42 protein-coding genes and 1 rRNA gene (1 of these 43 running past the window's edge) are annotated in these 53,574 nt (G+C 70.7%); 24 read left to right on the forward strand and 19 right to left on the reverse strand.

Going from position 1 to position 53,574, the window contains the following annotated elements:
* The 6 genes from infB to ACZ6C1_RS03115 form a co-directional block, all read left to right on the forward strand.
* Positions 1 to 1,044, forward strand: partial view of a translation initiation factor IF-2 gene (gene infB, locus ACZ6C1_RS03090; protein ID WP_469237062.1) — the 3' portion only. The gene continues 2,019 nt to the left of window position 1, outside the view; the window shows 1,044 of its 3,063 coding nt (coding positions 2,020-3,063); its start codon lies beyond the left edge, outside the window; it ends in the stop codon at positions 1,042 to 1,044.
* A 139-nt stretch (positions 1,045 to 1,183) separates the two neighbouring features.
* A complete protein-coding gene (locus tag ACZ6C1_RS03095; RefSeq protein ID WP_351820755.1) occupies positions 1,184 to 1,477 on the forward strand; it encodes a DUF503 domain-containing protein in 294 nt (97 codons plus the stop codon).
* A 51-nt stretch (positions 1,478 to 1,528) separates the two neighbouring features.
* On the forward strand, positions 1,529 to 1,975 hold the full coding sequence (gene rbfA, locus ACZ6C1_RS03100; RefSeq protein WP_366131801.1) for a 30S ribosome-binding factor RbfA: 447 nt from the start codon (positions 1,529 to 1,531) through the stop codon (positions 1,973 to 1,975).
* Positions 1,972 to 2,871, forward strand: coding sequence for a tRNA pseudouridine(55) synthase TruB (gene truB / locus ACZ6C1_RS03105; protein ID WP_469237064.1), 900 nt, complete (start codon positions 1,972 to 1,974; stop codon positions 2,869 to 2,871). Before rbfA ends, truB begins: the two co-directional genes overlap by 4 nt.
* Positions 2,872 to 3,087: 216 nt before the next feature.
* Positions 3,088 to 6,552 (forward strand): trypsin-like peptidase domain-containing protein, encoded by a 3,465-nt coding sequence (locus tag ACZ6C1_RS03110; protein WP_469237066.1) that lies wholly within the window; start codon positions 3,088 to 3,090, stop codon positions 6,550 to 6,552.
* Between the two features lie 42 nt (positions 6,553 to 6,594).
* The gene (locus tag ACZ6C1_RS03115; protein ID WP_469237068.1) at positions 6,595 to 7,539 is read left to right on the forward strand and encodes a bifunctional riboflavin kinase/FAD synthetase; all 945 of its coding nucleotides are present in this window, start codon (positions 6,595 to 6,597) and stop codon (positions 7,537 to 7,539) included.
* Positions 7,540 to 8,146: 607 nt separating this feature from the next.
* Here ACZ6C1_RS03115 and ACZ6C1_RS03120 read toward each other — a convergent pair.
* From ACZ6C1_RS03120 to eccE, 9 genes are all read right to left on the reverse strand, one after another.
* Positions 8,147 to 9,220 (reverse strand): ABC transporter ATP-binding protein, encoded by a 1,074-nt coding sequence (locus ACZ6C1_RS03120; protein ID WP_469237180.1) that lies wholly within the window; start codon positions 9,218 to 9,220, stop codon positions 8,147 to 8,149.
* On the reverse strand, positions 9,115 to 10,074 hold the full coding sequence (locus tag ACZ6C1_RS03125) for an ABC transporter ATP-binding protein (protein WP_469237069.1): 960 nt from the start codon (positions 10,072 to 10,074) through the stop codon (positions 9,115 to 9,117). Before ACZ6C1_RS03125 ends, ACZ6C1_RS03120 begins: the two co-directional genes overlap by 106 nt.
* Positions 10,071 to 10,955 (reverse strand): ABC transporter permease, encoded by an 885-nt coding sequence (locus ACZ6C1_RS03130; protein WP_469237070.1) that lies wholly within the window; start codon positions 10,953 to 10,955, stop codon positions 10,071 to 10,073. Before ACZ6C1_RS03130 ends, ACZ6C1_RS03125 begins: the two co-directional genes overlap by 4 nt.
* Complete coding sequence (locus tag ACZ6C1_RS03135; protein WP_469237072.1) at positions 10,952 to 11,980, reverse strand: ABC transporter permease; 1,029 nt, start codon at positions 11,978 to 11,980, stop codon at positions 10,952 to 10,954. Before ACZ6C1_RS03135 ends, ACZ6C1_RS03130 begins: the two co-directional genes overlap by 4 nt.
* A 3-nt stretch (positions 11,981 to 11,983) precedes the next feature.
* A complete protein-coding gene (locus ACZ6C1_RS03140; protein ID WP_469237074.1) occupies positions 11,984 to 13,810 on the reverse strand; it encodes an ABC transporter substrate-binding protein in 1,827 nt (608 codons plus the stop codon).
* A 169-nt stretch (positions 13,811 to 13,979) separates the two neighbouring features.
* Positions 13,980 to 16,790, reverse strand: a complete 2,811-nt coding sequence (locus ACZ6C1_RS03145) for an SCO5717 family growth-regulating ATPase (protein ID WP_469237076.1) — start codon at positions 16,788 to 16,790, stop codon at positions 13,980 to 13,982.
* A 328-nt stretch (positions 16,791 to 17,118) separates the two neighbouring features.
* Positions 17,119 to 17,352: a DUF397 domain-containing protein gene (locus tag ACZ6C1_RS03150; protein ID WP_468334567.1), complete on the reverse strand. Its 234-nt coding sequence runs from the start codon at positions 17,350 to 17,352 to the stop codon at positions 17,119 to 17,121.
* A 215-nt stretch (positions 17,353 to 17,567) separates the two neighbouring features.
* On the reverse strand, positions 17,568 to 18,284 hold the full coding sequence (locus tag ACZ6C1_RS03155; RefSeq protein ID WP_469237077.1) for a hypothetical protein: 717 nt from the start codon (positions 18,282 to 18,284) through the stop codon (positions 17,568 to 17,570).
* Positions 18,284 to 19,618 (reverse strand): type VII secretion protein EccE, encoded by a 1,335-nt coding sequence (eccE, locus tag ACZ6C1_RS03160; RefSeq protein ID WP_469237079.1) that lies wholly within the window; start codon positions 19,616 to 19,618, stop codon positions 18,284 to 18,286. The genes ACZ6C1_RS03155 and eccE overlap by 1 nt, the downstream gene beginning before the upstream one ends.
* Before the next feature lie 181 nt (positions 19,619 to 19,799).
* Between eccE and eccB the strand changes: the two genes are divergently transcribed.
* The 7 genes from eccB to ACZ6C1_RS03195 all read left to right on the forward strand — a co-directional run bounded on the left by eccB (position 19,800) and on the right by ACZ6C1_RS03195 (position 27,097).
* Positions 19,800 to 21,326 (forward strand): type VII secretion protein EccB, encoded by a 1,527-nt coding sequence (eccB, locus tag ACZ6C1_RS03165; RefSeq protein ID WP_469237081.1) that lies wholly within the window; start codon positions 19,800 to 19,802, stop codon positions 21,324 to 21,326.
* A 14-nt stretch (positions 21,327 to 21,340) separates the two neighbouring features.
* Positions 21,341 to 22,585 carry a type VII secretion-associated serine protease mycosin gene (mycP, locus tag ACZ6C1_RS03170; RefSeq protein WP_469237083.1) on the forward strand — a complete coding sequence of 415 codons (1,245 nt, stop codon included), beginning with the start codon at positions 21,341 to 21,343 and terminating at the stop codon, positions 22,583 to 22,585.
* A 222-nt stretch (positions 22,586 to 22,807) separates the two neighbouring features.
* Positions 22,808 to 23,290, forward strand: coding sequence for a hypothetical protein (locus tag ACZ6C1_RS03175; RefSeq protein ID WP_469237085.1), 483 nt, complete (start codon positions 22,808 to 22,810; stop codon positions 23,288 to 23,290).
* On the forward strand, positions 23,287 to 24,993 hold the full coding sequence (locus ACZ6C1_RS03180) for a WXG100 family type VII secretion target (RefSeq protein WP_469237086.1): 1,707 nt from the start codon (positions 23,287 to 23,289) through the stop codon (positions 24,991 to 24,993). Before ACZ6C1_RS03175 ends, ACZ6C1_RS03180 begins: the two co-directional genes overlap by 4 nt.
* Positions 24,994 to 25,018: 25 nt before the next feature.
* The gene (locus ACZ6C1_RS03185; RefSeq protein ID WP_469237088.1) at positions 25,019 to 26,293 is read left to right on the forward strand and encodes a S8 family serine peptidase; all 1,275 of its coding nucleotides are present in this window, start codon (positions 25,019 to 25,021) and stop codon (positions 26,291 to 26,293) included.
* Between the two features lie 91 nt (positions 26,294 to 26,384).
* Positions 26,385 to 26,732, forward strand: coding sequence for a WXG100 family type VII secretion target (locus ACZ6C1_RS03190; RefSeq protein WP_469237090.1), 348 nt, complete (start codon positions 26,385 to 26,387; stop codon positions 26,730 to 26,732).
* A 65-nt stretch (positions 26,733 to 26,797) separates the two neighbouring features.
* A complete protein-coding gene (locus tag ACZ6C1_RS03195; protein WP_469237092.1) occupies positions 26,798 to 27,097 on the forward strand; it encodes a WXG100 family type VII secretion target in 300 nt (99 codons plus the stop codon).
* An 82-nt stretch (positions 27,098 to 27,179) separates the two neighbouring features.
* On the opposite strand, the gene ACZ6C1_RS03200 is transcribed toward ACZ6C1_RS03195, so the two are convergent.
* The 8 genes from ACZ6C1_RS03200 to eccCa form a co-directional block, all read right to left on the reverse strand.
* The gene (locus tag ACZ6C1_RS03200; RefSeq protein ID WP_469237094.1) at positions 27,180 to 29,228 is read right to left on the reverse strand and encodes a serine/threonine-protein kinase; all 2,049 of its coding nucleotides are present in this window, start codon (positions 29,226 to 29,228) and stop codon (positions 27,180 to 27,182) included.
* A 17-nt stretch (positions 29,229 to 29,245) separates the two neighbouring features.
* Positions 29,246 to 31,450, reverse strand: a complete 2,205-nt coding sequence (locus ACZ6C1_RS03205) for a protein kinase domain-containing protein (protein ID WP_469237096.1) — start codon at positions 31,448 to 31,450, stop codon at positions 29,246 to 29,248.
* A gap of 17 nt (positions 31,451 to 31,467) precedes the next feature.
* Positions 31,468 to 32,391, reverse strand: coding sequence for a protein kinase family protein (locus ACZ6C1_RS03210; protein ID WP_469237098.1), 924 nt, complete (start codon positions 32,389 to 32,391; stop codon positions 31,468 to 31,470).
* Positions 32,392 to 32,491: 100 nt separating this feature from the next.
* On the reverse strand, positions 32,492 to 32,857 hold the full coding sequence (locus ACZ6C1_RS03215) for a hypothetical protein (RefSeq protein WP_469237100.1): 366 nt from the start codon (positions 32,855 to 32,857) through the stop codon (positions 32,492 to 32,494).
* Between the two features lie 543 nt (positions 32,858 to 33,400).
* Entirely contained in the window at positions 33,401 to 34,012 is a 612-nt protein-coding gene (locus tag ACZ6C1_RS03220; RefSeq protein ID WP_469237102.1) for a hypothetical protein, read from the reverse strand.
* A complete protein-coding gene (locus ACZ6C1_RS03225; RefSeq protein WP_469237104.1) occupies positions 34,009 to 35,874 on the reverse strand; it encodes an alpha/beta hydrolase in 1,866 nt (621 codons plus the stop codon). Before ACZ6C1_RS03225 ends, ACZ6C1_RS03220 begins: the two co-directional genes overlap by 4 nt.
* Positions 35,871 to 36,305, reverse strand: a complete 435-nt coding sequence (locus ACZ6C1_RS03230; RefSeq protein WP_469237106.1) for an amino acid ABC transporter permease — start codon at positions 36,303 to 36,305, stop codon at positions 35,871 to 35,873. The genes ACZ6C1_RS03225 and ACZ6C1_RS03230 overlap by 4 nt, the downstream gene beginning before the upstream one ends.
* A gap of 146 nt (positions 36,306 to 36,451) precedes the next feature.
* Positions 36,452 to 40,420 (reverse strand): type VII secretion protein EccCa, encoded by a 3,969-nt coding sequence (gene eccCa / locus ACZ6C1_RS03235; protein ID WP_469237108.1) that lies wholly within the window; start codon positions 40,418 to 40,420, stop codon positions 36,452 to 36,454.
* Positions 40,421 to 40,639: 219 nt separating this feature from the next.
* Here eccCa and eccD point away from each other — a divergent pair, with 219 nt between their 5' ends.
* The 7 genes from eccD (at position 40,640) to ACZ6C1_RS03270 (ending at position 48,221) form a co-directional block, all read left to right on the forward strand.
* Positions 40,640 to 42,124 (forward strand): type VII secretion integral membrane protein EccD, encoded by a 1,485-nt coding sequence (gene eccD, locus ACZ6C1_RS03240; RefSeq protein ID WP_469237110.1) that lies wholly within the window; start codon positions 40,640 to 40,642, stop codon positions 42,122 to 42,124.
* Between the two features lie 156 nt (positions 42,125 to 42,280).
* Positions 42,281 to 42,571: a 30S ribosomal protein S15 gene (gene rpsO, locus ACZ6C1_RS03245; RefSeq protein ID WP_003958228.1), complete on the forward strand. Its 291-nt coding sequence runs from the start codon at positions 42,281 to 42,283 to the stop codon at positions 42,569 to 42,571.
* A 296-nt stretch (positions 42,572 to 42,867) separates the two neighbouring features.
* Positions 42,868 to 45,090, forward strand: a complete 2,223-nt coding sequence (locus tag ACZ6C1_RS03250; protein ID WP_469237113.1) for a polyribonucleotide nucleotidyltransferase — start codon at positions 42,868 to 42,870, stop codon at positions 45,088 to 45,090.
* The gene (locus ACZ6C1_RS03255; RefSeq protein ID WP_469237115.1) at positions 45,087 to 46,466 is read left to right on the forward strand and encodes a M16 family metallopeptidase; all 1,380 of its coding nucleotides are present in this window, start codon (positions 45,087 to 45,089) and stop codon (positions 46,464 to 46,466) included. The genes ACZ6C1_RS03250 and ACZ6C1_RS03255 overlap by 4 nt, the downstream gene beginning before the upstream one ends.
* 35 nt (positions 46,467 to 46,501) lie before the next feature.
* A complete protein-coding gene (gene dapB / locus ACZ6C1_RS03260) occupies positions 46,502 to 47,257 on the forward strand; it encodes a 4-hydroxy-tetrahydrodipicolinate reductase (RefSeq protein ID WP_469237117.1) in 756 nt (251 codons plus the stop codon).
* Between the two features lie 7 nt (positions 47,258 to 47,264).
* Entirely contained in the window at positions 47,265 to 47,717 is a 453-nt protein-coding gene (locus tag ACZ6C1_RS03265; RefSeq protein ID WP_469237118.1) for a hypothetical protein, read from the forward strand.
* A 99-nt stretch (positions 47,718 to 47,816) separates the two neighbouring features.
* Entirely contained in the window at positions 47,817 to 48,221 is a 405-nt protein-coding gene (locus ACZ6C1_RS03270) for a hypothetical protein (RefSeq protein WP_469237121.1), read from the forward strand.
* Between the two features lie 65 nt (positions 48,222 to 48,286).
* Here ACZ6C1_RS03270 and ACZ6C1_RS03275 read toward each other — a convergent pair whose 3' ends face one another.
* Together ACZ6C1_RS03275 and ACZ6C1_RS03280 are read right to left on the reverse strand one after the other, a co-directional pair.
* Entirely contained in the window at positions 48,287 to 48,832 is a 546-nt protein-coding gene (locus ACZ6C1_RS03275) for a hypothetical protein (RefSeq protein ID WP_469237123.1), read from the reverse strand.
* A gap of 107 nt (positions 48,833 to 48,939) precedes the next feature.
* Positions 48,940 to 49,182: a hypothetical protein gene (locus ACZ6C1_RS03280; RefSeq protein WP_469237124.1), complete on the reverse strand. Its 243-nt coding sequence runs from the start codon at positions 49,180 to 49,182 to the stop codon at positions 48,940 to 48,942.
* 168 nt (positions 49,183 to 49,350) lie between these two features.
* Between ACZ6C1_RS03280 and thyX the strand changes: the two genes are divergently transcribed.
* From thyX to ACZ6C1_RS03300, 4 genes are all read left to right on the forward strand, one after another.
* Positions 49,351 to 50,091, forward strand: coding sequence for an FAD-dependent thymidylate synthase (gene thyX, locus ACZ6C1_RS03285; protein ID WP_469237127.1), 741 nt, complete (start codon positions 49,351 to 49,353; stop codon positions 50,089 to 50,091).
* A 199-nt stretch (positions 50,092 to 50,290) separates the two neighbouring features.
* On the forward strand, positions 50,291 to 51,190 hold the full coding sequence (gene dapA / locus ACZ6C1_RS03290) for a 4-hydroxy-tetrahydrodipicolinate synthase (RefSeq protein WP_469237129.1): 900 nt from the start codon (positions 50,291 to 50,293) through the stop codon (positions 51,188 to 51,190).
* A 112-nt stretch (positions 51,191 to 51,302) separates the two neighbouring features.
* A complete protein-coding gene (locus tag ACZ6C1_RS03295) occupies positions 51,303 to 52,988 on the forward strand; it encodes a ribonuclease J (protein WP_469237130.1) in 1,686 nt (561 codons plus the stop codon).
* 499 nt (positions 52,989 to 53,487) lie between these two features.
* A 16S ribosomal RNA gene (locus ACZ6C1_RS03300) occupies positions 53,488 to 53,574 on the forward strand; the annotation flags it as partial.

The following is a 53,574-nucleotide window of genomic DNA, read 5'->3' on the forward strand; positions in this document are numbered from 1 at the left end:
GAGGCCGTCATCCTCACGGCCGACGCGTCGCTCGACCTCCGGGCCAACCCGGAGCAGGACGCGCAGGGTATTGCCATCGAGGCCCACCTGGACAAGGGCCGCGGCGCCGTCGCGACCGTCCTGGTCCAGCGAGGCACGCTGCGGGTCGGCGACACGATGGTCGCGGGCGACGCCTACGGCCGCGTCCGCGCCATGCTCGACGACAAGGGCGAGAACGTGGAAGAGGCGGGTCCCTCGACCCCGGTCCTCGTCCTCGGTCTCACCAACGTCCCGGGCGCCGGCGACAACTTCCTGGTGGTCGACGAGGACCGTACGGCCCGTCAGATCGCCGAGAAGCGTGCCGCCCGTGAGCGCAACGCCGCGTTCGCCAAGCGTGTGCGCCGTGTCTCCCTCGAGGACCTGGACAAGGTGCTCAAGGCCGGCGAGATCCAGCAGCTCAACCTCATCATCAAGGGTGACGCTTCCGGTTCCGTCGAGGCGCTCGAGTCGTCCCTGCTCCAGCTCGACGTCGGCGAAGAGGTCGACATCCGGGTCCTGCACCGCGGTGTCGGTGCGGTCACGGAGTCGGACATCGACCTGGCGATGGGCTCCGACGCCATCGTCATCGGCTTCAACGTCCGCGCGGCCGGCCGTGCCGCGCAGATGGCGGAGCGCGAGGGCGTCGACGTCCGGTACTACTCGGTGATCTACCAGGCCATCGAGGAGATCGAGGCGGCCCTCAAGGGCATGCTCAAGCCGGAGTACGAAGAGGTCGAGCTCGGTACGGCGGAGATCCGCGAGGTCTTCCGCTCGTCCAAGCTGGGCAACATCGCGGGTGTTCTCATCCGCTCCGGCGAGGTGCGACGCAACACCAAGGCGCGCCTCATCCGCGACGGCAAGGTCATCGCGGAGAACCTCAACATCGAGGGTCTGCGTCGCTTCAAGGACGACGTCACCGAGATCCGCGAGGGCTTCGAGGGTGGTATCAACCTCGGAAACTTCAACGACATCAAGGTCGACGACGTCATCGCGACGTACGAGATGCGCGAGAAGCCGCGCGGCTGATCGAAGCCACGGCAGCCGGGGCCGGTCGGCGGAAGTATTTCCGTCGATCGGCCCCGGCCGTTCCGTGTACGGTTCTTGGTGTCCCTGCCAAGTGGTTGGCGGGGCACTGAACCCGAACCGGCGGGACATCCGGGCACACATGTATGTGGGGACTCTGTCCTTCGACCTGCTCCTCGGCGACGTACGGTCGTTGAAGGAGAAGCGCTCCGTCGTCCGCCCGATCATCGCGGAGCTGCAACGCAAGTTCGCGGTGAGTGTGGCGGAGACCGACTCCCAGAACCTCCATCGCCGGGCCCAGATCGGCCTCGCGATGGTGTCGGGGGACGTCGGGCACCTGACGGACGTGCTGGACCGGTGCGAGCGCATGGTCGCGGGCCGGCCCGAGGTGGAGCTGCTGTCGGTACGACGGCGCATGCACACCGATGAAGACTGAACGTGCCGCACTGCGGCACGACGAACGTAGGACGAAAGAGGAGAAGGACCGGTGGCCGACAACGCGCGGGCCCGCAAGCTGGCCGATCGCATCCAGGTCGTGGTCGCGGAGACCCTGGACCGGCGTATCAAGGATCCGCGACTGGGCTTCGTGACCATCACGGACGCCCGGGTCACCGGTGACCTGCGGGAGGCGACGGTCTTCTACACGGTCTACGGCGACGAGGAGGAGCGGGCGGCGTCCGCGGCGGCGCTGGAGTCCGCCAAGGGCATCCTGCGCTCCGAGGTGGGCAAGCAGACCGGGGTCCGCTTCACCCCGACCCTGACCTTCGTCCCCGACGCCCTGCCGGACAACGCCCGCACCATCGAGGACCTCCTCCACAAGGCGCGGGCCAAGGACGCCGAGGTGCGCGAGGTGTCGACCGGCAAGACGTACGCCGGCGAGGCCGACCCGTACCGCAAGCCCGAGGACGAGGACGAGGGCGAAGCCTCGGAATGACACAGCACACCAGGACGCCCGACGGGCTTGTCGTCGTCGACAAGCCGTCGGGCTTCACTTCGCACGACGTCGTCGCCAAGATGCGCGGGATCGCCAGGACCCGCCGCGTCGGACACGCGGGGACGCTCGACCCGATGGCCACCGGCGTGCTGGTCCTCGGTGTCGAGAAGGCCACCAAGCTCCTCGGTCACCTCGCGCTGACCGAGAAGGAGTACCTCGGCACCGTCCGGCTCGGGCAGAACACCGTCACCGACGACGCGGAGGGCGAGGTCACCTCGTCCACCGACGCCTCCCGGGTCACCCGTGAAGCCGTCGACGCGGAGGTGGCCAAACTGACCGGCGCCATCATGCAGGTGCCGTCCAAGGTCAGCGCCATCAAGATCGACGGCAAGCGGTCGTACGCGCGCGTCCGGGGCGGCGAGGAGTTCGACATCCCGGCCCGCCCGGTGACGGTCTCGTCGTTCCAGGTGTACGACATGCGCGACGCGGTCGCGGAGGACGGGACCCCGGTCGTCGACCTCGTCGTCTCGGTCGTCTGCTCCTCCGGTACGTACATCCGCGCCCTCGCCCGCGACCTGGGCGCCGGGCTCGGCGTCGGCGGGCACCTCACCGCCCTGCGGCGCACCCGCGTCGGCCCGTACAAGCTGGACTCGGCCCGCACCCTGGACCAGCTCCAGGAAGAGCTCACGGTCATGCCGATCGCCGAGGCCGCGGCCGCCGCGTTCCCCCGCTGGGAGGTGGACGAGCGGCGGGCGAAGCTCCTGCTGAACGGCGTACGCCTGGACATGCCGGCCTACGACACGGCACCCGTGGCGGTCTTCGGACCGGACGGCCGCTTCCTGGCGCTGGTGGAGGAGAAGAACGGCAAGGCGAAGAGCCTGGCCGTCTTCGGCTGACACCGCCCCGCCCCGAGACGGTCCCACCGTGGAGCGGGCGGCGGGTGCCCCGGCGCCCGCGGCCCGCTCCACGATCCCCCTCGCACAGGGTCTATCCGCCCAGCAGGCGCAATTCACCCGGTTGGCCAGGCGCTCGGAGTGAACGGCGGGGGCACAAGGGGGCGCTTTCGGATCGTGTCCTTCTCCCGGTGATCAACACCGCCCTACCGTCGAACCATGGAACGCGGGGAACGGGCGACGCTGGTGCGGATCTGCGATCCGGCGGGCCGGGCCCGCGGGGTCGGCTTCGTCGCCGACGACGAGGGCACGGTCGTGACCAGCCACGAAGCGGTGGACGGACTCGTACGGGTGGGGGTGCACGCGCCCGGCGGCCCGACCTGCGTGGCCGAGGCCGACGCCATCGTCCCGCTGCCCGAGGCCGACCTGGCACTCGTCCGGACGGAGGGCCTCGGGGTGGACCCGCTGCCGGTCGCGGTCCGCGGACGCGTCGAACCGGGGACGTACGTACGGATCGCCGCACGCGGCTGGCGCGAGGCACGGGTGCTCGGCACCGCCCGGGTGACCTACACGACGGCCGACCGGTTCCACCTCCTCGGTGACGCGCTGGAACTCGCCATCGGTACCGAGGGCCGCGAGGCACTGCGGCTGGGCGGCGAGGCCGCCGGAGGGCCCGTACTGGACGCCGCGACGGGCACGGTGCTGGGCGTGCTGGGAACGGCGCTGCACGCCGGGCACCGGGCGGCCGGGCTCGCCGTGCCGCTCGCGCGGGTCGCCGCCTCGGCGCCCGACGGGCCGCTCGCCGCGCTGCTGCGGCGCAACGCCGCCACCGTCCCCGCGTACGGCGACGACCTCAACCTCGCCGGCGCCCTCCACCTCACCGCCACGACCGGCGGAACCGCCGGCGGACCGGGCACCTGGCCCGACCCGGTGGAGCGGCGCTCCGTCGCGGCCGAACTGGCGGCGTTCACGGAGTCGGACGCCGTGGTGTTCGCCCTCGTCGGTGACCCCGGCAGCGGGCGGACCACCGAACTGCGCGCCCTCACCGACCGCCGCGCGCACGGCGACGCACCCGCCCCCACCCTCTGGCTGCGCGGCGCCGACCTGCACGCGGACGACACGTCCCTGGCCGACGCGATCGCACGGGCACTGCGGCAAGCCGGCCGGATCGTGGCCTGCTCCGGCGCACCGGGTGACATGAGCACCGCCACACCCGCGCGGGTCGCCCGGCTCGCCCGGGACTGGGGGCGCCCCCTGCTCGTCCTCCTCGACTCCCCGGAGGAGATGCCGCCCGTCCTCGCCCACCGGCTCGCCGGATGGACCTCGGCGACGGTCGGCTGGCTCCGGGACCACCACACCCGGCTCGTCGTCGCCTGCCGGCCCGAACACTGGGAACAGGCGGGCGCGCGGTACCCCGCCGGGACGCTGTACCGGCCCGGCAGGCCCGCCTGGCGGCTGCCGGACGCGCTGCCGATCGGCGACCTGTCCGGGCGGGAGGCCAAACGGGCACGCGAACGGTACGGACTGCCCGGTGACGCCCTCGCCCCGGACGACGCCCGGCACCCCCTGGCGCTCCGGCTCCTCGCGGAAGTGCGGGAGGCCCTGCCCGGGGACGTGTCCGGGCGGCCCCGCCGGCAGGAGGTCTTCGCCGCCCACCTGGACCTGATGTGCCTGCGCGTCGCCGTCCGGATCGCCGCCGGGTCCCGCCCCCCGCTGCGCGGCGGCGCGGTACGGCGGCTCGCCGCGCGGGTGGCGGGGCGTGTGCACGAGGCGGCGCGGCGCTGCCTCGGCCCCGGGCAGGGGCAACTGGACCGGGAGACGTTCGAGGAGCTGTTCCCCTGGACCACCGGCTGGGCGGGCGCCGTCCTGACCGAGGGCCTGCTCGTCCCCGCCGGCACCGGCTACCGGTTCGCCCACGAAGAGGTCGGCGACTGGATCCAGGGCGGGCACCTGGACCTGGACGCCGCGCTCGACGCGCTGGTCCACGGCGACGCCCCGGCGGACCTGCCCGTACCCCGCCACCGGATCGGCCCGGTGATCCAGGCCCTGCTGCTCCTGGACCGCGCCCACGGACCGGCCGCCCTGGCCGGGCGGCTGGAAGGCCTGGTCGACGCCCTGGAGCACCCCGCCGACCCGGACGCCGCCTGGTGGGGCGCCCGGCTGCTGGGCGAGACGCTGCTCGGCGTGCGGGACCTGCGCCCCTACCTGGGCGTGCTGCGGCTGCTCGCCGAGCGCATCGCCGCGTCGGGCGCCGACGGGGCCTTCGAGGAGTTCGGGCCCTGGTTCTGGGAACGGCTCCGGATCGGCGAGGACGACCGCGTCGACCTGCTGCGGCGCCTGGTGCCCGCCGACGCGGCACCCGGGACACGTGACGTTCCGCGGTACCTGGACGCCGTCGCCGTACGGCTGGCCGTCGATCCCCGGGGCGTGCAGCCCCTGCTGTGCCGGTGGTTCACCGACGAACGGCCGCTGCCCGCCGAACCCGGCGCCCAGGTGCGGCCCACCGTGGCAGGCGCCGCCCAGGCCCTGCTGTACGCCCACCGCGACCTGGCCGTCGACGACCTGTGCGAGGCGCTCGTCACCTGCGCCCACCCACGCGCCGACGAGCTGCTCGCCGCCCTCGCCGAGGACGAGCCGTCCGCGCTGTGCCGGGCCGTCGACCGCTGGGCCCACGACGACATCCGGCCCGGCAGGCGCGTGGCCGCCGCCACGTACGCGTACCTGCTCGCCACCCACACCACCACCGCCGCCACCGACCGCGAATCCCTCCGGTACGCCGCACGGGCCCTCCTCGCCCGCCCCGAGGACCAGGCCCTGCACGGGCCCGCGCTCGGCATCCTCGTACGCGACCCCCACAGCCGGGGCCCGTACCTCAGCCGGGCGCTGACCGCCTTCCGGGCCAGCGCCCCCGGCCTGCCCGCCGGCGCGCTCGCAGCCGCCGTGACCACCCACCCCGAGCCGGTCCTGGCCGCCTTCCGCGCCCGGCTCCTGGACGGCGGGCCGCACGCCGACGCCGTACTGGAAGGGCTCGCGGGGATCCGCACGCCCGCCCTCGCCCGCCGCGCCGCCGAACTGGTCCGCGCGTACGTCCACCACCACCCCGAGGGCGCCGTCCACGCCGCCGCGTACGTCGACCGCCGTCTGGAGCAGGGACCGTCCGCCCGCGCCGTGCTCTTCCCGCTCGTCAGCGGGCTGCTCCGAGGCTCCCCCGTGGAAGTGCGGGGCGCGCTGGCCCCCGTCCTCGCCGCGCCCGGCACGCCCGCGTCCCGCCCGCTGCGCGAGGAGCTCCTCGACGTGCTCCTGGAGTACGAGCGGTACGAGAGCCACGACGGCCGCGACCTCGCCGTGCTCGACGCGCTGCTGCGGGCCGCCGCGCTCGGGGCCGCCCGGCGCCCCGAGGCGCGCACCCGCGAGCTCGTCCACCGCACCGGCCTGCTCCTCGTCCGTACGCCCGAGGGCGCGACCTGCTTCGACCGGCGGCTTGTCGAGCTCGCCCGGCAGGTGCCGGGGTTCGCCGTCCTGGTCGCCGACTGGCTGCGGCAGGCACCGGCGGACTGGGCCTTCGTGGTGGGGCCGAGCGCCCGCCGGACCGTCGAGGACCTGGGCGGCGCCCCGGCCGGCATGGTCCATCCGATGCCGATGCGGGCCGCAAGCCGTGGGCATGGCAGTCTTAGACCTGCGTAAGAGGTCAATGACGTACACGGGTTCGGGCGAGGAGCGGTCACTGTGCAGCGCTGGCGTGGCTTGGAGGACATCCCCCAGGACTGGGGGCGCAGCGTCGTCACCATCGGCTCCTACGACGGGGTGCACCGCGGACACCAGCTGATCATCGGCCGGGCGGTCGCGCGCGCCCGGGAGCTGGGCGTCCCCGCGGTCGTCGTCACCTTCGACCCGCACCCCTCCGAGGTCGTCCGGCCCGGCAGCCACCCGCCGCTGCTCGCCCCTCACCACCGGCGCGCCGAACTGATGGCCGAGCTCGGCGTCGACGCGGTGCTGGTGCTGCCGTTCACGGCCGAGTTCTCGCAGCTCTCGCCCGCCGACTTCATCGTGAAGGTGCTCGTCGACAAGCTGCACGCGCGCGCCGTCATCGAGGGCCCGAACTTCCGCTTCGGCCACAAGGCGGCGGGGAACGTGGACTTCCTGCGGGAAATGGGCGGCACGTACGACTACGAGGTCGAGGTCGTCGACCTGTACGTCCGTGGCGAGGCGGGCGGCGGCGAGCCGTTCTCCTCCACCCTCACGCGGCGCCTGGTCGCCGAGGGTGACGTCGCGGGTGCCGCCGAGATCCTGGGCCGCCCGCACCGTGTCGAGGGCGTGGTCGTCCGCGGCGCGCAGCGCGGCCGCGAGCTGGGCTACCCCACGGCCAACGTCGAGACCCTGCCGCACACGGCCATCCCGGCCGACGGCGTCTACGCCGGCTGGCTCACGGCGGCGGGCGAGCGGATGCCCGCCGCGATCTCGGTCGGCACGAACCCGCAGTTCGACGGCACGGAGCGGACGGTCGAGGCGTACGCGATCGACCGCGTCGGCCTCGACCTGTACGGCCTGCACGTGGCGGTCGACTTCCTGGCGTACGTACGGGGCCAGGAGAAGTTCGTGTCCATCGAGGCGCTGCTCGAAGCGATCGCGGACGACGTCAAGCGCTGCCGCGCCCTCACCTCCGGCCGGTAGGCCCGCCCTCCGGGCGGCGTCGCCCCGCCGGGGTGCGGCCCTCCCCGCTGGGGGGCCCGCCTGGCCGGGCGCGTCGCTTCTCCGTGGTGGGCGTCGCCTTCCGTTGTGGGCAGTCGTCCCGCTGGGCGGTGGGGGTCCCCCTGCACGACGGGGACGGTGCCTGTTCACGGTGCGCCCTGGGGCGGTAGCTGTCCGGTGGGTGGGGGGCGGGGCCCCTCCGGGCTCGCCTCCTCGAGGCCGGCGGCCTCGAGTGCCGGTAAAGGGAGCCCGGCCTTTGCCGCCAACCTCTGCGGGGGCGACCCTGCACGGCCCCACCCCGGCCGGATGCCGGGTGCGGGTCGGGGGTGGGCACGGTCCTGCCCTGGTGGGAGGCCGACTGCGGATCCGCCCCCTGTACGGCCCCGCCGCGGTGGGATGCCGACTGCGGGTCGGGTAGTGGGCACGGTCCCGCCCGGTGGGACGCCGGCTGCGGGTTCGCGACCTTGTACGGGCCCGCCTCGTCTGGATGTCGGGTGGGGGGTCGTGGGTGGTGGGCACGGGCTCGCTGCGGCTGGGTGCCGGGTGGGGGGCGGGGGTGGGCGCGGGCCCGTCCCGGGTGCGGGGGGCGTCAGGGTGCCTCGCCGTGGAGGTGGCACGCCGCCTCGCGGCCGTGTCCGGACAGGAGCGGGAGGTCGCGCGTGCGGCACGCGGAGGCCAGGCCCGCGCGGTCCGCCTCCCCGGACGCGAGGACCTGGCACCGTGCGTGGAAGCGGCAGCCCGCGGGGACGCGGGAGGGGTCGGGGGGCTCGCCCGCGAGGACCACCGGGGCGGTGGGGGACTCCGGGAGGACGGAGAGCAGCGCCCGGGTGTACGGGTGGCGCGGCGCCGAGAGCACCTCCTCGACCGTGCCGGTCTCGACGATGCGGCCCAGGTACATCACCGCCACCCGGTCGGCGATGTTCCACGCCAGGCCCAGGTCGTGCGTGACGACCAGCGCCGACAGGCCCAGTTCCTCGCGCAGGCGCAGCAGAAGGGCGAGGATCTCGCCGCGTACGGACGCGTCCAGGGACGCGACCGGCTCGTCCGCGACGACGAGTTCCGGTTCGAGGACCAGCGCGCCGGCGATGACGACCCGCTGCCGCTGACCGCCCGACAGTTCGTGCGGGTAGCGCAGGAAGAAGCGTTCCGGTGGGCGCAGCCCGGCGCGGGAGAGGGCGGAGGCGACCGCGGCGCGTTCGTCGTCGGCGCGCCCGTGGATGCGCAGGCCCTCGGCGACCGCGTCGTACACGGTGTGCCGGGGGTTGAGCGAGCCGCTCGGGTCCTGGAGCACCAGCTGCACACGCCGCCGGTAGGCCTTCAGAGCACCGCTCTTGTAGGAGAGCGGTGATCCGGCGAAGGTCACCGTGCCGGACGTGGGCCGCACCAGGCCCAGCAGCGACCGCGCCAGCGTCGTCTTGCCGCACCCCGACTCGCCGACGAGCGCGACGATCTCGCCGGCACCGATGTCGAGGTGGACCCCGTCCACGGCGCGGGCGGGCGGGGCGCCGCGCCGGCCCGGGAAGGTGACGCGCAGGTCCGAGGCCGTCAGGAGGGGGTTCACGCGGGGCTCCCGGTCGTCAGGACGCAGGCCGCCCGGTGGCCGGGTGCCGCGAGCGCGAGGGGCGGGTCCTGGGACGCGCACACGTCCAGCGCCACCGGACAGCGCGGGTGGAACGTACAGCCCGGCGGCAGCGCGGCCGGGTCCGGCGGGTCACCGGGCAGGCCGCGCGGGGCGAGCCGTGAGGCCGGGTCGCCGATGCGGGGGAAGGCGGCCGACAGGGCCTGCCCGTAGGGATGCCGGGCCGCGTCGTACACGTCCCGCGCCGGGCCCTCCTCGACGACCCGCCCCGCGTACATCACCGCCAGCCGGTCGCACGTGTCGGCCAGGACGGCCAGGTCGTGGCTGATCATGACGAGGCTGATGTCCTCCTCGGCGACCAGGTGTTCCAGCAGCCGCAGGATCTGGGCCTGGATCATCACGTCGAGCGCGGTCGTCGGTTCGTCCGCCACGATCAGCAGCGGGTCGCAGGCGAGGGCCATGGCGATCATCACGCGCTGCCGCTGCCCGCCGGACAGCTCGTGCGGGTACGCGTCGGCGCGGCCGGCCGGCAGCCCCACCTGCTCCAGCAGCGTGCCCACCCGCTTGCGCGCGGCGCCCGGGGTGGCCCGCCGGTGGACCAGGAGCGGCTCGGCGATCTGGTCGCCGATCCGGTGCACGGCGTTGAGCGAGTGCATGGCGCCCTGGAAGACGATGGACGCCCCCGCCCACCGCACGGCCCGCAGCCGCCCCCACTTCATGGTGAGGACGTCCTCACCGTCCAACAGGATCTCCCCGGTCAGCCGGGCGGAGGCGGGCAGCAGCCGCAGCAGCGCGAGGGCGAGGGTGGACTTGCCGCACCCCGACTCGCCCGCCACGCCCAGCTTCTGTCCGGCCGCGACGGTCAGGTCGACACCCCGTACGGCTCGTGTCCCGGTACCGTACGTGACGTGCAGGTCCTTGACGGTGAGGACGCTCAACGGCCCGCTCCCAGCTTCGGGTTGAGTACCGACTCGATCGCCCGCCCGCACAGCGTGAAGGCGAGCGCGACGACCGCGATGGCGATCCCGGGCGGCGCCAGGTACCACCAGTGCCCGGACGAGACCGCGCCCGCCTCGCGCGCGTCCTGCAGCATGCCGCCCCAGGAGACGACCGTCGGGTCGCCCAGGCCCAGGAAGGCCAGCGTCGCCTCGGTGAGGATCGCGGTGGAGATGCACAGCGTGGTCTGTGACAGCACCAGCGGCATGACGTTGGGCAGGACGTGCCGGTTCATGATGTGGCCGTGGCCGCCGCCGAGCGCCTTGGCGCGCTCGATGTAGGGGCGGGACTCCACCGCGATCGTCTGCGCCCGGACGAGGCGGGCGGTGGTGGGCCAGCTGGCGACCCCGATCGCCAGGATCACCGTCCACACGCTCCGCGACATCACCGTGGCCAGCACGATCGCCAGCACCAGTGACGGCATCACCAGGAACCAGTCGGTGACGCGCATGGCGAGTGTGGAGAACCAGCCGCCGAAGTGGCCGGCGAGGATGCCGACGAGTGTGCCGATGGCGACGGAGAGCGCCGCCGCGAGCAGTCCTACGGCCAGCGACACCCGGGCGCCCCACACGAGAAGGCCCAGCAGGGAGCGCCCGAACTGGTCCGTCCCCAGCGGGAATTCGGCGCTCGGCGACTCCAGTGCCGTACCGGGCGCGTTCGTCACGCTCTGCACGTCACCGCCGACGAGCAGCGGGGCGGCGAGTGCGACGGCCGCGATCACGGCGAGGGCGCAGAGCCCGTACAGCCCCGCCCTCTGCCGGCGGTACTGGCGCCAGAAGCGCGCCGCCGACTCACGGCGTCTCGTCCATGTCAGGGAGGTCATCGGCCCACCCTGGGGTCGAGCAGCGGGTAGAGAAGGTCCGCGAGGAGGTTCATCAGGATCATCGCCCCCGCGAAGACCACGAACAGGCCCTGGACGAGCGGCAGATCGGGCACCGACAGGGCCTGGTAGAACAGCCCGCCGAGGCCCGGCCAGGAGAACACCGTCTCGACGAGGATCGACCCGGCGGCCACGTGCCCCAGGTTGATGAAGATCATCGTGACGGTCGGCAGCAGCGCGTTCGGCACGGCGTGCCTGCGGCGTACGAGGTCGTCCCGCAGCCCCTTCGCCCGCGCGGTCGTCAGGTAGTCCCCGCCCATCTCGTCGAGCAGCGAGGCGCGCATCACCAGCAGCGTCTGCGCGTACCCGACGGCGACCAGCGTGAGCACGGGCAGCACCATGTGGTGGGCGACGTCGAGGACGTACGCGAAACCCGTCTCGGTCCCGGACTCCATGCCGCCCGTGGGGAACATGCCGGGGATCGGGCCCACGCCCACCGAGAAGACGATGATGAGCAGCAGCCCGAGCCAGAACGACGGCACCGACCACAGGGTCAGCGCCACGCCCGTGTTCAGCCGGTCGCCGAGGCCGCCGTGGCGCCAGGCGGAACGGGTGCCGAGCCACAGTCCGAGCGCCGAGTAGAGGACGACGGCGACCCCGGTGAGGAGGAGGGTCGCCGGGAGTTTGTCGGAGATCAGCTCGCCGACCGGCGCGCGGAACTGGTACGACATGCCGAGGTCGCCGGTCAGCGCCTTGGCGCAGTAGTCCGTGAACTGCTGCCACAGCGGCAGGTCGAGGCCGAACTGCCGCCGGAGCGTGGCCATTTGCCCGGCCGACGTCGGCACCCCGCGCGTCATGGCCTTGACCGGGTCGCCGGGGACGATGCGGAAGAGGAAGAAGCTGGTGACGAGCACGGCGAAGAGGGAGACGGCCGCGCCGCCCAGCTTGCCCGCCAGGTAGCGCGGATAGGCGCTCGACGTCGCATCCGGGCGCCGCGCCACATCGGCGGGCGAGCTGACCGTCGTCATCGGCTACTCGCGGTCGTCGGCGGTGGAGCGGCGCCGTACGGCGGCCCAGACGCCCACGGCGAGGAGGACGACGGCGGCCGGACCGAGGACGAGCCAGACGCCCGTGGAGGAACCGGAGTCCTCCTTCCCGCTCGCGGCGGCGGCCGGCTCGGCGGACCACCAGCTCCAGTAGCCGTCCTGGCCGTAGATGTTGCCGCCGTCGGCGGGCATCGTGGTGATGGACTTGATGTGGTCCGTGCGGTACGCCTCGACCGCGTTGGGGTACGCCATGACATTCATGTACCCCGTGTCGTACAGCCGCGACTGCAACTGCTTGACCAGATCGGCTCGCTCGGCCGGGTCGTACTCGACCGCCTGCCTGGCGTACAGCTCGTCGTACCGCTTGTCGCAGATGAAGTTGTCGGTCGCGCCGGTGTCCTTGGGGGTTGCGGGGAGCGCGGCGCAGGTGTGGATGGACAGGACGAAGTCGGGGTCGGGGTTCACCGACCAGCCGTCGAAGGCGAGGTCGTAGTCACCCTTGAGCCAGGGGTCGGAGACGTTGTCGAGGCAGTCGACCTTGAGTCCGATGCCCAGCTCGCCCCACCATTCCTGGAGGTACTTGCCGACCGCCTTGTCGTTGGGGTCGGTGGCGTGGCACAGGATCCGGAAGTCCAGCGGCCTGCCGTCCTTGCCGACGCGCTTGCCGCTGCCGTTCTTCCGGTAGCCGGCCTTGTCGAGGAGCTGCTCGGCCTTGGCGGGGCTGTAGTCGATCCTCTGGGTGCCCTCGGGCTTCCAGAAGTACGTGTCGAAGCGCGGCGGGATGTACCCCTCGCCCTCCACGGCGTGGCCCTGGAAGACCTTGTCGACGATCGTCTTGCGGTCGACGGCGTGGAACAGCGCCTTGCGGACCGCCGGGTCGAGCAGCGCCGGGTGGCCGCTGCCGAACTTCTTGCCGTCCTTCGACCGCGCGCCGGGGTTGGTGGCGAGTGCGAAGAAGCGGCGGCCGGGCGCGTCGTTCACCTTGATGTTCTCGGCCGACTTCAGGGACGCCGCCTGGGCGGGGGTGAGGTTCGGGACGAAGGACACCTCGCCCTTGCGGAGGGCGGCGACTGCCGCGTCACCGTCCTTGTAGTAGCGCAGCACCAGCTCGTCGAACTTGGGCGCCCCGCGCCAGAACGTCTTGTTCGGCTTGAGTTTGACGTACTGGTCGACCTTGTAGTCGGTGATGACGAACGGGCCGTTGCCGACGATCGGGAACTGCTTGTCGTTGTTGAACTTCGAGAAGTCGCCGACCTTCTCCCAGATGTGCTTGGGCACGATCGGGACGTCGAGGGCCGTCATGGTGGCCTGCGGCTTCTTCAGCTTGATGACCAGTGTCCTCGGATCGGGAGCGGTCACCTTCTCGAAGTTGGCGGTGAAGCTGCCGTTGGCGGTGGCGGCGTTCTCGTCCGTCATCATCGTGGTGAACGTCCAGGCCGCGTCCTCGGCGGTGGCCCGCTTGCCGTCCGACCACGTGGAGTCGTCGCGGATCGTGTACGTCCACGTCAGCTTGTCCGGTGACGACTTCCACGCGGTGGCGAGGCCGGGGATGACACGGGCGTCCTTGGCGTCGTAGTTGGTCAGGTACTCGTAGGTGAGCCGGTGGATGCTGGTGGAGACCAGCCGCTGGGCGAGGAACGGGCTCAGGGAGTCCACGCTCTGCGAGACGGCGACGGTGAGGACGGTCTTGTCGCCTCCCTCGTCCGCTGCCTGCGCCGGATGGCCGACGGTCAACGACGTGGCGACTGTTCCTGAGGCGAGTGCTGAGGCGAGAAGCAGGCGGAGGGAGCGGTGTGGAGCCATGGTGACCATGAGGTTGACCTCGCGTCGATCTCGGGGCGCCAGCTGGTGAAGCGAAGGTCTATCAGCGGTGCGGAGCGGAGTCAACGATGCGTCAAACCCGTTCTGTACTGGGGGAATACGGCGAGGGCCCGCACCGTGGTGACGGTGCGGGCCCTCATTGGTTCAGTCCTCTGTCGCCCTACTGCTGAGGGGCTGGCGGCGCCTGCGGAGGCTGCTGCTGGGGGTGCTGTGCGTGCTGCGGGTTCTGCGGGTGCTGCGGCCATCCGGGCTGGGGCTGAGGTTGCTGGACCTGCTGGCCTTGAGGCTGCTGGGCATGCGGCTGCTGGGCCTGGGCCGGGGGCATGGGCTGGCCGGGTTGGCCGGGCTGCTGGTACGGCTGCCAGCCCTGGGGCGGGTACGGCTGGCCGGGCATGGGCTGCTGGGGCGGGTACGGCTGGCCCGGCATGGGCTGCTGGCCCGGCACCGGCTGGCCCGGGACCGGCGGCGCCATCTGCGGGGGCACGGAGCCCTGACCGTCGCCCGTCCACAGGCCCTGCGCCTGCTGCGCCCGTACGAAGTCCTCGGCGACCAGGGCGGAGAGGTTGAAGTACGCCTCCCGCGTCTTCGGCCGCATCATGTCGAGGTCCACCTCGGCACCGGCCGCGAGGTGCTCGTCGAACGGCACCACGATCACCCCGCGGCAACGCGTCTCGAAGTGCTGCACGATGTCGTCGACCTTGATCATCTTTCCGGTCTCGCGGACACCCGAGATCACCGTGAGCGACCGCTGTACCAGGTCGGCGTACCCGTGCGCGGAAAGCCAGTCGAGCGTGGTCGACGCACTGGACGCACCGTCGACGGACGGGGTCGAGATGATGATCAGCTGGTCGGCGAGGTCGAGGACGCCGCGCATCGCGCTGTAGAGCAGGCCGGTGCCGGAGTCGGTGAGGATGATCGGGTACTGCTTGCCCAGGACGTCGATCGCCCGCCGGTAGTCCTCGTCGTTGAACGTCGTCGAGACGGCCGGGTCCACGTCGTTGGCGATGATCTCCAGACCGGACGGCGCCTGCGAGGTGAAGCGGCGGATGTCCATGTACGAGTTGAGGTACGGGATCGCCTGGACGAGGTCACGGATGGTGGCCCCGGTCTCGCGGCGCACCCGGCGGCCGAGCGTACCGGCGTCCGGGTTGGCGTCGATCGCCAGGATCTTGTCCTGCCGCTCGGTGGCCAGGGTGGCGCCGAGAGCGGTGGTCGTCGTGGTCTTGCCGACGCCGCCCTTGAGGGAGATGACCGCGATCCGGTAGCAGGACAGGACCGGCGTACGGATCAGCTCCAGCTTGCGCTGGCGCTCCGCCTCCTCCTTCTTGCCGCCGAGCTTGAACCGGGCGGCGGCGGAGGGGTTACGACTGGACTTGGCCTTCTGCTTGTTGTTGCGCAGCAGGCGGTCGGACGACAGCTCGACGGCCGCCGTGTAGCCCAGCGGGGCGCCGGGCACGGACCGCTCGCGCTGGTCGTGCGTGACGGACGTGGGCCATGCGCCACCGGCCCGGGGGTCGACGGGCTGCTGCTGGGGGTGCGGCTGCGGGTGCTGGGGGTGTGAGGGGTGCGGCTGGCCGGGCTGGGGCTGCTGCGGGAATCCGTATCCGCCTTGCGGCGCCGGTGCCTGCGGCGGCAACGCACCACTGGGCCCCGGCTGCTGCGGGGGCTGCGCCGGGTGCGGGAACCCGTACCCGCCCTGGGGGTGCGGCTGGGGCTGCTGTTGGGGCTGCTGGGGCTGGGGCTGCTGGGGCGGTTGCGGAAAGCCGTACCCGCCCTGCTGCGGCTGGGGGGACTGCTGCGGGTGTTGGGGCTGGGGCTGGGGCTGCGGCTGGCCGGGGTGGGGGAAGCCGTATCCGCCCTGAGGGGCCGCCTGCGGCGGCAGGGGCGCGGCGGGCGCCGGAGCGGGAGCCTGAACCGGGGCGGGCGCGGGCGGGGCCGGCTGCTCGTGCGCCGGAACCGGCGGCGCGGGCCACTGCGGCGCGTCCGTCGGCGCGGCCGGCTGGAACGCGGGCGGCAACGGCGGCAGCGCCGCGCCCTGCTGGCCCGGCTGCGGGGCCCACGGCTGCTGCACCGGCTCGGGCGCGGGCGGCGCGGTGGCCTGCGGCGCGTCGTCCTGGGGCGGGATGTTCTGGGGCGGAGCGTCGTGGGGCGCGTTGTCCTGGGGCGGAGCGTCGTGCGGCGTGGCGTCGGCCACCATGTCGGCGGGCTGCGGCTCCACCGCCTGTGCCTGCGCCTGCGCCTGGGCTTCGGCTTTGGCCTCGTCGTCCGCGTCGGCTTCGGCTGCGGCGTTCGCCGGAGCGGCCTCCTCGGCGGTGGTGGCCTCGCCCTGCTCCGACTTCGCGGCCTCCCGCTCCGCGATCTCGGCCATCTCCCGCTTCAACGCGGCCGGAGAGAAGCGCATGGTGGCCCCGCTCTCCACATCACCGCCCCCGAACGGCTGCGGCGCTTCGTCCGCCGCCCCCTGATCGGCCGGAGTCGGGGCCGGAGCCGCAGCCGGAGCCGACGCGGGCTCAGGCTCAGCCACGGGCACCGGCGCGGGCGCCGGCTCGGCGGGAGCCGCCGGAGCCGCCTCGACCGGAGCCGGAGGGGCGTGGGGGGCCGGAGGGGCCTGAGGAACCGCCGGAGCCGGAGCCGGAGCCGGAGCCGGTGCGGGAGCAGGTGCAGAAGCCGGAGCAGGTGCAGGAGCCGGAGTTTGAGCTTCCGGGGCCCAGTTCGGCTCGGAACCACCGCTCTGCGGCGCGGGCGGTTCGGGCACGGCCACCGGCGTCGCCCCGCTCGGCGGCGGGGGAGGCGTGGGCGAGGACGCGGCCGGTGTCCCGCCGCCCGACGACGTGTCGCCCGCGTTCTGCGTGTACCAGGCAGGCGGGGTGTAGTCGATGGTGAACTCACCCGTCATCTCGGCGGGATCCGCGTCGGACTCCTCGACGGGAATGGTCCAGCTCCCGTGGATGTCGTCCCGATCGCCGTTCACTTTGCCTCCTGGTGTGGTCGAGCACCCTTGTGCCGTCGTGGGTGGGGGCCACCGTTGATCCGATCGGCCCGGCTCTCCCCCGGGGACGTGGCGGCATGACCGCAAACCCGCGCCGCGCCCTCACCCACCCTAATCGCCAACACCACCCGCCCGGCAGGCCCGCCCATGGTCGCCCTCCGACCCGCGTCCCACCTGTTGCCCTCATGTGACGCGGATACGGCGGAGCGTGAGGACCAGAGCTGTATGAATCGGCACAATCCGACGGAAGCGGCATGCCCGATACCGACGGCGGAGTTCCCAACGATCAGGTCTCGGCCCAGCGGCCCCCTCAGCGCAGGTCGAACTCGCCGTCACGCGCGCCGAGCACGAACGCCCGCCACTCGGCCTCGGTGTACCGCAGGACGGTGTCCGGGTCGAGGGACGAGCGCATGGCGACGGCCCCGCCGGGAAGATAGGCGATCTCCACGCGTTCCTCGTCCGCGCTCGTTCCGGGAGCGCCGTGCCACTCGACGTCGGAGATGTCGAGTGCGTACAGCGCGTCCTTCTCCTCTGCGCTTCCCATCACGGTTCCCTTCGATCACGGCCGGCTGGACGGGCGCCGGCAAGCGGCCCGTGGCGGCGCGTAGTTGGATGCGACCCAAGCGTCACCATGGGCATCCTAGGCCAGCTCAGCCCCGGGGGAGGGGGAGCTTCCGCGGATCGGAGGGCCAATCCGTGGGGCCGTTTCCGCCGGGGCCCTGGGCGTACGTCACCCGGGTGAGTGAGGCGTGGCGAAGCTCAGTCGATCCGGCGGGGCATGCCCAGCAGGCCGGACTCCGCGTCCGTGGCGCTGGTCATCACCCATTGCCGCTCGCGTCCGGCGCACCAGAGGGTCACACCGTCCGCCAGGGTCGGGAGCGCCTCGGTCTCGGTCCGGTGCAGGCCGAGTATCCGGCCGATCTGCTGCGCCTCCTGAGGTGAGACCCGTTGGACGCCCACGAGCGTGGAGTTCCGCATCAACCGGGGTGCCACGGGGCTCAGATAGGGAAGCAGTGTCAGTACGGACTGCCACGGCGAGGACACCACACGGCCGCGGGGCGGTCGCATCCCGCAGTCCCGCACCACGACGACCGGACTCCCCACGGTCGCGCCCATGGGCGGGACACGGCCCACGTCGTGCAGGGTGATGCACTCGAGTCCGGCGCCCGCGGACTGCGACAGGGTGGTCCACTCCTGGGGACGTCCCGTCTCCACCGCCACGCGGGCCCCGGTGCCCGCGGCGCGCAGGGCCAGCACCTGGGCCGTCCACAGGCCGCCGATCAGGAGTACGTCGTACGGCGTCGAACGGTGGAAGCCGACCAGCTGCGGGCGGCCTTCCGCGTCATCGCCGATCACCACGCCGTCGTCGCCGACGGGCAGGGACAGCACGCCCAGGTGGTCGGTGACCACACTGTGGCCCGCGTGACGCGGGCCGAGCAGCCCACGCAGGCCGCGTACGGAAGCGGACCGGGCCATCAGCGCGCACCTCCCAGCGGCAGTGTCGCCAGTACACCCGGCAGTTGCTCCCGGTCCAGGCGCTGCAGGCCGACCTTCGCCGACCGGGCGGCCTGCTCCAAAGCCCGGCGTACACCGACGAGTTCGGTGTCCGAGCCGCCGGTGATCCGGATGTGACTGAGGATGTTCATCGCTCCCTGGCGTGTTCCGCGGCGCAGAGTGAAGCTGACGGTGGTCGCGTACGCCGGAACGGAAGTGAGCAGGGAGACCAGCTGGGGGAGTGGGGACGCGCCCCGGCCCAACTCCGGCCAGCGGCCGACCGCGTAGGTGGTGTGCCAGCGGTCGTCGCACCGCCAGACCCGCGACGTCTCGGCCGTACGCCGCTGCGGTGCCGCTCCGGGCTGGGACGCCCGCGCCGCCAGCCGGGGACTCGCGCACGCCGCGGTCGCGACCGTGGAGTTGAGCTCCTCCTGGTCCAGGACCACGGCCTGGAACCCGGCTCCGGCCATCCGGCTCGCCACATGGTCCGCCACGCGCACCAGACAGCGCTGCGCCCCTTCGACCCCACCGCCGCGCGCCTCGACGGCCTCCTGGCAGAGCTCCGGGTCCAGCTTCACGGCCACCCAGGTCATGCGCAGCGCGGGGGAACCGGTCCGCTCGTGCAAGGGCGCGTACGACAGCCGCGCGACGGCCTGTTGCGGCAGGTGCGGTGCGGGAGCGGGGCGCACCTGCTGCACCAACTGCACCGACTCCACGACGATGTCGTCGACCTCCAGGGCATCACCCAGAACCGACAGGGGCAGCGCGCGGGCGCCGGAGGCGGGACGCAACGCCGACCCCTTGGCCTCGATGCGTACCACCGCCGTCAGGAAGGTGCCGTCGCCGAGCATGCCGACGGTGCGGCGGTTCTTGTCGACGTAGGGGAAGGGGCGGAAGCCCGGGACGCTCTCCGTGACGCCGGCCAGCGACGGGTCGGCGTCGGCGGCGGGGGCAGTGGCGTTCCGCCTGCGGGCGCGGAGGGCGAGAGCGGTGGACAGCCAGTCCTGAAGTGCCTGGCCACGGCGGCGGATCACGGCGAGGAGGAACAGGACGCACGCCACCGTGCACGTGGGGATGAGCCAGAGCCCACCGAGCGCGACCCCGGCCGCCGCCAGTGCCAGCGCCGCCTCGACGAGTACCAACTGCCGTAGCTGGAAAGGCCCCATGCGGCCGGTGTGGGACAGCGGACGCAGGGTCGTGGCCGCGGGGAGGCCCGAAGCCGACGGCGTGGGACGGGCGTTACTCCGTTGCCGTCGGGAAGTTTCGGGGGCCCGTTCGGATGTCCGCCCATTGCGCGCGCGCGTCGCCGTACCCATCGCCGCGTTGCCCCCTCGTGTCCGCAATTACCAAATTCATATGGGCGTTGACCGGGCGATCACCCTACCTGAGCGGGGGGATGCAGGCGCCAGCAGGCATAGTAGTGCGCGGTGCGACGGCGATGCGTTTCGATGCATGTGGGAACCTGGTCGCCCAGAGGGGATGAGGGGCAGCGGACAAATGGCATCACGACGGGACGAACTCAACGCCTATACCTTCGCAAAGCGGAGGCTTGTTGCGCAGTTCGTGCAGCCCAACACCACGGGGTCGGAGGAGGGTGCACCGCGCCCGCTGCGTGCGGTGCTGCCGGGAGCCATCGCCGGTGTGGTGATTCTCGCGGTCTTCGCCGCCTGGGGCATGTTCAAGCCGGTGGCGCCGCAGAAGTGGGACACCCCCGGTGAGAACGTCATCATCGCCAGCAAGTCCACCACGCGTTATGTGGTTCTGAAGACCGGCGACAAGAAGCAGCTCCACCCGGTCCTCAACATGTCGTCCGCCAAACTCCTGCTGAACCCCGACAAGGGCCAGGTCATCAACGTCGACGAGTCGGTGCTCGACAGCGGCAAGATCCCGCACGGCGCCACCCTCGGCATCCCCTACGCACCCGACCGGCTGCCCGACCCCAAGGAGGCCGGCGCGGCCAAGCGCTGGGCGGTCTGCGAGCGGCCGGGGGAGGGCGGCCGGGCGATCCAGAAGGCGGCCTTCGTCCTCGCCGCACGCGAGGAGAGCAGGACCGAGGGTGCCAACCGGCTGCGCGGCGGAGAGCTGCTCTACGTCGAGGGCCCCGACAAGACGCGTTACGTGGTCGACGCCGGCGGCACGGCGTACCCGGTGAAGAAGGACGAACTGCTCCTGCGCCAGCTGGTCGGCCAGGGCCGCGCGGCCCAACGCGTGTCCGCCGCCTGGCTGGACACCCTTCACAAGGGCGACACCATCACGTTCCCCACCGTTCCCGGACGGGCCGGGGAGCCCGCCGGTGTCGACGGGCTGCTCGACTCCGAGGACAACAAGGTGGGCATGGTCCTCACCGCCACGGACGGCACGAAGAAGCAGCAGTACGTCGTCCTCGAGGGACGCGTCGCCCCCGTGTCCGACTTCATGGCGAAGCTCCTGCTCAACAGCCGGGAGCTGATCGGGCTGGGGCAGGCCGGACAGGCGAAGTCGGTCAGCGCCGGAGCCTTCGAACCGGGCGAGGCGTTCGGCAAGGACAAGAAGTGGCCCCAGTTCGCGCCGAAGCCCGTCAACGAGGCCGGAATCGCCGAGGGAAGCCGTAACACCGTGTGCAACGTCCTGCGCGAGGTCGACGGCGACGACGGATCGACCACGCTCAGCACCTGGGCGGGCAGCGACTTCCCCGCAACGCTGCCGACCGGCTCCAGCAGCGCCTACGTCACACCCGGGTCCGGCCAGCTCTTCCGCCAGTTCAAGGGATCCACGACCGACACCGGATTCCTCTTCCTGGTGACCGACACCGGACTCCGCTACGCCATGCAGTCCAACGGCGACAGCGCCACGGACGACTCCGGCATCGGCTCCTCCGGCTCCAAGGAGGAGAAGGAGGCGCGTCAGCAGGAGGCGCAGCAGGCCCAGAACCGCCTCGGCTACAAGGACGTCGACCCCGTCCCCGTCCCCGCCTCATGGTCGACGTTCCTGCCGACCGGCCCCCGCCTGTCGACCGGCGCGGCGCGCCAGCCGCAGGGCTCCTGAGGGCCGGGTCGCACATGACGTACACGTACCGGCGCCTGCTGACGGCCGCGGCCGTCACCGCGCTCACCCTCGTCGCCCTGCCGGCGAGCCCCGCCGCCGCCGACGACAACACCCAGTGCACCTTCCCCGGGAAGATGTACGAGGGCCGCCCCTGGTCCCTGCAGCGCGTGCTGCTGGACGAGCTGTGGAAGCAGTCCACCGGCAAGGGCGTACGGGTCGCCGTCATCGACACCGGTGTCGACGTCAAGAACCCGCAGCTGAAGAAGGCCGTGGACACCAAGAGCGGTATCAACCTGCTCCCCAAGGACCTCAAGGACGACAGCGGCAACAAGATCGAGCGCGGCAAGGAGGACGGCACCACGGACACGGTCGGCCACGGCACCAAGGTCGCCGGAATCATCGCCGCCCGCCCGGCCAAGGGCACCGGTTTCGTGGGCCTCGCGCCCGACGCCACGATCATCCCCATCCAGCAGAACGACGCCGACGGACACGGCACCGCGGAGACGCTGGCGACGGCCATCCAGCACGCCATCGACGAAGAGGCCGACGTCATCAACATCTCGCAGGACACGGCCAAGGCCGTGGAACCCGCCCCCGAGCTGAAGCAGGCGGTGGACGCGGCCCTGGCCGAGGGGATCGTCGTCGTGGCCTCGGCCGGCAACGACGGCCTGGGCGGCAACGTCAAGCGGACCTACCCGGCCTCGTACGACGGAGTCCTGGCCGTGGCCTCCTCCGACCGCAACAACGAACGGGCACCGTTCTCGCAGTCCGGCGACTTCGTCGGAATCGCGGCTCCGGGCGTGGACATGGTCTCCACCGTCCCCGGAGGCGGCCACTGCGCCGACAACGGCACCAGCTTCTCCGCCCCGTACGTCGCGGGCCTCGCCGCTCTCATCAAGGCCAAGCACCAGGACTGGACACGCAAGCAGATCGTCGCCCAGATCCAGCAGACCGCCGAACGCTCGGTCGCCGGCCACGACCGCCTCGTCGGCTGGGGCGTCGTCGACCCGGTCCGCGCACTCACCGAGGACGACAAGCCCATCGAGGCACCGGTCGCCCACGAGGGCGTCACCCGCGCCGAGGCCCCCACGCCGGCCGAACTGCACCCCGGCGAAACCCCGGACGACCGCAACGCCCGCCTCGCCACGTACGTGGTGATCGGCGGCGGAGTCCTGGTCGCGGTCATCACCGGCACCGCAGTCACCCTCCGCGACTCGCGACGGCGGGCACGGCGGATGGCGCGGCAAGCGGTCGGCTGAAGACGGTGTGCCAGGCCCGGGACCAGGTGCCGGCGATTGCAGCCGCACAGGGGCGTCCTTCGGGCGTCGCGATGGCGTTGCCGTCGCGTGCCATGTCGCCGCAAGCGAAGTCTGGCGGCGACTATGGCACTTGGGGCTGTCACACCTGGTGGTTAGAGTGACAACCGTGGATCGCGGTGCGCCGCGATCGCAATGCAGGACGGCTGTAGCAAACGGGGAGGAATGGGCATCGTGCTTCCGGCAGAAGGTGGGGGCGGCTCGAGTGGCACGAGTGATCTCGAGCGTGGCGTAGGGGCGCTGAAGCGCTTTCGGGAGCGCGTGAACACGTTGCTGACCGAGTTGGAGGAGGGGGCGGCGAGCGGGACGAAGATGTCCGCCCAGACGATTTCCCGCGCGTCGGTGAGCGGTGGAAGCGCGGAGGAGTTTCCCGAGGCGGAGGGGCTCTTCAGGCAGTACAACCGGGTCCATCAGTCCCTCGTCAGGCTTTCTCAGTCGCTCAATGACCAGATCACGGTCCTGAGCATCGGTGTGCATGCCGCGGACGTCGGTTTCGACAACGTCGAAGAGGACATTCGGCGCGAGTTCGCGGTGATCAAGGCGCGTCTCGACCGGGAGCGTGCGGCGGCAGAGGCCCGCGAGACGGGCGAAAAGACGGAGACGCCGACCAGCAACGACAAGACTTCGGACGGGGGAACGTACCGATGACCGAGAACAAGCCGGCGCAGAGTCCGAAGGGACAGCACGAGCAGGACCTCGCACGCGTCCAGTCTCAGCTCGGTGTGACCGACATGGCCCGGACGGTCACCGAATTTATGGGCAGTTTCTTCGGAGGCGACTCCAACGGCCCGGGACCGTTCGCTCGAAGCAACTTCGAGAAAAGAGAGCTCAACGACCTGATCGACCTGGTCGACAACACCAACCCGGCAGATCTCGAGAGCGCCGGCACTGCGCTGTGGAGCGCGAGGGACGCACTCAGGGACGCCGCTCATGAGCTGCAGACCTATGTGGACAAGGTCGAGTGGAAGGGCGAGTCCGGCGAGTCGTTCAGGACCTTCGGGCGGGAGCTGGCCGGGCACGCACGAGAACTCGCCGCGTTCGCGGACGTAGCCGGTACTCAGATCACGGTCGCCGGCACCGGCCTCGCCTCCGTGAAGATGCCTCCGCGTGACGACCGGGCGGTGAAGCGGAAGCCCGAGAGCATCCTGCCGGAGGAGCGCGCGGCCAACAAGGCGGAGTACGACAAGGCGGTGCAGGTCGAGAAGGACCGTCAAGAGGCCATCAACCAGATGTACAAGCTGGCTTCGTACTACGCGGTGTCGGAGCAGACGCTGGCGGCGCGGCAACCGCCGGAGTTCAAGGCGACGCTGAAGGTGAATGTGCCGCCGCCGAGCGGTGGCTTCAGGCCGCCTCAGGGGGACACGGCGGGCAGCAACGAGCCGGCGGCGAGGGCATCGCGGGGAACCGCGTCGGACATGGCCGTGCCGGGGGACACGGCCACGCCGGCGCGCACGGAATCCCTAACGAATGTCACACCTGCTCCGAGGCAGCCCAACACCTCCATGGAGATCGACAGCGTCGCCCTCCAGCCTCCACTGACGACAGCACCTCCCCAGACCCCGGTTGTGCCCTCCACAGGGCCGAACCCGCCCCAGACCTCGCCCATGCCGCCAGTGGCTCCTTTCCCCAACCCGGTGAAGGGCGGTCCCCGACCCAGGGAAGCCACTGGCCTGCCCCGTACCACCGGGCCTGGCAAGGGCCCTGTGGGGCGAGTGGGCATGCCCGACACCAGCCCCGCGACAGGACGTCAGGGGCCGTCGAACGGCAGGGGAGGCCAGCCGCCGTTGGGTCGTGTCGGCGGCCAGGGCCCCATCCAGGCGACGAACCAGAACCCGGTCACGGGCCGCGCCGGCGGTCCACCGAACGTCGCGGGGGGGCGAGGGGTCAATCACCAGCCTGCGGGGGCCCCGCGGACCGGACGGGCGGACGGGATCGTCGGGGGAAGGCCCCAGCACACTCCGGGCCCCCAGTCCACTTCTCGTATTCCGGGCGCAAGGGTCGTGGGTGGGGAAGCGGCGCCGTCGGGCCGCCCTGCCGGGAGCCAGACCGGCCGGCACGGCGTGGTGGGGACGCCGCCCGCGAACACAGGAGCGCGCCCCGGAGCCCGGCCCGTTGCCCGGCCTGACGGAGTCGTGGGTGGCACCCCGCGTGCCGGCGCGACGGGCTCGCGTCCTGGGACCGGCGGCTTTACGCAGGGGGGTTCGGGCCTGACTCGTGGGGCGAAGGGCCGGGGCAAGGGTGAGAACGAGGAGCAGGAACGCATGGAGTCGTCTCGTCCTGACTACCTGACGGAAGACGAAGAGACCTGGGAGGTTCGGCGTCGTGGTGCCGTCCCCCCGGTGATCCAGTAAGCACAGGGAAGGTTCGGAAGTCAGGATGGCGTCAGCTATGGGCCGGGACCGGAAGCACAGTGTGTCCGGCACCCTCCGGCGAAGGATCGCCTGTGCGACGGTGGCAGTCTGCGTCTGGTCCACGGGCCTCGCGGGCACAGCGTCGGCGGAACCCGCCGAGGACGTGCAGGCGAAGCAGTGGTATCTCGACGCGATGGCCGCCGAAGAGCTGTGGAAAGTCACTACCGGTGAGGGCATCAAGGTCGCGGTCATCGACTCGGGCGTCAATCCGTCCACGCCCACGCTGAAAGGGCAAGTGGAGAAGGGATTTGACGCCACAGAGACCGAGGGTGACGAAACGGACGATTACAGCGGCCATGGCACGTCGATGGCCGAACTGATCGCAGGTACGGGGCGGGGTGGCGGTTTGCGCGGACTCGCTCCCGGCGTGAAGATCATTCCCATGCGGGTCTCCGACTCGGAGTACCAACAGAACCGCAAGGTGAACGGACAGGACGCCGCGGATGCCATCCGGGCTGCTGCGGACAGCGATGCGCAGATCATCAGCATGTCCTTCGGCGGCGAGTTCTCCAATACGGAGACGCGGGAAGCGACGAAATACGCACACCGCAAGGGAAAGCTCTTCTTCGCCGCTGCCGGCAACAACGCGGCCAGTGGTAACAAGCCCCAGTACCCGGCTGCCTACCCGTACGTGGTCGGCGTCGCGTCCGCCGACCAGAAGGGAAAAGTCTCCGACTACTCGCAGCACGGTGACAACGTCGATCTTTCCGCTCCTGGCAATGACATCCCTGGCTGGTGCGATGAGACGTTCACGAAGTACTGCGGCGGGGACGGAGGTACGAGCTCCGCCACGGCCATCACATCGGCGTCCGCCGCCCTCATCTGGTCCCAGCACCCCGACTGGACCGCGAACCAAGTCCTGCGCGCGATGATCGACACGGCCGCCAGGGACTGGAAGAAGGGGACCCGGAGCGTCTACCTCGGTCACGGTCTGATCCGCCCCGGCCAGATCATCCTGGACAAGAAGGGTGACCCCGGCGCGCCCGATGTCAGCCCGCTCACCAATCAGAAGACGGGGGGCGACATTCCTGCAAAGGGAGCGCCCGCCCCCTCCGCACCAGCCCCGTCACAGGCCCCGAAGGGCAAGCCCGGCTCCGACGCGGTCGTGGCAGGCTCCAGCAAGGAGGCCCAGGAGGCCGACGGGGGAAGCAAGTCGGGCCTCGTCATCGGGGGAGCGGCCGTCGTGGTCGTCCTCGCGGGCGCCGCCTACGTGATCGCACGCCGGCGGCGCAGCGCCTGACCGGACCAAGGTGCGTCAGACTTCACCTTTCACCACCTGGTGAAGCACAACTCAGCAAGTCACCACAGTAGTTCAGAAGGGAAACGCAACCGTGTCACAGGGCCAGCGGCTTTCAGACAGCGAAGTAATCAAGCTCGAGAGGCACCTCCTCGAGAAGTTCAACTCGATCAAGGGCCAGCTCCAGGCGATCCAGGGCACGATCGACAGCCTTGAGGGCCAGTGGAAGGGTATCGGCGCAGGCGCCTTCAACAAGAAGCAGGAAGAGATCAACACCTCGATGGTGGGTCTCGGCAACATCCTGGCGAAGTTCCTCGAAGGACTGAGCGCCTCCAGGAAGATCAAGGACGGCACTGAGGACGAAGTCCTCGCCGCCGTGCAGAGCATCAACGTCGACCTCGGTGTCGGTACCCAGGCGAAGTCGAACCTCAGCGGCCTGTAGAACCCCCTGAGTTGACCCGATTTCGGCAACCAAGGCCGATCACAACCAACGTGAGATGAGGAAACATGGGAACGAACTACGACGGACTTGTCGTCAAGTACGGAGCTCTCGACGCGACGGCGACCGTGCTCGGTAACCAGGCCAAGAAGCTTGAAGAGGATCTGCGTTCCATCAAGACGGCCATGGCCACCGTCGCTGCCGGCTGGGAGGGCGAGGCACACGAGGCCTACGTCCAGGAGCAGATCAAGTGGGACAAGGAAGCCGCGGACATTCACCAGGCTCTCATGCAGATCGGTCAGGTCGTCGCGAAGGCGGGCGGCGACTACATGGGCGGCGACAAGAAGGCCGCCGGTTACTTCCTGTAGATGCCGGAAGTCGTACGACACAGGGGGTGGGCACGCGCGAGGGGTGTCCACCCCGTCTTACGGCCGTTTGCCATGCGGGACATCAGGGCCTGACCGGTAGGGCGGCGATCGATCCGGCGTGCGTCACGAAGACGCGATTGCCGTCTGCGGCATACCCGTATCCGCCGAGGCCCTCATTCGTGTAGGTGAAGATCTGCTCACCGGAGCGGGTGTCGAGGGCGATCGGGAAACCGTCGTCTCTCTCCGCGACCCATACGGTGCCTCCTTGGACGGCAGGCGGAAGCTTGGTGCCGAAGCGGGTTGCTCCGTAGAGACTCCAGTCCTCTTTGCCGTCGCCCGCTCGGAGGCGGCGGAAGTCCTGGTCGACGGCGTACACCTCCTTGCCGCGGACCGTCGGAGGTCCCCATGCCTCGAATTCGGCGGGAACGGTCCACAGCTCCTTTCCGTCCGCAAGCGACCGGCAGGTGAGCGTCGTGCCGCCGAGGAGCACCTTGTCGCCGGTGATGGCCGGCATGACGGCTGACGAACCCTGGTCGGCGAGGTCCCACACGGGCTTGCCGGTGGCCGTGTCGAGAGCGATGACATTCCCGTCGGACGGGAAGAGAACCAGTCGACCGTCCTTGACGGCCGCCGCTGGAGGCTCCGAACTCGACGTACGCACAGGCGTCGGCACCGACCAGAGCACCCTGCCGGTCGTGGCGCCGACGGCCTGCAACTGCCGTTCCTCGGTCATCACGTACACCGCGCGGCCGTCCGAGGCCAGAAGCCTGGTTGCGGAGACGGGAACCGACCACACCTGATCGCCCGTCGAGGCGATGAACGCGTACAGCGCTCCTCCGAAGTCCGCTGCCAGGACGAGGCGTTCCGCGGCCGTGACGAGTCCGGCGGAGGCCGTCACTTTCGGGGCCGTCCACTTCCGTTTTCCGTCGGTCACCCCGTGGGCGACCAGTCCTCCGCCGGACGAGCCGACGACCACGACATCGCGGACCGGCAGGGGAACGAGCGCCGTTGCGTCAGCTCCTGTGACCGGCCCCCACAAGGGGGTCAGCTCGTCGTCCGGCTTGAGCATGGAGGCCACAGGCCGTTCCGCGGCCGCCGGGATGACCACCGGAACCTGCGCGGACCCACGGTCGCGCAGAAACCACCAGGCCGCCCCCGCGCCGCCGAGACCAAGTGCCGTGCCACCACCGGCGAGGGCCATCAGAAGCCCCCTGCGGGAGGGCTTGGACCCTGTGGCTGAGGGCAAGGCCGCGGCCATGGCCGCGGCAGCCTTCTCGCGCCCTGCGATCTCCTCGGCCACAGGACCCTTGCGCCAGGCCCGGTCCGCACCGCGCGGGGGAGCGAAAGCGTCCGCGACACGGTCGGGAAGGGGGCGCTGGGCCGGGTCCTTGGCCAGGCAGGGGAGCAACAGCGCCCGGAGCCCGTCGGGGACGTACCGCAGGTCCGGCTCGCCGTGGACGACTTGGTACTGCACGCCTGCGACATGCGGACCGTCGTAGGCACGGAGCCCGCTCGCCGCGTACGCGAGCAGGGCGCCCAGCGAGAAGACATCGGCGGCCGGTCCGACGCGCTGTCCGAGCACTTGCTCCGGTGCGCCGTAGCCAGGAGTGACCGGAATCTGGCCGGTGGTGGTGAGCGTCAGACCGTGCTCGGGACGGGCGATGCCGAAGTCGATGACGCGCGGCCCGGCCGAGGTGAGAACGACGTTGGACGGCTTGAGGTCGCGGTGGACGAGCCCGGCCGCGTGGATGTCCCGGAGTGTACGGGCGAGAGCCGCCGCGAGCGCACGCAGCCCGGCCTCGTCCAGTGGCCCGTACGCGGCGACGGCTTCTTCGAGTGTCGGGCCCGCGAGGAACTCCGCGGCGATCCAGGGCCGGCCGCCCTCCAACTGCGCGCCCAGGACCCTCGCCACGCCGTGGCTGGTCACGGCCTGCGCGGTGACGGCCTCCCGTACGAAACGCTGCGCCAGATGCGGGTCGTGGGAGAGCTCCGGACGCAGGACCTTGACCGCGGCGGCGCGGCCCGCGTTGTCCCGGCCGAAATAGACCTTTCCCATACCGCCCTCTCCCAGCGTGCCGAGAAGCCGGTACGGGCCGAGGCGCAGGGGGTCTCCGGCGCTGAGAGGATGCATCCTCAAGGTTGCTCGATTCACTCGAAAGGAAAGGCGTTGATGGAGTCGTCGCCGACGCAGATGAGTCGCTCGGCCTGCTCATGCGCAACAAAGAGCGAAGCGGGGATCTGCCAGGTCCAGGCGGATTTGTGAGTGCGCATGTCGACGGCGCTTATGCCGTTGTCCATCTTGACGTAGACGAACTTCTTCCCGATGACCGGTGGCGGGTCGAGATCGGGCGCCCACGCCTGCGTCAGGTCCTCGTCCTCCTCCCAGAGGAGACGTCCTGTCGAGGCGTCCAGGGCCACAATGCCGCGGTTTCCCTCGGCCGCGTACACCACACCGTCCCTGACGGCGGGTGTTCCGTACCGGCGTGCCCCCTGTGGAATGCCGCCGTAGTTGCGGTCGTCTCCGAACTTCCAGGCGACTTCGCCGGTGGAGAGCCGCAGTGCCCACACGTGGCCGCTGGCGAGGTAGAGATGTTTGTCGTCCATGGCGAGTCCGCCCGGAACGATGTACGACCTGTCGTCGGCCTGCCGGGGGATTTCCCATGCCCAGACGCGCTTGCCCGTGCGGATGTCGGCAGCCGCGACGAAGAAGTGTGGGTCGACCGGTTCATCAGCCTTGTTGAAGTAGACGTTCCGCCAGAAGAACAGGTTGTTCCCGACGACCTTCACCCCGACGGCCGTGTATTCATTCCCCGGTGAGAACTCCGACATGGTCATCTGCCACCGCTTCTTGCCCGTGCGGATCTCCACTGCCAGCAGGTGCCAGTCATTCTTCTTTTCCGCGGGCGTGTCGTGGCCGGGTACGACCTTCCGTGCCGCGACGAAGAGCAGGCCGGCTGCCGCGAGAAGGGGCTCTGCTTGCTCGTAGCCTGCGAACCCGGGGATCCGAGCGATGCGGTGCGCCGCGACTCCGCTGCCCGGCCTGAGAGCGTGGAGGGACAGCACGTCGCTCTCCGCCTCCTGCGGGACGAGGCCGTAGATCACCGTTCCGTCGGTGGTGATGTGGTTCGTGTCCCGGAAGGCGCGCGTCGACCATCGCTGTTTGCCGCTTTTCGCGTCCAGGCCGACCATCTGGCCGTCCTGCCAGGTGGCTACCGCACCACCCATGGTCATCAGGAGGTCGACGTCCGCCGTGGTGCCTGCCAGGGCGTGCCACACGGGGCGGGGCGCATTGTCTGTGGAGACCGGAGGCTTGTCCTCATCTGTCGGCCGCCTGCCGGACCACACCCACGCTCCCGCTCCCGCCGCTCCCACTCCCACCAGCGAACCGCCGACCACCGAGAGCAGCTTGCGCCGTGACATGCCCCGGTGGGACGGGGGCGGAGCGCTGTACGGGGCCTCCACCGGGGGCGGCAGACGGTACGGGTGGTACTGCCAGACCGCCGACGCGCGGTGGGCGATGTCGGCGAGCAGCGGGGCGGGCAGGTGGTCGGCGAACTCGCCGTGGCCGTCGTGGAGTTCGGAAATGAGCTCCCGTGTGGTGGGGCGTTGGCCGGGGGCCTTGGTCAGGCAGCGGGCGAGGACCGGGGCCAGGCCGGCAGGGACTCCCGACAGGTCGGGGTCGGCGTAGCGGACGCGGTAGAGGAGGTCGGCCGCCTGGCCGGTGCCGAAGGGGCCGTGGCCCGTGGCGGCGAAGACGAGGACTCCCGCGAGGGCGAACACGTCACCCGCGGGTGTGTGTTCCTGGCCCGTGGCCTGTTCCGGGGACATGAAGGCGGGGGTGCCCGCGGCGGTGCCGGTACGGGTGAGGCGGTCGTCGCCGGCGGCTCGGGCGATACCGAAGTCGATGATCTTGGGGCCATGGGCCGTGACCATGACGTTGGAGGGCTTCAGATCACGGTGGACCACGTCGGAGGCGTGGAGCTGGGCGAGGGCACCCGCGAGGGCCGCGCCCAGGGCCCGGACGGACGGTTCGGGCAGGGGGCCGCAGAGGGTGACGGCGTCGTCGAGGGGCGGGCCGAGGACGTACTCCGTGGCGAGCCAGGGGGTTTCGGCGCCGGGATCGGCGTCGACAACGGTGGCGCCGTGGTGGCCGCCGATGATGCGGGCGGCGTCCGTCTCCAGGTGGAAGCGGGTTCGTGCCGCGGTGTCGGCGGCGATGCAGGCGTGCATGGTCTTCAGGGCGACGGTCCGGCCGCCGGCCGACCGGGCCAGGTAGACGGTCCCCATGCCGCCGTGCCCTAGGCGGGCGATCAGGCGGTGGCCGCCGATCTCGACCGGGTCGTCATGAGTCAAGGGCGCGAGCATCGGTGTCAGTTCCTGGTGGTGGTCTGCGGGACACGGAGTTCGGCCGCCAGGATCTGGGCCGACTGGCGGGCGAGTGCCGCGACCACGCGGCCCGGCAGCCAGCCGCGGGCCGGCAGCGACGCCGACGAGTCCAGAACCGTCGCGGACGGCGCCGACGAGGCCGACGGGAGGGTGAGCAACAGCTCGGACGCCGTCGGGCGGGCCGCCGCGTCGCGGGTCAGGCACTGGGAGATCACAGGGCGCAGGGATGCGGGGAGTTCGGATCGGTCCGGGACCGTGTGCCCGGTGGCGGCGTACGCGAGCACCGCACCGAGCCCGTGGATGTCGCCCGCGGGGCGCGGGCGCCCGCCGGCCGCCGCCTCGGGGGCCAGGCTGCCCGGATCCAGCCCCGGACGGCCACTGCGCCGCTCGCCGTCCGGCGCGGCCGCGCGCACGGAGCCGTAACAGGTCAGTCGGGGCCCGTCCCAGGCGAGCAACACCGCGGCGGGGGAGAGGCCCGCGTGGGTGATACCCGCCGCGTGCGCGGCGGCGAGCGTGTCGGCGAGGGCGGCGCCCAGGGCCCGTACGGTGTGCTCGGGCAAAGGGCCGCCGTGTACGGCGAGGGCGACGGGCAGGGGGAGTACGGGAAGGTAGGGCGTGGCGTACCAGGGCGCGTCCGGGGCCGGCGACACCTCGGTCACGGGCAACGCCCAGGGTCCGGCCGGTGTACGTGCTGCCTGCGCCTCGACGAGGAAGCGGCCGGGGTCGACACCGTCGAGCGGCGCGCCGACCAGAACCGTACGGTCGCCGTCCGCGCTGCGTGCGACGAACCGGCGCTCGGGTACGAGCGGGTGACCGGGGCCGGTCGGGTCGAGCCTGGTGATCAACTGGTACGGGCCGATGCGGCGAGGGCTGTTGCCGGAGGGCCGTTCCGCCCGCCCTCGTTCCATCTGTGAATCCCCCTCTGAACGATGAACAACCGCAGAAGCCTATCGAGAGGCTTTGACGCCCCGCACGGCCGCCCGCCCGCCTACACGCCCGCCGGTCCCGTCATGCCGGCCCCTTGCAGTCCGCCGAGTCGGCGACGGCCTTCGCGTAGGCGAGCAGCAGGTCCTCGGCCGCGTCCGCGTTCGAGAACTCCGCGTTGTAGACGAGGACTCGGACGAAAAGCTGGTTCAGATCGGGATGGTCCTTGGCAGCCACCGGGCACGGGACGCGGCGCACGCCGCCCTTTCCGGACCACATGTACGTCCCGTCCGCGCTGGTGTGCTCATCGAGGTCGATGTACGGGTTGATGTGCACCGCTTCCCGCACGGACGAGTCCGACCGCCATTCGGAGATGGCGCTGAACACCGTGGTGCCGTCGACCACGACACGGCAGTGCGTGCCCCCCACCTCGCGTGACGACGCATGCATCTTGAGGGTCGTGCCGCTCCTCGGCAGTACCGCGTCGACCGCGGCGGCGGGAACGGCGGTGCCGCAGAGGTCGACGGCACGGTGAAGGACCGCTTGTCTTCCTCTTGTTGTGAACAGGCGGTGAGTGCCTGCGCGAGGTGGGCGGCCACCGCGAGAGCGGCGAGCCGCCGCCACGCCCTCTGCCGCCGCGGCGCCGAGGCCGGGGCGTCCTCCACCCGCGAGGTGGCCGTGTGCGTGCCGCTAAGTGTCATGCGGCGGGAACCTCCGTACTGAGGTGGCCGGTCAAGGCGTTGGCGGCGGGGTCGTGGAAAGCGGTGGAAGCCGCCGAGGGTGACCGCACGGGTCACGGCTCGCACCGCACGGTCACGGCCCGGGCCGCCGACACCGCCCGCACCGCCCATGGCGTCCCACCGCCCGCGGCGCACCCGGTGACGCCCGCACCGCCCACGCCGCCCGCGGCGAACAGAACGGCACGGCGGCCCCTGGCCGGTCGGGTACCGGTCCCGGCCCGTGCCGGCCTGCGCGCGTTCTCCGGCCCGGCCGTCAGCCGCCGTTGGTGGACGGTGACGGTACCGGAGTCTCCGCCGACCAGAACGGGGACTTGATGTACGGCAGCCCCTTGGCCTCGGGGGAGTTCGGGTCGAGCTCCTTCCGAGGGGGCTCGGTGACCTTGGACTCCGTCACGCAGGGCGACGAGGCGCTGAAGAAGGCCTGCCCCTCGGCGCCGATCTTGACCGTCACCTGGAAGCCCTCCGGAGTCCGAGCGAAGATCGCCGGCCGTTCCCTGCTGGGGCGCACGGTGGTGATCTCGTAGCCCTTCTTCTTCCAGTGACGCTCGACGACGCCCATGAAACTGCCGCGCCGCTCCGCGGAGATCACGGTCATGACGTGCCGGCGACGAATGACCTGACCGGTCCCCGTACTGTCGTTCTTGAAGTCGGTGCAGAGAGGGTCGCCCGACGGTCCCCGCTGTGTCTCCACCTTGGGTTCGATCGCGGTGAAGGTGTCGTCCAGGATCTGTTCCGCCAGGTCGCCCGCCTGCTGCATGTTCACGTTCTGCGCCTTTCCCTTCGGGCCGGTCCCGTCTTCGCCGATCAGGCCGCAGCCGGACACGGTGAGTACGGCGAGGACCACGGCCAGAGTTCGGTGTTTCATCGGTGCTTCTCCGGGGTGACGTCTTCGGGGTGGCCCGCGACGACCGCGGCGATGTTCTCGGCCGACACGCGATCCTTTTCGGGGTTGAAGTAATTGGAGTGCGCGGGGGTGGCGCCCTCACCCCCGACGACCGGGCGCGGTCCATCGTCCACCATGAAACGGTTGGCGCCAAAGGCCTCGCTGGCCGGGTCCTTGCCGAACCAGATGTCGTCATCCCCCTGGTCGGCGATGTCCCCGGCCAGGTACGACAACAGGGGGCCACCCCCTATGAAGGCGCCCGCGGCGGCGACCTCCTTCTTCGAGGGCAGCATCGTCACGGGGTCGTTCTCGGCCGCGCCCACGAACACGTGCTCCTTGCCGACGCCCAGGTCCTCCGCCTTGTCGACTCCGACTCCGGGGCTGCCGAGCAGCACGATGTCGTCCGCCCCCGGAATGCCACCGGACTCCTGCGTGGCGGCGCCCACGAGCCGGGATCCGTAGGAATGCCCGATGGCCGTCATGTGCGGGTCGTCGTGATCATTGGTGGCGGCCAGGCCGCTCATGAACGAGTTGTAGGCGGGAGCGCCCTTCTCGGCCCGCTCGGGGGACATCACCTCGGTGTTGGAGAGCAGCGTTTCGGCGTCCACCCCACCGAGCTGCGGAGGGTCGTAGCCCAGCCACACGATGGCGGCGCTGGAGGAATCGTTGTCCCTCGACAGGACGGCGGTGTCGTGTGCCCGCTTGACGTCGTTCTTTGCGAAGTCGGAGTCCAGCGCGGTGCCGAGGCCGGGTACGTAGGCGGCGACGTTCTTCGAGGTGTCGGGGTTGCCGAAGGCCACGGCGGCACGGCCGGTGCCCTCGTCGCCGATGCTGAGCAGGTACATCGGCGGCTCCTTCGGGTCCTTCAGCTGTGCCGCCGCGTTCAGCTCCAGCTGGTTCCGGATCTCCTTCAGCCCGCCGAGCCGTGCCTCCGCCGTCTCGCCCTCCTTGCCCTCGAACTTGGCGATCAGCAGGTCGAGGTTCTCCCGGTTGGCCTCGTCGCGCACCACCGCGGGGATGCCGTCGAGGTTGCCGAGGACGTCGGGGTAGCTCGCGAGGAACTCCTGGCGCTGCTCGTCGCTCAGCTTGTCCCACCACTCCTTGCGCTCGGCGGGCGACTTGTCGAGCGGGATCTCCCGCTTCATGAACTCGTGCGACGCGTCGCGCACGGCGTCCATGTCCGCCGCGGCGTCGGCCCAGGTCTTGGCGTCGACGGTGAGGCCCTCCGCCGCCTTGAGCTTGCTCAGCACCTGCTGGTAGCGGCCGTCCATCTCGCGGGCGTCGCGCACCGCCATGGATATGCGGTCGGCGATGTCCTGGGCCTTGGCGTGGTGCGGATTGGGGTTGATCAGCCCGCCGTTGGCGGGCCCCTGCAGGCGGAGGTTCCCCGAACCGTACATGCCGGGCGTGTACAGCCCGTTGTTGCCGACGGCCTTGCCGCCCGGGATCGGCTGGTCGGTCAGCTGGTTCTTGCCGCCGGCCGGGTAATCGACACTGCCGTCCTCATTGACGGTGTACGAGTTGGCCGCCGCGTCGGCGAGGGCCTCCTTCAGCCGTCGCTGCGGCGAGGCGAGCTCGGTGGAGAGCCCGGTGACGGCCGTACGGATCAGACCGCACTCGGTCTTGATGTACTCGTAGTTGCTGCTCAGGCGCTTGAACCGGCCCACGGCGGCCTTGGCGGACTCGCTCTCCTGCGTCTTCGACAGCGCACCGGCCATGTCGCCGTCGACCCGGGTCTGTGCCGCGTCGGCGTGCCGGGACGCCGCTCCCCAGCTGTCGGCGGCGTCGTCGAGTTCCGTCAGCTTCAGGTCACGCAACTGCTGCCACGTCAGCGCGGAGGTCACTTGGGCTCACCGCCCTTGGTCTTCACACTGTCCGCCTTCGCACCGGTCGCGGTGTCCACCCCACCGAGGTCCTTCGGCACCTTCCGCAGCGCGGGCTCCAGCGCGTTGCACTCGTCGCCCACCGCCTTGAGCCGCTGTTCCCACGACGTCAGGACGCTTTTCAGCTCGGCGAGACTGGCGAGCCCCTCAAGACCGCCCGCCATGCCCGCGTGTCCCGTCGTCAGGATGGTCTTCGAGGTGCCCGTGCTGACACCCAGCTCGTGAGCCGTCGAGGCGGCGCGGTTCCACGGCGCCGCGGAGTGCTTCAGCCCCGTGCCGTCGGCAGCCGTACCGCCACCCCCCTGGTCGGCAGGACGCTGGTTGAGCTGCATCTGCGCCGAGTGGCGCTCCGCAGCCGAGGCCTTCAGCTGGTCCCATTCGTCCCAAGCCATCCGTGTCTCTTCCCCGTTCGGTGTTCAGCCCGCCTGGCAGCGCGACCCGCGGGCAGCTCCCTGTGGTCACGGCCGTGAGCCACATCCTAGAAGTCGATGACATGTACGCGGCAAGGTGGGCGAGGGTCGAGCCCTCGCCCACCACGTCACTCCACGTCGCCCAGCCACCCCGTCTGCACCAGCGGATTCCCCCGCTGACGCGACACGAAGACGCCCCGGCCCGCCGGCATCGGCCGCATCCGCACGCCGCCGAGCACATCGCCTTCCTGCGGGTCACCGGACAGGAGGACGCCCTGTGCGCCGAGCTCCATCATCCGCTGCATGAACGGCTCGTACGAGGCCCTGCTCGCGCCGGCCGCGCTGCGGGCGATGATGAAGCGGACGCCCACGTCACGCGCGAACGGCAGGTGCTCCGTGAGCTTGGCCAGCGGGTTGCCGCTCGACGTGGACACCAGGTCGTAGTCGTCGACCACCACGTACACCGACGGGCCGCGCCACCAGCTGCGGTCCCGCAACTGCTGGGCCGTGACGTCGGCGGAGGGGGTGCGGCGCTGCATCAGGTCGGCGAGCGCGTCCACATGGTGGTCCATGTTGTTGGACATGGGGACGTACTCCGCCAGGTGCGTGGACGGCGTCACGTCCAGCAGCGCACGCCGGTTGTCGATCACGAAGAACTTCGCGGAGTCCCCGTCGTACCGCTCGCACACCTGCTTGATGAGCAGCCGCAGCAGGTTCGACTTGCCCGACTCGCTCTCACCGAACACCAGGAAGAACGGGTCGCGGTCGAAGTTGACGAAGACCGGCTCCAGGTTGTTCTCGTCGATCGCGAAGGCGACACCGCGCTTCGGCTCCACGTACCCCGCCGGCAGGTTCCCCGCCGGCAGCTCGCGGGGCAGCAGACGCACCTTCGGGGCGGCCGGGCCCGTCCAGTGGCGGCCGACCTCCCGCACCATCGCGGCCGTGGCCTCGGCCAGGTCGCTGTCGGAATTGATGCCGTCGATACGCGGTACGGCAGCCATGAAGTGCAGCTTCTCGGGAATCAGACCGCGGCCCGGTACGCCACTGGGAACGTTGACGGCGATCTTGCGGTCCACCTCCGAGTCCATGGTGTCGCCCAGCCGCAGCTCCAGCCGGTTCATCAGGTGGTCCTTGATGTTGGAGCGCACCTCCATCGAACGCGACGCCGTCAGGATCACGTGGATGCCGTAACCGAGGCCGCGCGCCGCCATGTCGAGGACCGCCGGTTCGAGACCCTCGTAATCCGTGCGGAAGTTGCCCCAGCCGTCGATGACGAGGAAGACGTCACCCCAGGGCTGGTCCGTCACCGAGATCTCGCCGCGGGCACGGAGCCTGCGGTACGTGGCGATGGAGTCGACACCGCTGCTGCGGAAGTACTCCTCGCGCCGCGACAGGATGCCGTACACCTCGGCGACCGTACGCCGCACCTTCTCCGGGTCGAGGCGTGACGCCACCCCGCCCACGTGCGGCAGATCCGCGATCGACGACAGGCCGCCACCACCGAAGTCGAGGCCGTAGAACTGGACCTCCTGCGGTGTGTGGGTCAGCGCGAACCCCGCGACGAGGGTGCGCAGCAACGTCGACTTGCCGGACTGCGGGCCACCGATGATCTGCATATGGCCGGCCGCACCCGAGAAGTCCCGGTACAGCACGTCCCGGCGCTGCTCGAAGGGCTTGTCCACCACGCCGAGAGGGACGATGAGCCGAGCCGCGCCCTCGTACCCCGGCTGTGTCAGGCCGCGGCCCTCCACGCCCGCGAGGCCGGGCAGGATCTCGTCCAGCGGCGGCGGGTTGTCCAGCGGCGGCAGCCACACCTGGTGGGCCTCCGCGCCGCGGCCCTCCAGCCGCCGCACGATGACGTCGAGCACGGAATCGGCGAGCGCGTCGTCCTCCGCGCCCCGCGCGTCGGGGACACGCGCCTGCGCGGCCCGCTCGACGTACCGGACGGGGACCGGCGCGGCCGTGAACGGCACCGGCCTGCGGTCGACCGGCAGGGGCCCGCCGGAAAGGGACGCCTGCTGGTTGGAGCGGTACACACCGGAGACGTACGCCGCCTTGAAGCGGACCATCTCGTCCGTGCCGTACTTGAGGTATCCGGAGCCGGGGACGTTCGGCAGAGAGTAGGCGTCGGGGACACCGATCGCCGCACGGGACTCGGCGGCCGAGAAGGTCCGCAGACCGATGCGGTACGACAGGTACGTCTCCAGGCCGCGCAGCCGGCCCTCCTCCAGACGCTGCGACGCCAGCAGCAGATGGACACCGAGCGAACGCCCGATACGGCCGATCTGCACGAACATCTCGATGAAGTCCGGCATGGCGGTGAGGAGCTCGCTGAACTCGTCGATCACCAGGACGAGCGACGGGATCGGCTGCAGCGGCGCGCCCGCCGCGCGGGCCTTCTCGTAGTCGTGGATGTTGGCGTAGTTGCCCGCGTCGCGCAGCATCTCCTGCCGCCGGTTGAGCTCACCGCGGATGGAGTCGCCCATGCGGTCCACCAGCGTCAGGTCGTCCGCGAGGTTGGTGATCACTGCGGCGACGTGCGGCATCTGGGACATGCCCGCGAAGGTGGCGCCGCCCTTGAAGTCCGCGAGGACGAAGTTCAGGGTCTCGGAGGAGTGCGTGACCGCGAGGCCCAGCACCAGCGTGCGGAGAAGCTCGGACTTGCCGGAACCGGTGGCGCCGACACACAGACCGTGCGGGCCCATGCCCTCCTGCGCGGCCTCCTTGAGGTCCAGCATCACCGGAGAGCCGTCCTCGCCGACACCGATCGGCACCCGCAGCCGCTCCGACTGCGACCGCGGCCGCCAGGTGCGGCTGACGTCGACCGATGCGGCGTCACCGAGGTTCAGCAGGTCGGTGAACTCCAGGTTGGCCAGCAGCGGTTCGTCGTCGTCCGAGCCCGACGCGATACGCAGCGGGGCGAGTTGACGGGCGAGCGCCTCGGCGGCCTCGACACCCAGACGGTCGGGGACCCCGTCGTACACCAGGCCGTGGCCGGACTCGAGCTGGAGGGAGTCGGGGTGCACGATCACGGACAGGGCGCCACGGGCGCCCGTCATCTCCCCCGGGACCACCTCGATGATCGTCACGCCCTGCACGCCCTCCGGGGCGGCCAGCGCCGACGCCTGGGGGACCGACTGGCCGTCGAGCACGACGACGATGTGCGGCTGGTCCAGGAGCGGTTGACCGCCGCCGTGGAAGCGGGGGCGCCCCTCCAGGCGCGCGGCCAGCATGTCCTGCAGGTCCCGCGAGTCGGTCGTGATCAGGCGCCGGCTGCCCGCGCCGTCACCGGGACCCGGTGCCTGGACGTGCGGAAGCCACTTGGCCCACTCCCAGTGCGGTGCCGCGGCGGAATCCGCGGCCACGGCGACGACCAGGTCCTCGGGGGAGTGCAGCGCGGCGAGAGAACCGACCATCGCCCGCGCCGAGGAGCGGACGGAGTCGGGGTCCCCGCTCACGGTCACGTGGTAGAAGGCGCGCAGCGACACGGCCATCGGCAGGCCCTCGAGCATGCCGTGGGCCGAGAGGAACTGCTGCATGGCCCCGGCGGTGAGCGGCTCCAGCTCGTCGACCGGGGCGGTCTCGGGGGCTATGAGCGGTGTGGCGAGCTGCTGGCTGCCCAGGCCGATGCGTACCTGTCCGAAGTCGTCGTCGCCCATGCGCCGTTCCCAGACCCGGCTGCCCTCGGCGACCAGCGCCCACAACTGCTCGGGGGACGGGTGGAGGTAGAACTGCGCGTCGCGCTGCAGACGCGCGGTCCTCAGCACCGAACGCCTCGTCTGAGTCAGGTACTTGAGGTAGTCGCGCCGCAGGTCGGCGAGCTGCCCCTGGGTGCCGCGCCGGTAACGCACCATCATCGCGACGGCCATGGCGACGGTGGACGCGATCATCACCATGCCCATGATGCGCATGACGGGGTTCGGGGTCATGAAGAAGAAGACGACCGAGCCGGCCATGCCGAGCGTCGGCAACAGCTGCATCAGCATGCCCTCCTGCTGCCCCCTCGGCAGCTCGGGCGGCGGTTGCAGCTGCACCGGATCACCCGGTACCTCGGAGGGCAGGGCCCGTGGTGGGCGCTTGACGACGATCTGACTCACAGCTCACCAATTCCCTTGCCGGACGGAAATGTTCCTATCGGCGCCCCCGTGGCGACGGGCTCCATCCGCGCTGGGGATCCTACTGGCGGAGGGGGTGACGGGTGGGCGGTAGGGTGGCGCGACGTGTTGGCGCGTGCATGAACCAACGCAAATTAAGGGTCACTCGACCGCGCCAGGCCGACGACCCACGAACACCACGAGGGGAAGCAGCAGGTGAGTATGACGGCCTCAGCCGCGGCCACCGGAACCGGTCACCCGGCTCCCGCGACTGCGTCCAGCGGCGGAACGGGCTTCTGCCGTGTCACTGTCGTCGCACCGGATGGCCGTGTCGACGTCGCACTGCCCGAGGACATCCCCGTCGCCGACCTCTACCCGGAGGTCCTCCGGCTGTCCGGCCAGAGCCCCGCTCCCGGTGCCCCGGTCGGCTATCACCTGGTACGCCGCGACGGCACCGTCCTCGACAGCGCGCGCTCCCTCGCGGCCCAGCGCATCCTCGACGGCGAACTGCTGTCCCTGCGGCCCTTCGCCGAATCGCTGCCCCCCGCCGTCTTCGACGACGTCTCCGACGCCGTCGCCTCCGCGGTCGCCCGCGACCGCACCCTGTGGACCGACGACCTGATGCGGGGCGCCGGCCTCTTCGGCGGCTCGGTCCTGCTCGTCCTGCTCGCCTTCGTCCTGTGGTCGTCCGACCCGCGGCACGACATGCACGGCCTGCCCGGCATCCTGGCCGCGGTCGGCGGTGTGCTGCTGCTCGCGCTGGCGGGCGTGCGCGCACGGGTGTACGACGACCGGGGTTCCTCCGTGGCGCTGGGCATCGGCGCCATGGCGAACGCCGCCGTCGCCGGCGCCGGGCTGCTGCCGCCGGCCGCCGGGCAGGGCAACGGCAAGCTGCAGTTCCTGCTCGCCTGCGCCGCCGTCCTCGTCGTCTCCGTCGTCCTCACGCTGGTCGCGCCCAGCGGGGACGGCCCCTTCGTCGCGTTCGTCTTCGCGGCGGGCACCGGCGTCCTCGTGACCTTCGCCGCGATCCTCACCACCATGACCCCGGCCGAGACGGCCGCCGTCTGCGCACCGCTCGGCGTGGGCGCCCTGGCCTTCCTCCCCGGCCTCTCCACCCGCTTCGCCCGGCTCCCCATCGGCTTCGAGCCGCCCCGCACCTCGGTCGGCGGCTACGGAGACGGTCCCGAGCCCGCCGGGCCGGTGGACGCCCGGCGCATCGCCGCCCAGGTCCGCCGGGGCCACGAGCTGCTGGTCGGCCTCGTCGGCGGCTGCGCGCTCGTGGCGGTGGGCTCCGCCGCGGTGCTCGGGTTCTCCGACGACGTGTACGCACAGTTGCTCGCCCTCGCCACCGGTGTCGCCATGCTGATGCGCGCCCACCTCTTCCGCTACACCGCCCAGGTCGGCTGCGCCCTCGCCGCCGGTCTCGGCGCCCTCGTCCTGCTGGGGCTCGGGCTCTGCCTCAACCCGCCCGCGGAGCTGTGGCGCGACGCCACGGCACTCGACATCCGTACGGTGTGGCTCGCCGCCGCGGTCGCGGGCGTCGCGGCACTGATCACCGCCATCGGCCTGATCGTGCCGCGCAAGGGCGTCACCCCCTTCTGGGGGCGTTTCCTGGAGATCGCGGAGACCTTCGTACTCTTGACACTGCTCCCTCTGTGCCTCGCCGTCTTCGACGTCTACCACTCCATCCGGGCCATGACGTCCTGAGCGGGCTGGTACGCTGTGTAACGGCCGTTTGTGTACGCGCCTCCGGATCATCTGGAAGCAGCGCTCATCGGACCTTCGCCTCCGAGTCACGGAAGCTCCCCTGAGACCAAGACCAGGGGCACTCGCGGGCGCATCGAACACCAAGAGGAGTACCGAGTGTCTCTCGACGCCGCTACGAAGAAGCAGATCATGGCCGAGTTCGGCACCAAGGAGGGCGACACCGGCTCCCCCGAGGTTCAGGTCGCCATGCTCTCCCGCCGCATCTCGGACCTGACCGAGCACCTCAAGACCCACAAGCACGACCACCACTCCCGCCGTGGTCTGCTGATCCTGGTCGGCCAGCGTCGCCGCCTGCTGCAGTACCTGGCCAAGAAGGACATCCAGCGCTTCCGCGCGCTGGTCGACCGCCTCGGCATCCGCCGCGGTGCGGCCGGCGGCGCCAAGTAAGACGCCGTGAAGGGAGCGGTTCCCACGATCAGGGGGCCGCTCCCTTTGCTGTACATGCGGAGTGTCGCCTCCCCTTTGTAGGCTGGCTTACACAACGCAACAACGGAAAAGCGACAATCGCATAGGGAGAGGTGCCCGGCGCCGTCGCCGGTCCTCGGTAGTGGCCCCCGGGAGAGATCACCCCGGGCGCTTCGATCGAAGACCGGCCCCGCACACACGGTGCACTTCTCCGCCCGTCCCCTCGCCACACGGGCGCAAGGGACGCAAAGACGACAAGCAACGGAGAATTCGCTTTGGTGGAGAACGAGACCCACTACGCCGAGGCCGTCATCGACAACGGCTCCTTCGGCACCCGCACCATCCGCTTCGAGACGGGCCGCCTGGCCAAGCAGGCCGCCGGCTCCGCCGTGGCGTACCTGGACGACGACACCATGGTGCTGTCGGCCACCACCGCTTCCAAGAAGCCCAAGGACCAGCTCGACTTCTTCCCCCTGACGGTGGACGTCGAGGAGCGGATGTACGCGGCCGGCAAGATCCCCGGCTCCTTCTTCCGCCGTGAGGGCCGTCCCTCCGAGGACGCCGTCCTCACCTGCCGCCTGATCGACCGGCCGCTGCGCCCCTCCTTCAAGAAGGGCCTGCGCAACGAGATCCAGATCGTCGAGACGATCATGGCGCTCAACCCCGACCACCTGTACGACGTGGTCGCGATCAACGCCGCCTCCTGCTCCACGCAGCTGGCCGGCCTGCCCTTCTCCGGCCCGATCGGCGGCACCCGTGTCGCCCTGATCAACGGCCAGTGGGTCGCGTTCCCGACGCACACCGAGCTCGAGGACGCCGTCTTCGACATGGTCGTCGCCGGTCGCGTCCTGGAGGACGGCGACGTCGCGATCATGATGGTCGAGGCCGAGGCCACCGAGAAGACCATCCAGCTCGTCAAGGACGGCGCCGAGGCCCCCACCGAGGAGGTCGTCGCCGCCGGTCTCGAGGCCGCGAAGCCCTTCATCAAGGTCCTCTGCAAGGCCCAGTCGGACCTCGCCGCCAAGGCCGCCAAGCCGGTCGGCGAGTTCCCGGTGTTCCTCGACTACCAGGACGACGTCCTGGAGGCGCTGACCGCCGCGGTGAAGAACGAGCTCTCCCAGGCGCTCACCATCGCCGGCAAGCAGGAGCGCGAGACCGAGCTGGACCGCGTCAAGGAGATCGCCGCCGAGAAGCTGCTCCCGCAGTTCGAGGGCCGCGAGAAGGAGATCTCCGCCGCGTACCGCGCGCTGACCAAGAAGCTGGTCCGCGAGCGCGTCATCAAGGACAAGGTCCGCATCGACGGCCGTGGCCTGACGGACATCCGTACGCTCGCCGCCGAGGTCGAGGCCATCCCGCGCGTGCACGGCTCCGCCCTGTTCGAGCGTGGCGAGACCCAGATCCTGGGCGTCACCACCCTCAACATGCTCCGCATGGAGCAGCAGCTGGACACCCTCTCCCCGGTGACCCGCAAGCGCTACATGCACAACTACAACTTCCCGCCGTACTCCGTCGGTGAGACCGGCCGCGTGGGCTCGCCCAAGCGCCGCGAGATCGGCCACGGCGCGCTCGCCGAGCGCGCCATCGTGCCGGTGCTGCCGACGCGCGAGGAGTTCCCGTACGCGATCCGCCAGGTGTCCGAGGCCCTCGGCTCCAACGGCTCGACGTCCATGGGCTCGGTCTGCGCCTCCACCATGTCGCTGCTGAACGCCGGTGTGCCGCTCAAGGCCCCCGTCGCCGGTATCGCCATGGGCCTGATCTCCGAGGAGGTCGACGGCAAGACGCACTACGTCGCGCTCACCGACATCCTCGGCGCGGAGGACGCCTTCGGCGACATGGACTTCAAGGTCGCCGGTACGAAGGACTTCGTCACCGCCCTCCAGCTCGACACCAAGCTGGACGGCATCCCGGCCTCCGTCCTGGCCGCGGCCCTCAAGCAGGCCCGCGACGCCCGCCTCCACATCCTCGACGTGATGATGGAAGCGATCGACACGCCGGACGAGATGTCCCCGAACGCCCCGCGGATCATCACCGTCAAGATCCCCGTGGACAAGATCGGTGAGGTCATCGGCCCCAAGGGCAAGATGATCAACCAGATCCAGGAGGACACCGGCGCCGAGATCACGATCGAGGACGACGGCACCATCTACATCGGTGCGCAGGTCGGCTCGCAGGCCGAGGCCGCCCGCGCCACGATCAACGGCATCGCCAACCCGACCATGCCGGAGGTCGGCGAGCGCTACCTGGGTACGGTCGTCAAGACCACCACCTTCGGTGCGTTCGTGTCCCTGATGCCCGGCAAGGACGGCCTGCTGCACATCTCGCAGATCCGCAAGCTCGCCGGTGGCAAGCGCGTGGAGAACGTCGAGGACGTGCTCGCCGTCGGCGCCAAGGTCCAGGTCGAGATCGCCGAGATCGACCAGCGCGGCAAGCTCTCCCTGATCCCCGTGATCGCGGACGAGGACGCTGCCGCTGAGGGCGACAAGGACGACACCGACCAGTGACGTCCCGTAGTTCGAAGGCGACGGCCCGCACCTCCTCGGAGGCGCGGGCCGTCGCCCGTACCCAAACGCTTCTCAAGGGCAAGGACGGCATCGGCACCGTCCGCCGCACCACCCTGCCCGGCGGTCTCCGCATCGTCACCGAGACGCTGCCCTCCGTACGCTCCGCCACCTTCGGCATCTGGGCGCACGTCGGCTCCCGCGACGAGACGCCCAGCCTCGGCGGCGCCACGCACTACCTGGAGCACCTCCTCTTCAAGGGCACCCACAAGCGCAGCGCCCTCGACATCTCCTCCGCCATCGACGCGGTCGGCGGCGAGATGAACGCCTTCACGGCGAAGGAGTACACCTGCTACTACGCACGGGTGCTCGACACCGACCTGCCGCTCGCCATCGACGTCGTGTGCGACATGCTCACCGGCTCGCTGATCCTCCAGGAGGACGTCGACGCCGAGCGCGGCGTCATCCTCGAAGAGATCGCGATGACCGAGGACGACCCGGGCGACGTCGTGCACGACCTCTTCGCCAGGACGATGTTCGGCGACACCCCCCTGGGCCGCCCGGTCCTCGGCACCGTCGACACCGTCGAGGGGCTCACGGCGGACCGCATCCGCCGCTTCTACAAGAAGCACTACGACCCCACGCACCTGGTCGTCGCCGCCGCGGGCAACGTCGACCACGCCACGGTCGTACGCCAGGTCCGCCGCGCCTTCGACAAGGCCGGCGCCCTCACCCGTACGGACGCCGTCCCGGTCGCCCCGCGCCACGGCCGGCGCACCATCCGCACGGCGGGCCACGTCGAGGTGCTCAGCCGCCGCACCGAGCAGGCCCACGTCGTCCTCGGCGTGCCGGGCCTCGCCCGCACCGACGACCGCCGCTGGGCCCTGGGCGTACTGAACACCGCCCTCGGCGGCGGTATGTCCTCGCGCCTCTTCCAGGAGGTCCGCGAGAAGCGCGGCCTGGCGTACAGCGTCTACTCCTACACGTCCGGGTTCGCCGACTGCGGCCTCTTCGGCGTGTACGCGGGCTGCCGCCCCAACCAGGTCCACGACGTCCTCAAGATCTGCCGGGACGAGCTGGACCGGGTCGCGCACGAGAGCCTGACCGACGACGAGATCGCGCGGGCGATCGGCCAGCTGAAGGGCTCCACCGTCCTCGGCCTGGAGGACACCGGCGCGCTGATGAACCGCATCGGCAAGAGCGAGCTGTGCTGGGGCGACCAGATGTCGGTCGACGACATGCTCGCCGAGATGGCGGCGGTCACCCCCGATGATGTACGTGAGGTGGCCGCGGAGCTCCTCGGACAGCGCCCGTCGCTGTCGGTGATCGGCCCCCTGAAGGACAAGCAGGCGGACCGCCTCCACGACGCGGTCGCGTAACGCCAATCCTGGACGGAACCGAAGGAAGTACGAGCATGAGCAGCAAGCTGCGGGTCGCGGTCATCGGCGCCAAGGGACGCATCGGCTCCGAAGCCGTACGCGCCGTCGAGGCCGCCGACGACATGGAACTGGTCGCGGCCCTGAGCCGGGGCGACAAGCTGGAGACGCTCGCCGAGAACGGCGCCCAGGTGGCGGTGGAGCTCACCACCCCCGCCTCCGTCATGGGCAACCTCGACTTCTGCGTACGCCACGGCATCCACGCCGTCGTCGGCACGACCGGCTGGACCGAGGAGCGCCTCACCCAGCTCAACGGCTGGCTGGAGGCCTCTCCCGGGACCGGTGTCCTGATCGCGCCGAACTTCTCCATCGGCGCGGTCCTCACCATGAAGTTCGCGCAGATCGCCGCGCCCTACTTCGAGTCGGTCGAGGTCGTGGAGCTCCACCACCCGAACAAGGTGGACGCCCCCTCCGGCACCGCCACCCGCACCGCCCAGCTCATCGCCGCCGCCCGCGCGGAGGCCGGCTGCGCCCCGCAGCCGGACGCCACGACGACGGCCCTGGACGGCGCGCGCGGCGCGAACGTGGACGGGGTTCCGGTCCACGCCGTACGCCTGAGGGGCCTGCTGGCCCACCAGGAGGTGCTGCTCGGCGGCGAGGGCGAGACCCTGACCGTCCGCCACGACTCGCTGCACCACAGCAGCTTCATGCCGGGCATCCTGCTCGGCGCGCGCCGCGTGGTGACGACCCCGGGTCTGACATTCGGCCTGGAACACTTCCTGGACCTGGGCTGATCACCTCATGCGCGCCAAGCTCACCTATTGCGTCACGGCTGCCGTCCTCGTCGTCTACTTCGTCCTGGTCGGCAGCCGGGGCGTGATGCTGATCCAGCAGGGCACCGCGCTCACCGTCACCTTCGGCTGCGCGGTGCTCGTCCTGCCGGTCATCGGCGTCTGGTTCCTGTGGAAGAACACCCAGTTCGTCACCAAGGCCAACCGCCTGGCCGCCGAACTGGAGGCCGAAGGCGGCCTGCCGGTCGACGAGTTGAAGCGCACACCCGGCGGCCGTATCGACCGCGACTCCGCCGACGCCGTCTTCGCCAAGCGGCGTGAGGAGACCGAGGACGCACCGGACGACTGGCGCTGCTGGTTCCGCCTCGCGGTCGCCTACCACGACGCCCGCGACACCCCGCGCGCCCGCAAGGCGATGCAGCGCGCCATCGCCCTCCACGAGGGCCGCCCGACCAGGGTGTGACCGAGGCGGCGACAGGCGGCACATCTACGCCTCCGCGGCCTCTGGACAGCCGGTGCGCCGCCGTCCATGCTCTCCCTACCGACGAGGGGGGAGCCTGTGATGACCCAGCAAGCAGCGCCCGAACGGATGCCCAGCAAGCTCAAGTTCGCCCTGGCCGCCGTATGGTTCCAGGGCCTCATGAACGTACTCGCCGCCGTGCTCATCTTCTCCCTGGTGAGCGACAGAGTGGACCACGGACAGGACGAGGGCGCCGGCGTGCTCCGCGTCATGGCGTACGTGTCGCTGCTGGCGGCCGCGGCCCTCATCGCCGCGGCGGTCCTGGCGCTGCGCCGCCTGAACTGGGTGCGGATCACGGTCATCGTCATCGAGGCGGTCCTGATGGCCAACGCGGTGTTCACGCTGTTCTCCGGCGGGGGCGTGACGGTGATCATCGGTATCCTGCTGGCCGTCGCCGTGGTCACGTCGTTCGCCTCGGCCGAGGGCAAGGCCTGGTTCAGCCGCTGAAACGACCGGGCTCCGGTCCTCGGAGGAGGACCGGAGCCCGGTCGGACGCGAGGGGACGCGGTGCTCTAGGACCGCCCGTACTCCGCGCTCCAGGCCTCGACCGTGTCGGCCGCCCGGTCGAACGCCTCGACCCGGGCCAGGAAGTCCGCGTTGTGGTCGGTGAGCAGCGCCAGCGGCTCACCACCCTTGCGTGCGACGACGAGAGCCTGTCCCTGCACCGTCCGCGGCAGCCCCAGCCAGCGCACGGGCTGCTGCACCGTGCGTACGCCGCGGGCCTGCGCCCACGACAGCGTCGTGGTCCGGAAGAAGGCGACGCGCCGCAGACCGTGCCGGCTCACCCACGTCCCCACCCGGAGCATCCGCAGCGCGGTGACGATCACCAGCGCCGCCAGTCCGAAGCAGACGCCGGCGGCCGGCAGCCCCCCGGCGAAAGCGATGATCATGGTGGCCAGCAGCATGAACGAGGCGAGCAGCAGCGCCATCGCGGCCGCCGCCACCCGCCAGGGCCCCGGGCGATACGGGCGGCGCCACTGATCGTGGTCGTCGAACGGCAGCGCGACGTCGTCGTCGGTGTCGAAACCACGGTCGGCCGTCAGAAAAGGCAGGGGCACGGCTGATCCTCACTCATACGCACGCTCGATGGGGCTGTGCCGGGTGAGGCTACCCAGCGGTCCGACGACCGGCCACCCCAGGGTGGCCGTACGGGGCAGCGCCGGCGTCAGCGCCCGTGGGACGCCTCGGACTGCTGACCGTGCCCGGTGGTGGCGGGCCCCGACTCCATCGCCGGAAGGCCGAAGAGCAGCGACCCGACCAGACCGGCCACGACGGTCAGCCCGATCAGCGTACGGCCGGTCATCTCGGAAATGCTGGGACGCTGCCGAGCCGGGGGAGTGACGTTACTGCGGAAGCGGTCGGCCTCGGCGACGAACGCGAACGGGACTGCCTCACGCCGGCGGAACATGTGAGAACCCTCCTAGGAACCTCGTGGTGGACGCTGCTATGGGGTCAGACGCACGAAGCAGCGATTTGGTGCCCCTTTCGGTGCCCGAATTCAAGGGATTCATGTGCCGTCAGTGCCGGGCCGTAGAGTGGACGCCGCCCGAGCGATGCAAATGGAAGGACCGCGTCGGTGACCGACACCCCCGCCGAAGACCTCAAGCCCAGCTTTCGCAGCGATGTGACCGTCGAGCTGGTCAAGCACAGCGCCGCCGACTCCGACGTCCTGTGGGCGGCCCGCGTCTCCACGGCCGGCGAGCAGTCCCTCGAGGAGCTCACGAAGGACCCCGAGCGCTCCAAGGGTCTGATCAACTACCTGATGCGGGACCGGCACGGCAGCCCCTTCGAGCACAACTCGATGACGTTCTTCATCAGCGCCCCGATCTTCGTCTTCCGTGAGTTCATGCGTCACCGCGTCGGCTGGTCGTACAACGAGGAGTCGGGCCGCTACCGCGAGCTCCAGCCGGTCTTCTACGTCCCGGACGCCTCCCGCAAGCTGGTCCAGGAGGGCCGCCCCGGGAAGTACGTCTTCGTCGAGGGCACCGAGGAGCAGCAGGCTCTCGTCGAGCGCACGATGGAGGCCTCGTACGTCCAGGCGTACGAGGCGTACCAGGAGATGCTCGCCGCCGGCGTCGCCCGCGAGGTCGCCCGCTCGGTGCTCCCGGTCGGCCTCTTCTCCTCCATGTACGCCACGTGCAACGCCCGCTCGCTGATGCACTTCCTCGGCCTGCGCACGCAGCACGAGCTGGCCAGGGTCCCGTCGTTCCCACAGCGTGAGATCGAGATGGTCGGCGAGAAGATGGAGCAGGAGTGGGCGCGGCTGATGCCGCTCACGTACGCCGCCTTCAACGCCAACGGCCGCGTCGCTCCGTAGTCGTCCCAGGTCAGAGCGTGGTACGGATGTACGGATCATCCGCCCGAAGTGTCCGTATTGCGGCGTTTCGGGAAGTTCATCTAGGCTGATCAAACGGACCCGGCACTGCTTGAACCCCCGAGCAGGCAGTGCCGGGCTCCACCTCCCTCACGTCCCCCGAGGGGACCCGGCGGGCAGAGCAGCGAGTAGCGTGTTACCCATGGCTCCGATCTCCACTCCGCAGACCCCCTTCGGGCGGGTCCTCACCGCCATGGTCACGCCCTTCACGGCGGACGGCGCACTCGACCTCGACGGCGCTCAGCGGCTCGCCGCCCACCTGGTCGACGCAGGCAACGACGGCCTCGTCATCAACGGCACCACCGGCGAGTCCCCGACCACCAGCGACGCGGAGAAAGACCAGCTCGTACGAGCGGTCCTGGAGGCGGTGGGCGACCGCGCCCACGTCGTCGCCGGCATCGGCACCAACGACACCCACCACTCGGTCGAGCTCGCCCGCGCCGCCGAGCGCGCCGGCGCACACGGCCTGCTCGCCGTCACCCCGTACTACAACAAGCCCCCGCAAGAGGGCCTCTTCCGCCACTTCACCGCCATCGCGGACGCCACCGGCCTCCCCGTGATGCTGTACGACATCCCCGGCCGCAGCGGCGTCCCGATCGACACCGAGACGATCGTCCGCCTCGCCGCCCACCCGCGGATCGTCGCCAACAAGGACGCCAAGGGCGACCTCGGCCGCGCCAGCTGGGCCATCGCCCGCAGCGGCCTCGCCTGGTACTCCGGCGACGACATGCTCAACCTGCCGCTGCTCTCCGTCGGCGCCTGCGGCTTCGTCTCCGTCGTCGGCCACGTCGTCACCCCGGAGCTCCGCGCCCTCCTCGACGCCCACCTCACCGGTGACGTCCAGAAGGCCACCGAGGTCCACCAGCGACTGCTCCCCGTATTCACGGGCATGTTCCGTACACAGGGCGTCATCACCACCAAGGCCGCCCTCGCCCTCCAGGGCCTCCCCGCCGGGCCCCTGCGCCTGCCGCTGGTGGAGCTCACCCCGGAGGAAACCGCTCAGCTCAAGATCGACCTCGCCGCCGGCGGGGTACAGCTGTAGCCACAGACTTCATAACTGAATACGAACAAGAAACCTGACAACAGCAAGTGCACGAATGTCATGCGCGCCACGTGCCTCACTGGTACGTGGCGCGTGTGGTGAGGAGAGTCTTTTGAGTCATCCGCATCCTGAACTGGGCGCGCCCCCGAAGCTGCCCAAGGGCGGCCTGCGCGTCACCCCGCTCGGCGGTCTCGGCGAGATCGGCCGGAACATGACCGTGTTCGAGTACGACGGCCGCCTGCTGATCGTCGACTGCGGCGTGCTCTTCCCCGAGGAGGAGCAGCCCGGCATCGACCTGATCCTGCCGGACTTCACCAGCATCAAGGACCGCCTCGACGACGTCGAGGGCATCGTCCTCACGCACGGTCACGAGGACCACATCGGCGGCGTCCCCTTCCTGCTCCGGCTGAAGCCCGACATCCCGCTCATCGGCTCGAAGCTGACGCTCGCCCTCATCGAGGCCAAGCTCCAGGAGCACCGGATCCGTCCGTACACCCTGGAGGTCTCGGAGGGCGACCGTGAGCAGCTCGGTCCCTTCGACTGCGAGTTCGTGGCGGTCAACCACTCCATCCCGGACGCGCTGGCCGTCGCCATTCGCACGCCCGCGGGCATGGTGGTGCACACCGGCGACTTCAAGATGGACCAGCTCCCGCTGGACAACCGTCTGACCGACCTGCACGCCTTCGCGCGCCTGAGCGAGGAGGGCATCGACCTCCTCCTCTCGGACTCCACGAACGCGGAGGTCCCGGGCTTCGTCCCACCCGAGCGCGACATCTCGGGCGTCATGCGCTCGGTCTTCGCGGGCGCCCAGAAGCGCATCATCGTGGCCAGCTTCGCCAGCCATGTGCACCGGATCCAGCAGATCCTCGACGCGGCCCACGAGTACGGCAGACGAGTCGCCTTCGTCGGCCGTTCGATGGTCCGGAACATGGGCATCGCCCGTGACCTGGGGTACCTCCGCGTTCCGCCCGGCCTGGTCGTGGACGTCAAGACCCTCGACGACCTCCCGGACCACGAGATCGTGCTGGTCTGCACGGGTTCCCAGGGCGAGCCGATGGCGGCCCTGTCGCGCATGGCCAACCGTGACCACCAGATCCGCATCGTCCAGGGCGACACCGTGATCCTGGCGTCGTCCCTGATCCCGGGCAACGAGAACGCGGTCTACCGCGTGATCAACGGCCTGACCCGCTGGGGCGCCAACGTCGTCCACAAGGGCAACGCCAAGGTCCACGTCTCGGGCCACGCCTCGGCCGGCGAGCTGCTGTACTTCTACAACATCTGCCGGCCGAAGAACCTGATGCCGGTCCACGGCGAATGGCGCCACCTCCGCGCCAACGCCGAGCTCGGCGCCCTGACGGGCGTCCCCAAGGACCGCATCGTCATCGCCGAGGACGGCGTCGTGGTCGACCTCGTCGACGGCAAGGCCAAGATCGTCGGCAAGGTCCAGGCCGGGTACGTGTACGTCGACGGCCTCTCGGTCGGCGATGTCACCGAGGTGCACCTCAAGGACCGCCGCATCCTCGGTGACGAGGGCATCATCTCGGTCTTCGTGGTGGTGGACTCCACGACCGGAAAGGTCGTCGGCGGCCCGCACATCCAGGCCCGCGGCTCGGGCATCGAGGACGGCGCGTTCGACGCGGTCATCCCGAAGGTCCACGACGCCATCGCCAAGTCGGCCGCCGACGGCGTGGCGGAGCCGCACCAGCTCCAGCAGCTGATCCGTCGCACGATCGGCAAGTGGGTCTCGGACACCTACCGCAGGCGCCCGATGATCCTCCCGGTCGTCGTCGAGGTCTGACGCCCCGTCGGCACAGCAGTGGAGCGGGGCGCCTCGATTTGCATCGGGGCGCCCCGCTCCAGTACGTTTACGGCTCCGCCTGATCGGGAACCCGGCACATCTGTGTGCCTCGCAGGGTGCCCAGGAAGAGCGGGGAAATCCGACTCAGAACCTCTGATAAAGTCGGATCAGCCGAAAGGCAAAGGCCCTCCAACGGCCACCGGAAACAGAATCCGAACCGGGAACGGAACGGAAAAAGGATCTGGTAAGGTTGGAAACACGAAATACCGAAGGGAAGCGCCCGGAGGAAAGCCCGAGAGGGTGAGTACAAAGGAAGCGTCCGTTCCTTGAGAACTCAACAGCGTGCCAAAAATCAACGCCAGATTAGTTGATACCCCGTCCATCTTCGGATGGTCGAGGTTCCTTTGAAGAAAACACAGCGAGGACGCTGTGAACCGAGGGGATTATTCCTCCCCTCCGGTTCCGCTCAACGCGAGTGTCACCGGATAACCGGTAAACATTCACGGAGAGTTTGATCCTGGCTCAGGACGAACGCTGGCGGCGTGCTTAACACATGCAAGTCGAACGATGAACCCACTTCGGTGGG

Source organism: Streptomyces sp. NPDC041796, from assembly GCF_055590785.1.

Excerpts from the sequence above, each read along its gene's own strand:
- ACZ6C1_RS03095 (WP_351820755.1), top strand. The coding sequence starts at position 1,184 with ATGTATGTGGGGACTCTGTCCTTCGACCTGCTCCTCGGCGACGTACGG.
- truB (WP_469237064.1), top strand. The coding sequence starts at position 1,972 with ATGACACAGCACACCAGGACGCCCGACGGGCTTGTCGTCGTCGACAAG.
- ACZ6C1_RS03110 (WP_469237066.1), top strand. The coding sequence starts at position 3,088 with ATGGAACGCGGGGAACGGGCGACGCTGGTGCGGATCTGCGATCCGGCG.
- ACZ6C1_RS03130 (WP_469237070.1), bottom strand. The coding sequence starts at position 10,955 with ATGACCTCCCTGACATGGACGAGACGCCGTGAGTCGGCGGCGCGCTTC.
- ACZ6C1_RS03135 (WP_469237072.1), bottom strand. The coding sequence starts at position 11,980 with ATGACGACGGTCAGCTCGCCCGCCGATGTGGCGCGGCGCCCGGATGCG.
- ACZ6C1_RS03140 (WP_469237074.1), bottom strand. The coding sequence starts at position 13,810 with ATGGTCACCATGGCTCCACACCGCTCCCTCCGCCTGCTTCTCGCCTCA.
- ACZ6C1_RS03150 (WP_468334567.1), bottom strand. The coding sequence starts at position 17,352 with ATGGGAAGCGCAGAGGAGAAGGACGCGCTGTACGCACTCGACATCTCC.
- ACZ6C1_RS03155 (WP_469237077.1), bottom strand. The coding sequence starts at position 18,284 with ATGGCCCGGTCCGCTTCCGTACGCGGCCTGCGTGGGCTGCTCGGCCCG.
- eccE (WP_469237079.1), bottom strand. The coding sequence starts at position 19,618 with ATGGGTACGGCGACGCGCGCGCGCAATGGGCGGACATCCGAACGGGCC.
- eccB (WP_469237081.1), top strand. The coding sequence starts at position 19,800 with ATGGCATCACGACGGGACGAACTCAACGCCTATACCTTCGCAAAGCGG.
- mycP (WP_469237083.1), top strand. The coding sequence starts at position 21,341 with ATGACGTACACGTACCGGCGCCTGCTGACGGCCGCGGCCGTCACCGCG.
- ACZ6C1_RS03175 (WP_469237085.1), top strand. The coding sequence starts at position 22,808 with ATGGGCATCGTGCTTCCGGCAGAAGGTGGGGGCGGCTCGAGTGGCACG.
- ACZ6C1_RS03180 (WP_469237086.1), top strand. The coding sequence starts at position 23,287 with ATGACCGAGAACAAGCCGGCGCAGAGTCCGAAGGGACAGCACGAGCAG.
- ACZ6C1_RS03185 (WP_469237088.1), top strand. The coding sequence starts at position 25,019 with ATGGCGTCAGCTATGGGCCGGGACCGGAAGCACAGTGTGTCCGGCACC.
- ACZ6C1_RS03195 (WP_469237092.1), top strand. The coding sequence starts at position 26,798 with ATGGGAACGAACTACGACGGACTTGTCGTCAAGTACGGAGCTCTCGAC.
- ACZ6C1_RS03200 (WP_469237094.1), bottom strand. The coding sequence starts at position 29,228 with ATGCATCCTCTCAGCGCCGGAGACCCCCTGCGCCTCGGCCCGTACCGG.
- ACZ6C1_RS03210 (WP_469237098.1), bottom strand. The coding sequence starts at position 32,391 with ATGGAACGAGGGCGGGCGGAACGGCCCTCCGGCAACAGCCCTCGCCGC.
- ACZ6C1_RS03215 (WP_469237100.1), bottom strand. The coding sequence starts at position 32,857 with ATGCATGCGTCGTCACGCGAGGTGGGGGGCACGCACTGCCGTGTCGTG.
- ACZ6C1_RS03220 (WP_469237102.1), bottom strand. The coding sequence starts at position 34,012 with ATGAAACACCGAACTCTGGCCGTGGTCCTCGCCGTACTCACCGTGTCC.
- ACZ6C1_RS03230 (WP_469237106.1), bottom strand. The coding sequence starts at position 36,305 with ATGGCTTGGGACGAATGGGACCAGCTGAAGGCCTCGGCTGCGGAGCGC.
- eccD (WP_469237110.1), top strand. The coding sequence starts at position 40,640 with ATGACGGCCTCAGCCGCGGCCACCGGAACCGGTCACCCGGCTCCCGCG.
- dapB (WP_469237117.1), top strand. The coding sequence starts at position 46,502 with ATGAGCAGCAAGCTGCGGGTCGCGGTCATCGGCGCCAAGGGACGCATC.
- ACZ6C1_RS03265 (WP_469237118.1), top strand. The coding sequence starts at position 47,265 with ATGCGCGCCAAGCTCACCTATTGCGTCACGGCTGCCGTCCTCGTCGTC.
- ACZ6C1_RS03270 (WP_469237121.1), top strand. The coding sequence starts at position 47,817 with ATGACCCAGCAAGCAGCGCCCGAACGGATGCCCAGCAAGCTCAAGTTC.
- ACZ6C1_RS03280 (WP_469237124.1), bottom strand. The coding sequence starts at position 49,182 with ATGTTCCGCCGGCGTGAGGCAGTCCCGTTCGCGTTCGTCGCCGAGGCC.
- dapA (WP_469237129.1), top strand. The coding sequence starts at position 50,291 with ATGGCTCCGATCTCCACTCCGCAGACCCCCTTCGGGCGGGTCCTCACC.